Raw genomic sequence first — 57,671 nt, forward strand, 5'->3', positions numbered from 1 at the left:
TGACTATGTAGACCAAGATGCATACAAGCTTGTATTAAGCCATTATCCTATACTTATGTGGAATGGACAGCACAGGGGGACAATACATTTGTATGGACATACTCATAATACTTATGAAAATGAATTCTATCAGGAATGTTTACGCAAGCTGAATATGGAAATGCTTATGCGGTCAGAGAAGTGTTATGATATAGCAAGGGCTTACAATGTAGGCTGTATGATGCCTTATATGAATTATGAACCACGCACATTGAAGGAAATACTTAATAAATAACATAAAGAATAATCACATTGATATTGACTGTGGCGCATATCTGCCGGGTGGAAGGCTTGCGGCAATATGTCTGGACACAGGTGAAGAATTTTATTCCAGTGAGAATGATAAAGACTGAGAATTTATGGAGGAATGTACATGAAAATATATTGCATGAGTGATATACATGCGTGCCTTGAGTCATTTGAGGCTGCTCTGGAAAATGTAATCTGTCATCTTGATGAAGATGACACAATGCTTTTATTGCTAGGCGATTATGTGCATGGTGGTGATTATGGTAGAGGAGTGCTTGATAAGATAATGCATTTGCAGGAACAATACGGCAATGATAAGGTCATGGCACTCATGGGGAATCATGAAGATATGGTAATAAGCGGCGAAAGTACCATAGATTCGATGTATGGAGGCATGCAATGGTATGATAATGAAAATGCAGATGATTTATACATAAGCTGGTTGAGCAGCCTGCCAAGATATTACACAGAAGGCAATACTATATTTGTGCATGCCGGAATTGATGAAACTGTTGGTGATATGTGGGAATGGGAGACATCTGATGATATATACACCTCGAAATATCCCGCTGAAACAGGCAGGATAGAAGGTCTGGATATGAAAGTGGTAGCAGGTCATGTCTATACATCTGAGATATCGGGAGATTCAACGTTTAATGACATATATTATGATGGCGAAAATCACATATACATAGATGGAGATGTGTTGTCAACAGGTGTTATCCCAGTATTAATGGTTGATACCGATACGGATAGTTATTATCGTATTACTAATGGAGGCTGCTGGCCTTTGACGGAATATGAAGAATAGTATTGTTTAATGTCAAATGAAATGGAGGTCATTGATATATGATATATGCTATGAGTGATATTCATGGATGCATAGGAGAGCTTCAAAAGAATATGGAACAGGTTGATCTTGGTGGTGATAATCGCATTGTATTTTGTGGAGACTATATTGATTACGGCGACAGTTCGTATTATGTTTTGAAGTATCTTTGGGATTTGCAGAAAAAATATGGTGCAGAAAAAGTTGTGGTTCTTAAGGGTAACCATGAGCAAATGTTTTTGGATTGGATTGAGAATTACAGAAACATATATTCAGATGGAACAGAAGATTGCAGGACTTTCAATGATTGGATTTGCACGGATTTTGAGTATGGAGCAAATACCATAAATACATTTATATCGGAGCAACAGATGGATTTCTTAAATCAGATAGCAAGAACATGTTCCATGGAAACAATTAGCAGAGAAACAGTTCAGATGATTCTTTCAAATCATGAAAAGCTGATTTGGTGGATTCAGCAGATGCCTTTATATTTTGAAACAAAAAGTCAGATATTTGTTCATGCAGGAGTAGATGAAGAAGCAGGAGAGTACTGGATGTGGGGAGCATCTGATAATACTCTTCTTGGCAAGTTTCCGGCAACGAAAGGTAAGTTTTATAAAACCATAATAGCAGGGCATGTTGGAACCTGCAGCAGAGATCTTGCTGCTAATCGGAGTTATCACGATGTTTATTATGACGGAGAGAGTCATTATTATATTGACGGATCGGTTTATAAGGGTGGAAAACTGTTGCTATTAGCTTATGATGAAGAAAAGGGGGAATATTATCAAGTTGAAAATGGCAGGATGGCTTTTGTTAACCCTGCTGGCATATAAGAGGGATAGATTATATAATGTCAATAATCTAATTAGAAATGCCTGATTAAAATAACACGAAATTAATTTAATATAAATATACAATAGCAGCTTCGGTAGAAGCTGCTATTGTATGTAATGACAGTAATATGCTGAATATTATTTAGTCCCAGTAGACCCAAATCCTCCATCACCTCGCACTGTATCACTTAATTCCTCAGCCTCAACGAATTCAGCAGTAATATAAGGTGTGAGTACAAGCTGTGCAATTCTGTCGCCAGGTTCAACGGTTACAGGGGATTGTGAATGGTTGTGTAATGCAACCATAAGCTCGCCGCGGTAATCAGAGTCAATAACGCCGACCTTATTGGCTGGGGCAAGACCTTTTTTGCACGCCATACCGCTTCGTGCGTATACAAGACCAACAAGGCCTTCTGGGATTTCCATAGCAATCCCTGTCTTGATGAATTCTGTAGTACCAGCGTTGATTATCACTGGTTCAGTCATTCCGGAATAGAGGTCTGCACCGGCAGAGAATTCTGTGCCATAAGTTGGAACTATTGCATTTGGTGTAAGCTTTTTAAATTTAACTGTCTGTTTCATTGATAATTATTCTCCTTAATATTATTGATATTCTTCAGCAGTAACTACAGTGCCTTCTTTTAAGGACTGCTGTACAAGTATTGTGCGCTGGTTTGATGAACCCTTGAATTTAAGCATCATATCTTTTAATTCTTCAACAAATCTGCCATCTACGCATACGTCAATATATGAAAGCATTTCTCTGGTTTCAGGATATTTGTCATACATTTTATCCATAATATCCTCATCAAAAAGGTAACCGGTAAAGCACCATATATCCTTGGCCGGATAGTTTTCCTTTACAGCCTTTAGAAGCGGAATAAGTCCCCTTTGATTGGCTGGTTCAAATGGTTCGCCGCCAAGCAGTGTAAGACCAGCAATATAATCTGGCTTCATTGAATTAATGATATCAGATATGGTTGCATCAGTAAAAGGTGTACCATAGTTAAAATCCCACGCAATTTCATTAAAGCAGCCTTTGCAGTGGTGTGTACATCCGCTTACAAAAATGCTTGTACGTACTCCAGGACCATTGGCGATGTCGTTATATTTAATTTCAGCGTAGTTCAAAATATTCCTCCTGATTATGTGCCTTATATGTAAATTAATATGTATAATATCATAAATTGGACAAATATAACAGTGGTTAGAAGTGGCAATTAATATTATAATAACAATAGTTAAAGATTTAACGCATAACGTAATAGAAATAGTATAGCAGACACTACATATGTAAAATGCATAACAGAAATGAGGCTTTATATGGTTGATATATTTTTTGACAAGTTATACAGATATCCAAGAATTAATGAATGTGTTAGCATAGCAGTTCCATTTGCTAAAGGGGAACTATATAATACGGATAATATAAGCATAGTTCAGAATAAGAGAAAATGTATTATCCAGCCAAAGGTTACGGCAGAGTATGATGACGGTAGTATAAAGTATCTTTTTGTTGATTTTATGGCAGATTTACCAGCTAATAAGTCGGCAAAGGCAGTATTGACAACTACTAAACAGGAGTTAGCTAATCTTATAGCAGACGGACAATCAGAGTGTGCTAAGCAAGATGGCACCGTCAGTGTAACACCGGTTAATAATGGCTTTTTAATAAAATGCGGCAGTCTGGAATATGAGGTTGCCAACAACAGCAGTTCAATATTCAGGCAGCTTAATGATTACAGGAAAGTATATACAGATAAGAATTTTGAAGGTCCATATCTTAAGGATAAAGATGGCAATGCTTATAAGCTTAAGATTGGAGAGTGGAAGGTTGTTGAGGCCGGACCAGTTATTGCAAGCGTAGAAGCTGAGTGCAGTAATATCGCAGTAGGGAATATTGAGAACAAAAATATTAAGGCAGTTATTAAAGTCACTGGTTATGCCGGAAAGCCATGGGTTAATATTACATACAGAATTATTAATACATCAGATGATGAGTTAAAGATAAAGTCGCTTGTATTTTATATTAAGAAATCAGAAGATAGCGTAATTACAGAGCAATTAAAGCCACTTAAAATTGCAGCAGGTAACGATTCAACAGGCTGTGGTGATATCCGTACAGATAATTCGCATAATGATGGTCCTGTATTTGTAACAAGGGGTACAACAGAGCTTGATATGCTTGAAAAGAAGGCTGATGTCAATAATATAAGAACCGTCGTTGCAACTTCTAATTATAAGACAAGCTTTATAATTGGTAAGAATGGCGAGGAGGTCAATGAGGTAATTGATGATAAATATCTTGTGAAAGAGGCTAATGAGCATTTTGCAGAGGTATTTTATGGAACATTTATGGCTGATTATACTGATGGTGAAGATGGTTTTAGTGTTACGGTTCATCAGGCACAGCAGAATTATCCTAAGGCAGTGAAGTCGTGCAGTGAAGGTGTGGCTGTTATGCTTGTTCCTGAGAATGTCGGGGAGATTACTATGCAGTCAGGAATGGCAAAAGAACAGCAGTTTATGATACATTTTCATAGTCCAGCTATGAAGCTGTGGGAGATAGACAACAGAAGTCTTATATACCAGATGCCAGACAGACCATATATAGCACCGGAAGTGTTTAAGAGGGCAGGGGTTATGATTGATGTGTTCCCTGTAAAGTATAATGATGATTTTGAGATATCACTTATGGCAAAAGCAGACGGACATTCAAGGTGCTATGGTATGCTTAACTGGGGCGACACGGTAGATCAGGGCTACACTGTTCAGGGACGTGGCGGTGGAAAGCCTGTTTGGAGCAATAATGAATACGATTATCCACATGCGTGTGCACTTATGTATGCAAGAACTGGTGTCAGAAGATTTATGGATTATCTGATTGTGTCAGCAAAGCATTGGATGGATATAGATGTGTGCCATTACAGCAGTAATCCTCTTAGAATTGGCGGACAGTGGGAGCACACGGCAGGACATTGTAAGAATGGTGTTATGGTATGCTCTCACGAGTGGGTCGAGGGTCTGCTTGATTATTACCATTTTACAGGTGATAAGAGAGGCTATGATACAGCCATTGGAATAGGAGAAAATGTATTAAAACTTCTTGAAACGCCTATGTATCAGGTGCCGGGTGAAGCCAATGCAAGGGAAACCGGATGGGCACTAAGAACACTTACAGCCCTTTATGTAGAGACTAATGATAATAAATGGCTAGTAAAATGTGACTGGATAATTGATAATTTTAAGAAGTGGGAAGAAGAATATGGCGACTGGTTATCACCTTACACAGATAATACAGCCATAAGAGTAGGCTTTATGATATCAATAGCGGTAGGAAGCGTTATGAGATATTACAGAATATTCCCAAGAGAAGATATCAGGCAGATGATATTAAGGGCAGTTGATGACCTGACAGAGAACTGTTATATGGATAATGGTTTGTTCTATTATAAGGAGCTTCCAAGTCTTGCAAGAAATGGCAATAATACCCTGCTTCTTGAAGCACTTGCAATAGCCTATGAGCTTACAGGTAATAAACAGTATCTTGAATATGGAATTAATACGTTCAGGGGTGCTGTGAATGAAGTGCCTAAGGGAGCAGTAGGAGTCAAGACTATTATAGATGATGCGGTAATATGTCAGGGTAATTCAGGAAAAGGATTTGCACAGAGTTTCATACCACTTGCAACTTATTATAATGCAATTAGTGAAAATAATATGACATTCTGACAATAATGTGTTAAAATAAATATTATGATGTATGTGTAAGAGGCATAAGATGGCATTTCAGTAATGAAAGATGTCATTTTACTGGGTCGCACAGCACACCGGAAACAGACAGCCATATCAGAAAGAATATACTGATATGGCTGTTTGGGTTAAATAATCATAACACAGAGTAACAGCCTAAGGAGGTTAATTATGAGAATCGGTATAAGAGCACACGATGTGGCATATGCACCACTTAATGAACTTATTCCTAATATACATAATCAGGGATTTCATTGTATGCACATAGCATTAAGCAAGTCTATTAAGGAGTTCAAGCCTGGAGTAGAGACTATGACACCAGGTCTTGCAATGTATATTAAAGAATTATGTGCAGAGAATAAGGTTGATATAGCAGTACTTGGCTGTTACCTTAACCTTTGCAATCCTAATGAGGAGAAGCACAAGGATATAGTTGAGAAATATAAGGCACATATAAGATTTGCAAGTATACTTGGCTGTGGCGTAGTTGGTACAGAGACAGGTGCTGTCAATGAGGAGTACAAGTATGAGCCAGCTAACCATTCAGAGGAAGCTTTACAGTGCTTTATAGATAATTTAAGACCAATAGTTAAATATGCAGAGCAGTTCGGCGTTATAGTTGCGATTGAACCGGTATGGAAGCATATTGTTAATACAGTTGAGAGAGCAAGAAAGGTTCTTGATGCGATAGACTCACCTAATCTTCAGATTATATTTGATCCAGTCAACCTTTTATATGTGGGTAATATAGATAAGCAGGATGAGATAATTAATCAGGCATTTGATTTATTATTAAAGGATATAGCAGTTGTCCACTGCAAAGATTATGTAGTTGAAGGTGATGAGCTTAAGTCAATAGCGGCGGGAACAGGCGGACTTAATTATCCGCTTCTTCTTAAGAAGATTAAGGAACATAAGCCATATGTTCATTGTACACTTGAGAATACTGTACCAGAAAATGCAGTAGCAACAAGAGAATTTATGGAAAAACTATATTCAGAAGTGTAGGGAGAGATTATATGCCAGAGAATAATATAGAATTAGCAGGCAATACCAATATCAAGACAAGTCAGGTGGACAAGTCGGTTGATACTCCAGCAGATTTTACAAGTCCTGAAGTGCTTTATAATAAGCTTATAGAAACAATCAGGCAGTATCATCCTTCATCAGATTTATCTGATATAGAGAGAGCATATAAAGTGGCTAAGGAGGCACACGAAGGACAGTTTAGAAAGTCTGGAGAGCCATATATTATTCACCCACTGTGTGTTGCCATTATATTAGCAGAGCTTGAACTTGATAAGGAATCTATTATTGCAGGTCTTTTGCACGATGTTGTGGAAGATACAGTTATGACAAGTGAAGATGTTGCTAGGGAATTTGGCGATGAAGTAGCACTTTTGGTAGATGGTGTAACAAAGCTCACACAGCTTAATTACCAGCACGATAAGATTGAGGTTCAGGCTGAGAACTTAAGAAAAATGTTCCTTGCAATGGCAAAGGATATACGAGTTATTATGATAAAGCTTGCCGACAGGCTTCATAATATGCGTACAATGCAGTACCAGTCACCAGCCAAGCAGGTAGAAAAGTCAAGAGAAACTATGGATATATATGCACCTATTGCCCATAGGTTAGGTATATCCAAGATTAAGGTAGAGCTTGATGATTTATCAATGAAGTATCTTATGCCGGATACTTATAATGACCTTGTAAAGCAGGTTGATATTAACAGACCGGGCAGGGAGGCATTTATAAAGAGCATTATCAAAGAAGTAGGCATGCACATTAGCAATGCTGGAATTGAAGCTGAGATAGACGGAAGAGTTAAGCATTTCTTCTCAATATATAGAAAGATGGTTAACCAGAATAAGACACTTGACCAGATATATGATATATTTGCCGTTCGTATAAAGGTTGATACAGTCAAGGATTGTTATGCGGCACTTGGTGTTATTCACGAAATGTATAAGCCAATACCGGGACGTTTTAAAGATTATATAGCAATGCCTAAGCCTAATATGTACCAGTCGCTTCATACAACACTTATTGCTTCTAACGGACAGCCATTCGAGGTACAGATAAGAACTTATGAAATGCACAGAATTGCTGAATATGGTATTGCTGCCCACTGGAAGTATAAAGAAGGCAAGACAGGAGAATCTGATAAGAGTGAGGAAGCTAAGCTTAGCTGGCTAAGACAGATTCTTGAATGGCAGAGAGATATGTCTGATAACAAGGAGTTCTTATCATCAATTAAGAATGACCTTAACCTTTTTTCTGATTCAGTGTACTGTTTCACTCCTACAGGTGATGTTAAGACACTTCCAGCAGGTTCTAATCCAATAGATTTTGCATACAGCATACATAGTGCTGTAGGTAACAAGATGGTTGGTGCAAGGGTCAATGGCAAGCTTGTTAATATTGATTATGAGATTAAGAATGGTGACAGAATTGAGATTATAACATCACAGAATTCCAAAGGACCAAGCCGTGACTGGCTTTCAATGGTTAAGTCAACACAGGCCCGTAACAAGATTAACCAGTGGTTTAAGCAGGAGCTTAAAGAAGACAATATTATAAAGGGCAAGGAACTTATATCTAATTACTGTAAGAGTAAGGGAATTGTTCTTTCTGAGATTAATAAGCCTGAGTTTGTTGAGAAAGCACTAAGAAAATATGGTTACAAAGACTGGAATGCTGTTCTTGCGGCAGTAGGACATGGTGCATTAAAAGAAGGTCAGATTGTCAATAAGCTTAATGAGGAATATCAGAAGACCAAGAAGGCTGAGATAACTGACAAGCAGGTACTTGACAGCATTGTGGCAAGTGAGAGCAAGGAAAAAGAAAAGGAGAAGAAGGGCAAAGGCGGTATTGTTGTAAAAGGAATACATGATGTTGCTGTCCGTTTCTCTAAGTGCTGTAATCCAGTGCCGGGTGATGAGATTGTTGGGTTTGTTACAAGAGGAAGAGGAATATCAATTCACAGAACAGATTGTGTTAATATTCTTAATTTCCCAGCTAATGAAAGAGCAAGGCTTATTGAAGCTGAGTGGGAGCAGACAGAGAATAAAGATGAGAAGTACAGTGCAGAGATTAATATATATGCAGGCAATAGAAAAGGACTTATTGTTGATATTTCACGTCTGTTTACGGAAGCCAATATAGATGTAAGATTTATGAACAGCCGTGTTAATAAGAAACAGCTTGCAACAATCAATCTTGGATTTGTTGTATCTGGTAAGGAAGAGCTTAACAGATTAATTGACAATTTAAGAAAGATTGACGGAGTGACAGATATAGAGAGAGCTACAGGCTGATATTTATAACCGCTGTCGTGCGAAGTTAAGATATTTTATATATTGCTTCGTGCGGCAGCATTTTTGACACAGGGATTGGAGATTATAATGTATAAAATAGATGTAAGAGTATTAGGAATGGTAGGAACGAACTGCTACCTGCTTTGTAATACAGACACTAAAGAATGTGTGCTTATAGACCCTGCGGATAATGCTGGAAAGATAAGTGAGATGATAGAGCAGTCTGGCTGTACGTTAAAGGGAATACTTTTAACACACGGACATTTTGACCATATTATGGCAGCAGATGAAGTGAGGGATAAATATAATGTCAAGGTGTATGCCTCAGCAGAGGAGAAGAATACATTAAGTACACCTCATATTAATCTTGGTGAGGCTTATGGAATGAACCTGTCTGTGAAGGCTGATATATGGCACAATGATGGTGATGTACTTAATCTTGCAGGCTTTGATATTAAGGCAATCCATACACCGGGACATACGGAGGGTGGAACGTGCTATTATATTGAGTCAATCGGCGTGTTATTCTCAGGTGATACACTTTTCTGTGAGTCAGTTGGAAGAACAGATTTCCCTGGTGGAAGTATGAGCGACATTGTGCATTCAATTAAGGACAAGTTAATGGTACTTCCAGATGATACCAAAGTGTATACAGGACACGGCGAGGGAACAAGCATAGGATATGAGAGGGTTCATAACCCGTTTATAGGTGCATAAGAAAGATGGACAATATGATATATATTAAAATTGATAACGATACATTTTATGATGATGCAATAGTTCTTGTGCGTTCATTTTACCCAAGAATGGAGGTAAAGGCATATAAGCAGGATACAGTTGCCACAGAAGCTGATAAAGTGATTGATATAACAGTACCTGATATGACAGGACTTAACAAGAGCGAAATGCACGATAAATTCAAGTCATATTTATATGACAGGCTCAGCCAGATGACAGGAAAGACACTGCCTTGGGGTTATCTTACAGGAGTGCGCCCAAGCAAGATTGCATATGTTATGCTTGAAGATGGCGAAGACGAGCAGACTATAAAGAAGCATTTTGTGAATAAGCATAAGGCGAGTGAGAAGAAAGCCAGCCTTGCAATAAATGTAGCAAAGAAAGAAATGGACATTCTTAATAAGATAGATTATAAGAATGGTTACAGTTTATATATTGGAATACCATTTTGTCCAAGTATATGCCTGTACTGCTCATTTTCATCATATGCACTTGATGCGTATAAGAATTATGTGGACGATTACCTTGATGCACTTATTAAGGAGATGACCTTTGTAGCCAGGACGATGAAAGGCAGAAGACTTGATACGGTGTATTTTGGCGGTGGAACACCAACAACACTTGGTGCGGCACAGCTTGACAGGCTCATAACGGCTTTAGAGGAGCTTTTTGATATTGACGGCTGTCATGAATTTACAGTTGAAGCAGGACGTCCAGACAGCATAACAAGGGATAAGTTAAAGGTGTTAAAGGCACATAATGTTGGAAGAATATCTATTAATCCGCAGACGATGAACCAGCAGACACTTGACCTTATAGGAAGAAAGCACACTGTAGAGCAGATTAAAAGTGTGTATTCTATGGCAAGGGAAGAAGGTTTTAATAATATTAATATGGATATTATTCTTGGCCTTGTTGGTGAAGATGTTGATGAGGTGGCTCATACATTATCAGAGATTGAGGCGATGAAGCCTGAGAGCCTTACAGTACATTCTCTTGCAATAAAGAGAGCGGCGGAACTTAATATATGGAGAGATAAGTATAAGCAGTTATCTACCAAGAATACAGATGAGATAATAAGAATGACAGAGGACACAGCCAAAAGACTGTCAATGGAGCCTTATTATATGTATCGTCAGAAGAATATGGCAGGTAATTTTGAGAATGTCGGTTACTCAGTTGTGGGACTTGAATGTATATATAACATTCTTATTATGGAGGAAAAGCAGACAATAATTGCCTGTGGTGCAGGAGCTTCCAGCAAGGTAGTATTTCATAATGAAGCAGATGATAATCATTCAGTCAGAATTGAGAGAATAGAAAATGTAAAAGACGTTCGTAATTATATTCAAAGAATTGATGAAATGATTGATCGAAAGAAGAAATTCTTTGAGGAAAATAATTTCTAGAAATAATAGTTATTGAAATAACAATTTGAAATGAATTATTATTTGGTAATAAATTCCTTAGGATAGATAGAATTAAATTATATTTAAAGGAATATAGTGTCCTGAAATCAGGATATACGCTTATTATAAAAAATATAGAAATGAGGATAATATGAAGATAGCAGTTGCTTACGAGAATGGAAATGTTTTTGAGCATTTCGGACATTCAAGACAATTTAAGATTTATGAAACAGATGGACAGAACATTGTTAAAGAAGAAGTTATAGAGAGTGAAGGCTCTGGACATTCAGCTATGGCAGGACTTCTTGCAGGTCTTGATATTAATGCTGTTATATGTGGTGGTATCGGTGGTGGTGCTGCCAATGCATTAGGAGAAGCAGGCATAGAAGTATATTCAGGTGTATCAGGCAATGCAGATGAAGCACTAGAGGCATACCTTAATGGAGAATTAATATCAGAGGGTGTTAATTGCAGTCATCATTTACACGAAGAAGAACAGAACTGTGGAGCTGCTGATACAGAAAATGAAAGCTGTGGCTGTGGCTGTGGTTGTGGAAGTGACACAGATGACGGAAGCTGCGGCTGTGGAAGTAATGAAACATCAGGTTGTGGCGGTTGTTCGGGTTGTGGTGGAGGAGCACCTTTATTTGATGGAGCTAATGTAGGCAGGGTGTGCAGAGTACACTATAAAGGAACATTTAACGATGGAACACAGTTCGATTCATCTTATGACAGAGGAGAACCTCTTGAATTCACCTGTGGTGCAGGTATGATGATACTTGGCTTTGATAAGGCTGTAGCTGATATGAATGTAGGAGATATAATAGATGTACATTTAATGCCAGAAGAAGCTTATGGAGAGAAAGACCCAGATGCAATTATCACAGTTCCAATCAGCGAGCTTGCAGGTTCGGAAGAACTTAAGGTTGATGATATGGTATATCTTCAGAATGTATATGGACAGCCATTTCCAGCTAAGGTAACAGCCTTAACAGATAATGACATAACATTTGATGCTAACCACGAGATGGCAGGAAAAGAACTTAACTTTAAGATTGAGCTTGTAGAAGTTAAATAAGACTTGAGTAGATTATTAACTTAATAAAATAGATACTAATAGATATTATGGTAGATTTTAATCATCGAACTAGATAGATTATTAAGAATAAATCTCCCTGTAACTTATATCCGGAAGCAAAGGCTTAGGAAAGATATAAGTTACAGGGAGATTTTATCAGCTTCAAATATTATTATATATAAATGGTTTATTGTTCTAATCTTTACTTGTGAAATGTTTAGAGCTTATTTATTAAAATATATTGACCTATTCTTAATATTAATTATTGAGAATTATTTTAATATGGAATTATTCTTCCTCATCAATTATTCGTCTTGCAACATATACACCACTTGCAGAAGCGTGTGATAATGAATGTGTAACGCCGCTTCCGTCACCGATTATGTAAAGACCTTTGTACTTGGTTTCAAGGTTGTTATCAATCTCAACTTCCATATTGTAGAATTTGACCTCAACACCATATAAAAGAGTGTCGTCATTGGCAGTACCCGGAGCAATCTTATCAAGAGCGTAAATCATCTCTATTATTCCATCAAGTATACGCTTAGGTAGAACAAGGCTTAAATCGCCTGGAGTAGCAGAAAGAGTAGGTCTTACAAGTCCTTCTTCAATTCTTTTATCTGTGCTTCGTCTGCCTCGTATAAGGTCACCGAATCTCTGGACAATTACACCGCCGCCAAGCATATTGGAAAGACGTGCAATACTTTCACCATATCCGTTGCTGTCCTTGAAAGGTTCAGAAAAGTGCTTTGCAACAAGCAGGGCAAAGTTAGTATTTTCAGTCTGTTTATCACTGCCTTCATAGCTGTGTCCATTAACAGTTACAATGCCGTTAGTATTCTCATTAACAACGATACCATTAGGATTCATACAGAAGGTGCGGACTAAATCCTCAAACTTTTCAGTCCTGTATACAATCTTACTTTCGTATAATTCATCTGTAAGATGTGCAAATATAACAGCAGGAAGTTCAACTCTTACGCCGATATCAACACGGTTTGATTTGGTTGGAATATCTAAGTCCTGACAGACTTTTTCAATCCATTTGCTTCCGCTTCTTCCAACTGACACAATACATTTGTTGCAGTCCATATAGGTATCTTTGTAATATATGCGGTAATTATTATCGATTATTTCAATATTAGTAACAGGAGTATTAAAGTAGAAATCAATATGCTCCTTCATTTCATTGTACATATTTTCAAGGACAATATAATTAATATCAGTTCCAAGATGTCTTACAGAAGCATCAAGAAGCTTTAATTTGTTCTGCATACATAAAGTCTTGAATTTAGTACCGGCAGTTGAGTACATATGCGTATCCTCACCGCCGTGGGAAGTATTGATGGTATCAACATATTTCATAAGGCCAATAGCTTCTTCCTTGCCGATATATTCGTAAAGAGTACCACCAAAGTCATTAGTAATGTTGTATTTGCCATCAGAAAATGCTCCGGCACCGCCAAAGCCATTCATAATGGCACAGGTTGGGCATTTGATACAGGATTTGATATTCTTTCCGTCAATTGGACATTTTCTCTTCTCTAAAGTATTACCTTCCTCAAATACGGCAACCTTTAAATCAGGAGCTTTCTTCATAAGCTCATAAGCAGAGAATATTCCGCCCGGACCAGCACCTATAATTATTACATCATATTTCATAAAATATTCACCCCACAATCGTTAATCGTCCTAAGTATTATATTATAAAAGCAGGATTATTAACAAGCAAAACAATTAAGATATGAATATTAACCTTGAAAGTGTTGTAAATACAACATATTAATGCGGAATGAAGATGTTACAATCCAGACATACTAATAATCCACATACAGATAAGTGTAATTGTGGTCTTACAAGATATACAGGTAAGAGTGACTGTAAGCTTACAAGATAATAAAGCAGATTATAATATGATGCACATATAAGCATAACAGCCAGCTTATATATAAAGCTGATAAATTACCAGCAGATAGATTGAAAAATATAATAAAAATAATGGAGGAATTATATGAACAGGACAGAACAGATTAAAGGCTATCTTAAAAGACTTGGTGATGGTGAAAGTCTTGAGAATGTTAAGAAAGATTTTGTTAAGGAATTCAATGATGTCAATCCAATAGAGATTATGGAAGCGGAGCAGGCGTTGATAGCAGAGGGAACACCTATATCAGAGGTTTCAAAGTTGTGTGATGTTCACTCAGCATTATTTCACGGTGCGACTAAGGAAGAAAGAATAGCCAAGGCGGAAAATGAAATATCAGAGATGAAAAAGTACTATGATGACACAATGAAAGGTATGACTAAGAGTGCCATTGCAGATATGCGTAAAGACAGAGAAAGCATTTTTAATAAACTGGCTATGATAAGCGGCCACCCATTAAATACTTTTGTGAAAGAAAATAAGGCAATCCAGCAGGTTATTGATGATATTAAAGAAAATATTACAAGCGGACATATTGATATAAAGGCACTGAAAGAGAAGATATATAAGCTCAGGGAGTTATCTATTCATTATGCCAAGAAAGGGGATTTGTTATATCCGGTGCTTAATGTACGATATAAAATCAGCGGACCTTCGGCGGTTATGTGGACAGTTGATGATGAGATAAGAGATGAGCTGTCAGACATAGCAAAGCAGTTAAATTACATGGACGGTAATAACAGTAGCAAAGCAGACAATAATAACAGTGCGGATAACAATAATGGTAAAAGTCTGGACGGTAAATTAATTGAAAGAATAGAAAATGTTATAAAGAGGGCAGAGGAGATGATATATAAGGAAGATAATATATTGTATCCTAACTGTGCCGCTAATTTTACGGAAGCTGAGTGGATTGGAATATATCACGATTCCAAAGATTATGCCGTGTGCCTTGATACAGTATCAGACAGATGGGAGAAAGCAGAAGAAGTAGAAAATGTGTATAAACCTGAAGTGTCAGAACAATCTGATAAGAAAGAAGATGTTCAGAATGAGTTATATATGGCAGGCGGACATATGACACTTTCGCAGCTTGAGGCACTGCTTAATGCAATACCAATGGAGATAACATTTGTTGATGAAGATAATATCAACAGATATTTTAATGAAGGGTCAAAGGTATTTAAAAGACCTGTTATGGCAATTGACAGGGAGGTATTCTCGTGCCACCCACCAAAGATTGAGGCAAAGGTCAGAAGAATTATAGAAGAATTCAGGATAGGAACACTTGATGAAGTATCTGTCTGGATGGATAAACAAGGAAGGACTATGCTTGTTAAATATATTGCGGTAAGGGACAAGCAGGGAAATTATGTTGGAACTCTTGAGGCGGTTCAGGATATGGAATTTGCTAAAGAACATTTTGCAAAGCTTAAATAAACGTGTATACAAGGTTTCTCTTTAAATATAGCCGATAAGGACATTGACATTTCTTTCACATAAAAATATAATATAATATTGTCTGAATGGAATTGATTCAGCATTAAGTATATTGATATGGTAGAATTATGAAGAATAACAATAATGAACTCATTGATTATATGATTAATGATTTTAAAAGTGGAATTAAGCACGGAGTGCTTGTTGCCAATCTGACATATGAGCTTGCACAGATGTGTGGTTTGTCTAAAGATGAGGCATACGAATTAAAGATTGCTGCGATGGTTCACGATGTTGGAAAGTTAAAGCTTTCAGAATATCTGTATGGAAGAACCGATGAGGCACTTCCGGAAGATGAGAAGCAGTATATGAGTATGCACTCAAAGATAAGCCATGATCTATTGAAAAAATACGATTATTCAGATAATATAATGGATGTCGTTCTTTCACATCATGAATGTTTTGATGGAAGCGGATATCCTAATGGGCTTGTTGGTGAGCAGATACCATTAGGAGCAAGAATATTAAAGGTTGCAGATGAATTTGCGGCACTTATATCAGACAGACCATATAGGAAAGCATTTGATATAGACACTGCTGTTACAATTATGATAGATGAGATTAAGAATATGGATATCAGAGTATTCCTTTTATTCCAGAGGCTTATTCACGAAGATTCGACTATAGAATTGATTAATAATAGCAGATTAGATATTGATGATTTGGATATAAGTGATATACTAAAAATCAGTCAGGATTAGGAGTAACCTAATTATGCCTTAGGGCAAATAAAACAGGCTGTTAATACAGCTAAGAAGAATGAGGTAATTAACTATGGCAGAGTCAATGGTTGGCTTAAAGAGAACACACAGATGCACAGAAGTTTCAAGTGCAGATATTGGCAGTACAGTTACAGTTATGGGCTGGGTTGCTAAAAGACGTAATCTTGGTTCACTTATATTTGTGGATTTAAGAGACAGAAGCGGTCTTTTACAGATTCTTTTTGATGAGAATATTATCGGCAAAGAAGGATTTGACAAGGCATATACATTAAGAAATGAATTCGTAATAGCTGTAGTAGGTAAGGTTATTAAGAGAAGTGGAGCAGTTAATGACAATCTTAAGACCGGTGATATTGAGATTGCGGCTGAATCATTAAGAATACTTTCTGAGTCAGAGACACCTCCATTTCCAATTGAGGATAATATTAATACTAAAGAAGATATAAGACTTAAATATAGATGCCTTGATCTTAGACGTCCTGATATTCAGTCTAATATCATTATGAGAAGCAAGGTTGCCACTCTTACAAGAGCATTTCTTGCTAATGAAGGTTTCCTTGAAATAGAGACACCTATGCTTACTAAGTCAACTCCGGAAGGAGCAAGAGATTATCTTGTGCCAAGCAGGGTTCATCCAGGAAAATTCTATGCACTTCCACAGTCACCACAGCTCTTTAAGCAGATGCTTATGTGCTCTGGATATGACAGATATATGCAGATTGCAAGATGTTTCAGAGATGAAGATTTAAGAGCTGACAGACAGCCGGAATTCACTCAGATAGATATGGAATTGTCATTTGTTGACGTTGATGATGTAATTGATGTTAATGAAAGACTTTTAGCATATCTTTTCAAAGAGGTATTAGATATTGATGTACAGCTTCCAATCCAGCGTATGACATGGCAGGAAGCTATGGATAGATTTGGTTCTGATAAGCCAGATTTAAGATTTGGTATGGAACTTAAGAATGTTACAGACATAGTAAAGAACTGTGGTTTCGGCGTATTTACAGGGGCTATCGAGAATGGTGGAACTGTAAGAGGTATTAATGCCAATGGACAGGGAAGTATGCCTCGTAAGAAGATTGATGCACTTGTCGACTTTGCAAAGGGATATGGTGCAAAGGGTCTTGCTTATATAGCTATTCACGAAGATGGTTCACTTAAGTCTTCATTCTCTAAGTTTATGACTGAGGATGAGATGAACGCACTTGTTGAGGCTATGGAAGGTAAGCCGGGTGACCTTCTTTTATTTGCTGCTGACCGCAATAAGATTGTATGGAATGTACTTGGAGCATTAAGAGTTGAACTTGCTGGACAGATGGGACTTCTTGATAAGAATGATTATAAGTTCCTCTGGGTAACAGAATTCCCACAGTTTGAGTGGTCAGATGAAGAAGAGAGATTCGTAGCTATGCATCATCCATTTACTATGCCTATGGATGAGGATCTTGATAAGCTTGAGTCAGACCCAGGTTCAGTACGTGCCAAGGCTTATGATATTGTACTTAACGGTACAGAGATAGGTGGTGGTTCAGTAAGAATCCATCAGGCTGATGTACAGTCAAGAATGTTTAAGGCACTTGGTCTTACAGATGAAGTTGCTAATGAGAAGTTTGGTTTCTTACTTGATGCGTTCAAGTACGGAGTACCACCACACGCTGGTCTTGCATATGGTCTTGACAGACTTGTTATGCTTATGGCTAAGAGAGATTCAATAAGAGATGTTATTGCATTTCCTAAGGTAAAGGATGCTTCCTGCCTTCTTACTAATGCACCAGATGTAGTAGATGCAAAACAGCTTGAAGACTTATCTATCAGAATTACAGAGTCAGAACAGGAATAATATTTTAAGAGCATTTGAAAGTATTTAATGGATATTTTCAAATGCTTTTTTTAACTATATTTTTAGACAATACTTTGTGAAATCTGGATGAAAATAATGGCTTTATCAGCTTTTTTTTAGCAAAAATATTGCATTTGAATAATCATGGGTATATACTTTTTTTATAAATCTTTGCAAAACTATAACAAAAGACTGGAGAAAAATTATGACAGAGAATCAGTATATAAGGGCAAACAGGACTGTTTTATTTACAGTTATCATAGTATTTGGTTATATTGCGCTGACCCTGATGGCAGCATTAGGAGTGGGTGACGGACATAACAAAGGAAAGATTTTAATACAGTTTGTTGTGGCACTTGCTGTAATTATTGTATCAGTAGCTGCTTATATTTTAAGGAAGAAGACCAGAGTGTGTGAATTAACGATTGCGGTATCAATGGCATTTGGATATGTTGTTCTTATACTGCTTAATTCAACTGATGGTGTATGGACATATGTACTTCCTTTGATTATGGCTTCGATGGTATATCTTAATGAAAAACTAATATTGTGGGCTGATGGCGTTGCGATAGCTGGTAATGTCATAAGACTTATTATGGATTATAATATGTATAATGGAGTGGCTATGGCAAGCAGGGTTCTTGCTATATTAGTATTGGTTATTGTTACATGTATATCTCTTAGTGTAACAAAGCTGCTTAAGCAGTTTTTTGCAGAGAATATGAATAAGATAGAGGCAGCAGCAGTTATACAGAAAGAGAATAACGAGAAGATGGTTGCTGTAGCTGATAATATAACCAGACATTTCGGACAGGCTATGGATATGCTTGATGAGTTAGAAAAGAGCATAGATATAAACCACAATTCAATGAAAGATATAGCAGAAAGCACAGAAAGCACAGCAGAAGCTATACAAAGACAGGCCACTATGTGTGCAGAGATTCAAGAAAACACTGATATTGCTGAAAAAGAGATAAGCGAGATGGTTGAGGCTTCACACAGAACAGATGAGACTGTTAATGATAGTAAGGCTATAGTAGTTGAACTTAAGGAACAGGCACAGAATGTACATGATGCAAGCAATATAATCGTAGATGTGATTAACAGTCTTACAGAAAAGGTTGATGATGTACAGGGATTTATTGGTTCTATCGTAGAGATTTCAAGCCAGACTAACCTTCTTGCATTAAATGCTTCAATAGAAGCAGCAAGAGCAGGAGAAGCCGGAAAGGGTTTCGCAGTAGTAGCCGAAGAGATAAGACAGCTCTCAGAACAGACTAAGAATGCATCTTCAAGCATAACAGATATAATCAATAATCTTTATGAAGATACGAAGAAAGCTAATGAGAGCATAAAAGCGTCAGTTGAGTCAGTTAATAAGCAGAATGAACTTATTGATAATACAAGAGTGACTTTTGAGGACGTAGGAAAAACAGTTGATAATCTTATGAACAATATACATTCTGCAGAGCAGAGCATTAACAAGATACTGGATTCAACTTCTGTTATTTCTGATAATATTTCACATTTATCAGCAACAGGAGAAGAGGTAGCAGCTGCTTCAACTGAAGGCCTAAAAGTATCTGACACAACAGTTGAAAATATGAAGAACTGTAAGAATATATTACATAACATATATCTTCTTGCAGAGGATTTAAAGAGTTCAGTAGATAACTAAATGGATTGTAAGAGATTAAGCAGATTACAATGTATTGCAAGACTAGCAGTTGATTATTATAAGTTGTAATTAATAATATAATCAGGATGGTTTTGCAGGGTTATTAATATTTATAAGACAACAGTATGTTTATTATAAGGAGTGCAAATGACATTTTATGTCTGCATTATTTATAAAAGACAGCTGTTGTTTTTTTATGTAATAGGGAATTTCGATAGAATTTCCTATACATAAAAGGTGCTATGTGCCGATGATGCACACTTGCACGAAGATGTAGGTTGTCGCAAGCGACAGTGCTTAGTGTGAGAAGGTGCTTCATATATTTTATTTATATAGGAATATTTTATGCTTGACTTGAAGTTAACTCTAAATGCTATTATCAAAATGTAGAGTTAATAATCAGGTTTAATTAATAATTATATGAGGTGATTAATTATGAGAAGAAATAATATTAGAAAAACAGAGGCACTTATAATGGCATTTGCATTATCAGCAAGCCTGTTGTTAACAAGTTGTGGCAACCAAAATACTAATGGTGACAGTGTTAATGAAAATAATAGTACAACAGACGAAGCTGGAATTAATCACGATTATCCGGTAATGTTGTTCTCTTATGATAAGAATGATACTAATTATGAAGAACCAGAAGCGTTTAATTCAGAATATCTTGGCGGCAATTATGGTGAGATTGAGAAGATAGAATATTATTCTCCAACTACTAATGCTACAAGAAATGCCAATGTGTATCTTCCATATGGATATGATAAGAGTAAAAGCTATCCTGTAGTATATCTTCTTCACGGAATGAGTGGAACATATGAAGATTACAGGGTTCTTGGTGCAAGACCAACAGCACAGAATATTGTGTATGAATACAACCGCAACGATATGATATTAGTAAGCTTTACTGTATTTACAGATGTTGACAGAAAGCAGGAATCTGATTATGGATTTTCAGATTTAACTGCAAGATATGATGCCTGTGAAAATGATGTGATTAATGCTCTTATTCCATATATTAATTCGCATTATTCAACTAAGATAGGCAGGGAATACACAGGAATTGCGGGATATTCATTAGGTGGACGGGAAGCTCTTTATTTATGCTTTGCACACCCTGATATATTTGGGTATGTAGGTGCATTTGAGCCTGTTGGAGGAGTTGTTAATACAGGAAGCGGTGAAACATTATATGGCAACAGGGGATATCTTCTTCCTGAGCTTGTTAAGGAAGGCGGGGAAGCACCACTTCTTACACTTATAGTAACAGGTGATGAAGATCCATATTGCAGGGTATCATCAGAGAATTATTCAAGATATATGACAGAACATTCAATTGACCATATATTCTATTACAGACACGGCGGACACGAGGCAGGTGTATGGAATAATGGCTTATATAACTTTCTAAGGCGGATATTCTAATGAAGATTGTATTAAATAACTTAATTATTGTACAAATGTATAATTATACATTGACTTATTGATAAATAATCTATAAAATTAATAGTCAAACAGGTTGTATAACTACAACTATAGAAAATGGAGGTTGTAATATGTATTCATTTGATGAAGTATTGAACTATGATCCAGAATTAGCTAAAGCTATGGATGATGAGTTAGCAAGACAGAGAAGCCATATTGAATTAATAGCTTCTGAGAACCTTGTAAGTAAAGCTGTTATGGCAGCTATGGGAAGCCCTCTTACTAACAAGTATGCAGAAGGATATCCTGGAAAGAGATATTATGGTGGCTGCGAATATGTAGATGTTGTTGAAACACTTGCAATTGAGAGAGCTAAGAAGTTATTTGGTTGTGAATATGCCAATGTTCAGCCACATTCAGGTGCACAGGCTAACCTTGCAGCATTCTTTGCTATGGTAGAACCAGGTGATACTGTTATGGGTATGAGCCTTGACTGTGGTGGACACCTTTCACATGGTTCACCAGTTAATATCTCTGGTAAATATTTTAATATAGTTCCTTATGGAGTTACAGCTGAAGGCTTTATAGATTATGATGAAGTATTAAGAATTGCTAAGGAATGTAAGCCAAGGATGATCATTGCTGGTGCATCTGCATATGCAAGAGTTATTGATTTTAAGAAGTTCAGAGAGATAGCTGATGAAGTTGGTGCTTATCTTATGGTAGATATGGCTCATATTGCTGGTCTTGTAGCAGGTGGAGAGCATCCAAGCCCTATCCCTTATGCTGATGTAGTTACAACTACAACTCATAAAACATTAAGAGGACCAAGAGGTGGTATGATTCTTTCATCAGCAGAAGCTGCTGAAAAGTTTAAGTTTAACAAGGCTGTATTCCCAGGAATCCAGGGAGGTCCACTTATGCATGTTATTGCTGGTAAGGCAGTATGCTTAAAGGAAGCACTTGACCCAAGCTTTAAGACTTATGCTAAGAACATTGTTGATAATGCACAGGCTCTTTGTACAGGACTTATGAACAGAGGTTTTGATATCGTATCTGGTGGTACAGATAATCACCTTATGCTTGTTAACCTTTTAAGCAAGAATAAGACTGGTAAGGAAGTAGAAAAGCTTCTTGATGCAGCTAACATTACATGCAACAAGAACACTATCCCTAACGATCCAGCTTCACCTTTCGTAACAAGTGGTATCAGACTTGGTACAGCAGCAGTTACAACAAGAGGCTTCAACACAGCAGATATGGATGTAGTAGCAGAAGCTATTGCTTTACTTGTAGATGACGTTGATGCTAATCAGGCTAAGGCTATGGCTATGGTTAAGGAACTTACAGACAAGTATCCTCTTTATGAATAATGCTGGAATATATAAGAAATGAACTTCTGGGGATGACTGATAAAGGAGAATATGCAGCATTTACATCCTCACTTATTCCTGGCTGCGATAATATAATAGGAATAAGACAACCGGTATTAAAGCAATATGCAAAACAGCTGATAAAGGAGAATAAGGATTTCCGGCAGCTGCTTAGTGAACCGGATATTTATCAGGAAGAAACACTGCTTAGAAGCTACATAATAGGAATGGGAACAGCGAAGGAGAAAGACTTTAAGAAGGCTTTAAAAGACTTCAACACATTCGTTCCTCTTGTGAACAACTGGGCTGTAAACGACAGCTTCTGTGTAGAATTCAGGGTTATGGATATGTTTCGGGACGAGTTTCTGCCATACATAAAGGAATGTATAGAATCGTTTGATGAATACAGGGCAAGAGTAGGGCTTATAATGCTGTTAGACCACTATTTAAAGGTTGATATGCATGGCATGAAAAGACCGAGAATGAAAAAGGTTACTATTAAAGATATAGAAAGCACAGATGAAATAAATTGTGCTAATGGTTTATATCTTGATGATATATTTTCACTTGTAAACAGGGATTTTTCGGCCTATGGATATTATACACAGATGGCAGCAGGCTGGCTTCTTGCGGAATGTTTTGTTACATTTCCAAAAAGAACGTGGGAATATCTTACAGATACCGACTGCTTAAAGTTAGATAAGTTGTCATATCAGAAGGCGGTACGAAAGATATGTGAATCGCTCACGCCGGATAAAGAAGTTAAACTAAAAGTTAAAAAGGATCTGAAGCAGATGTAATAATCTGTTTCAGGTCTTTTTTTATTGCTTTAGTATATTTTAATAATTTGAATATCAAAATAACCTTGACAAACACATAAGTTTTGTAGTATAAAAATAATGTTTGAAAATCAAAGTAAGATAATCAAATTGTTAGTAAGTCAAATAAATAAGGACAAAAAAGTATGATAAGAACAAGAATCATAGGAACAGGAAGCTATGTTCCACCAGATATATTGACTAACGATAATCTGTCAGAAATGGTAGATACGAGTGATGAGTGGATAAGGACAAGAACTGGTATATGTAACAGACATATAGCAAAAGATATGGATAATGCTGATATGGCATATAACGCTGCAAGAAATGCAGTAGAGGATGCACGTATTGAAGCTTCTAAGATTGGTCTGATTATAGTTGCAACGTCAACTCCTGATTATGCTTTTCCTAATCAGGCATCACTTGTACAGGCAAAGCTTAAAGCAGTAAATGCTATGTGTTTTGATGTAAGTGCAGCATGTTCAGGTTTTATTACAGCCCTGGATATTGCAGCTTCAATGTTAAAGGCAGGTTCGTATAAATATGCACTTGTTATTGGTTCAGAAAAAATGTCAGAAATAGTTAACTGGAAAGACAGAAGTGTGTGTGTGCTTTTTGGAGATGGTGCTGGTGCAGTGGTTCTTAAAGCAGTTGATAACAACACAGAAGATGTTACAGGTGCCTTAGTTGGTCATGAAAGAGGAATTATTGACAGCAATATCTACAATGATGGAACAGGTGCATCTGTTTTAACAGGTGGCAGAAGATTTTCTGATTCATGCAGCACAGATATATTTATACATATGGATGGACAGGAAGTGTTTAAATTCGCCGTAAAGAGTGTTCCTACAGCTATAGAAACACTTTTACATAATAATAATATGGATATTAATGAAGTTGATAAGTTCATATTGCATCAGGCTAATGTACGTATTATAGAGAGTGTAGCTAAAAGACTTAAGGCTGATAAAGATAAGTTTCCAGTCAATCTGAATGAATATGGAAATACATCATCAGCAAGCATTCCTATTCTGCTTGATGAGTTAAACAGGAATGGAAGCTTAAAACAGGGAGAGAAGCTTGTACTTGCCGGTTTTGGTGCAGGATTAAGCTGGGGAAGTATTCTGCTTGTATGGTAGCACGGTTAAAGATGCTAAGCTTATTATATAGATATTTGCAGACTGCTTACTAAAAGATATCAGGCAGCCGGATAAGCGGCATTTTAACATATATAAGATGTTTATGGCAAAAGCTTTGCCATAGATATCAAAGTTGTGGGCTTTTGACCCCGACAACATATAATAAAAAATAATAAGAATTAAGGAGATTTAACATTATGTTTGAAAAAGTAAGAGAATTAGTTGCAGCACAGTTAGGTATAGATGAGGCAGTTATTAAGCCTGAGTCTAATTTCAAGGAAGATCTTAAGGCAGATTCACTTGATCTTTTTGAACTTGTTATGTCACTTGAGGATGAGTGTTCAGTAACTATTCCATCTGAGGAGCTTGAAAAGATTCTTACAGTACAGGATGTTGTTGATTATATCGAGGCTAACCAGAAATAGTTATAAATGTCAGGAAGGAAGATAAGTTATGAAAACTCGTGTAACAGAGCTTCTTAATATAGAATATCCTGTTATACAGGGCGGTATGGCATGGGTTGCAGATGCTAATCTGGCAGCCCACGTCAGCAAAGCCGGTGGAATGGGATTTATTGGAGCAGCTAATGCGCCGGCAGAATGGGTTAAAGAACAGATACATATTGCAAGAAAGATAACAGATAAGCCAGTTGGTGTTAATATTATGCTTTTAAGTGATTATGCAGATGAGATAGCACAGCTTGTTATTGATGAGCATATAGAAGCAGTAACAACAGGTGCAGGCAATCCAAGCAAATATATGAAGGCCTGGAAGGAAGCTGGAATAAGGGTTATTCCTGTTGTGGCATCAGTTGCACTTGCAAGAATGATGGAACGTGCCGGAGCAGATGCAGTTGTAGCAGAGGGCATGGAATCAGGTGGACATATCGGCGAGGAAACGACCATGACACTTGTACCACAGGTTGTTGATGCAGTTAATATTCCTGTTATAGCAGCTGGCGGAATAGGTGATGGCAGAGGTGTATGTGCGGCATTTATGCTTGGTGCAGAGGCTGTACAGATGGGAACAAGATTCGTTGTGGCTAAGGAGTCAAATGTCCATCAGAATTATAAGGACAGAGTTATAGCTGCCAAGGATATAGATTCAGTAGTAACTGGCAGAAGTACAGGTCATCCAGTAAGGTCACTTAGAAACAGCATGACAAGAGAGTATCTTGATATGGAAAAAGAAGGCGTTGAGTTTGAAAAGCTTGAAAGACTTACTCTTGGAACACTAAGAAAGGCTGTTGTGGATGGTGATGTCAAGCAGGGAACTGTAATGGCAGGTCAGATAGCAGGTCTTGTCAATAAGGAACAGACATGTGAAGAGATTATTAAGGAGCTTATGAAGGAAGTCTCTGAGGTATATAATTCACATAATAAGCTGGCATAAAACAGTGTATGGAAATGAGGATTTAAAAGGTATGGGAAAAACAGTTGTAATGTTTCCAGGACAGGGAAGCCAGCGTACTGGAATGGGAAGAGAAAGCTATAATAGCTGCACTTCATCAGTAAAGTGCTTTAAGAAGGCTGGTGAACTGACAGGTATCAATATGGAGCATTTAATATTTGAAGAAAATGATCTTCTTGATAAAACCGAGTATACACAGATTGCGTTATATGTAACAGAAATCGCCCAGCTTGCTGATATGGTTGAGCAGGGCCTTACGTATGATGCAGCTATTGGACTTTCATTAGGTGAATATAGTGCACTTACTGCAAGTGGTGCGCTATCTTATGAAGATGGTGTAAGACTTGTAAGAAACCGTGGAATATATATGGAACAGGAGGTTCCGGCTGGTATAGGCGCCATGGCTGCAGTTATCGGGCTTACATCAGATGAGGTTGACAGTGTACTTGCTAAATATAACAAGGATAAAAGTGGGAACACAGAGTCTGATAATGATATGTATCCTGATACAGTTTCCGCAGCTAATTACAACTGCCCTGGCCAGATAGTAATATCAGGTAAAAAGGAATGTGTACAGGAGGCTATGGAAGTGCTTAAGGAAGCAGGAGCAAGAAGAACACTCCTTCTTAATGTAAGTGGACCGTTTCATTCAAAGCTTCTTAAGGGCGCAGGTGATAAGCTTATGAAGGATCTTGAAAAAGTTACTTTTGATAAAGTGAAGTATCCTTATGTGGCAAACTGTACAGCTGAGTATGTGGATGAGAATACATCCAGTGGATATATAAAAGAACTTCTTTCAAAGCAGGTATATAGTTCAGTACGTTTTGAACAGTCAGTCAGAAAAATGATAGCCGATGGTTATGATACATTTGTTGAGGTGGGACCAGGAAAGACTTTATCTGGCTTTGTTAAAAAGATAGCTAAGAGCATGGAAAAGGAAGTAGTTATAAAATAACAGGCAATAAATGCAGACAAGATATTGGTAAGGCTTTAGCAATATTGTATCGATGAAAGGCAGTGTGTTATGTGTATGGATAATTGTATAAAAAGATATGAAAACAAGATAGTGCTTGTAACCGGAGCTAGCAGAGGAATAGGAGCTGCTATAGCTGCCCGTTTTGCCAAAGAGGGGGCTGTGGTTATTGTTAATTACAGTGGTAATGATGAGGCAGCAGATAGAACAGTTGAAAATATTCTGGCTGCCAACGGAAAGGCAGAAAAATACAAGTGTCAGGTTGATTCGTATGAAGAAACTGAAAAAATGATTACATATATAATGGATAAATATAAGAGAATAGACATTCTTATAAATAATGCAGGTATAACAAAAGATGGTCTTATCATGAGAATGAAAGAGGAAGATTTTGACAGAGTTATAGATGTTAATCTTAAGGGAACATTTAACTGCATAAGACACGTAAGCAGATACATGTTAAAGCAAAGAAGCGGAAGAATAATCAATATGTCATCAGTTGTAGGCATAGCTGGTAATGCAGGACAGGTTAATTACAGTGCTTCTAAAGCAGGTGTGATAGGTATTACCAAATCTGCGGCAAAGGAGCTTGCATCGCGAGGAATAACTGTTAATGCAGTTGCACCTGGATATATTGATACAGATATGACAAAGGTTTTATCTGATGAACAGAAGAAGTCAGTACTTGATATGATTCCTCTTTCAAGAATGGGAAGCGTGGATGATATAAGCAATGCTGTAGCATTTCTGGCATCAGATGAAGCAGCATACATAACAGGACAGGTGATATCAGTAGATGGAGGTATGAATATCTGATGAGAAGAGTAGTTGTTACAGGTATGGGTGCAATAACACCTATAGGTTTAAGTGTGGATGAATTCTGGAATTCTGTTAAAGAGAATACAGTTGGAATAGATAATATAACAAGATTTGATACAACAGATTATAAGGTTAAGCTTGCAGCAGAGGTAAAGGATTTTGATGCTAAGAATTATATGGATTTCAAGGCAGCCAAAAGGATGGAAAAGTTCAGCCAGTATGCTGTTGCGGCCGCGCATGAGGCTATGAAGGATTCGGGGCTTGATATGGCTAAAGAGGATGCTTTCCGTGTTGGTGTATCAGTAGGCTCTGGTGTTGGAAGCCTTGAAGCTATGGAAAGCAATCACAAGAAGCTTCTTGAAAAGGGTCCATCTAGGATTAATCCGCTTCTTGTACCTCTTATGATAACTAACATGGCAGCTGGCAATGTATCAATACAGCTAGGTTTAAAGGGTAAGAATATAAATGTTGTTACAGCATGTGCTACTGGAACTAACTCTATAGGTGAAGGCTATAGAAGCATACAGCATGGAGAAGCAGATGTTATGTTTGCAGGTGGAACTGAAAGTTCTATATCTCCTATTGGAATCGGTGGTTTTGCTGCGCTTACAGCACTTTCAACATCTACAGACCCTAAGAGAGCCTCTATCCCATTTGACAAAGAAAGAAATGGCTTTGTCATGGGTGAAGGAGCAGGTGTGGTTGTACTTGAAGAACTGGAGCATGCTTTAAAGAGAGGAGCGCATATATATGCAGAGATCACAGGCTATGGCTGTTCTTCTGATGCATACCATATAACATCACCTATGGAGGATGGAAGTGGAGCTGCATATGCTATGACAAGTGCCATGAAGGAAGCAGAAGTAAAACCAGATGATATCGATTATATAAATGCACATGGAACAAGTACCCATCATAATGATCTTTTTGAGACAAGGGCGATCAAGCTGGCACTTAAGGATGCAGCTTACAATGTGCCTGTAAGTTCAACAAAATCCATGGTTGGACATCTGCTTGGTGCAGCGGGCGCAGTTGAGTTCATAGCCTGTGTCAAGTCAATCCAGGATGGTTATATACATCCAAATGTAGGACTATCAGAAACAGAGGAAGAAATGGATCTTAATTATGTCAAGGATGAAGGAATCGAAAAGGACGTTGATGTAGTCATGACGAATTCTCTTGGTTTTGGTGGACATAATGCAACTCTTATAGTAAGAAAGTATTCATAATATGATGAACGCTTAAAGTACATAAGTAGATTGCTGGTGAGATATATGGAATACCAGAATATGAATAAAAGGTCATGAAGAAATGGAGATAATATATGGAATTAGAAAATGTAATAAAGCTCATTAATGCTGTATCAGAATCTTCACTTACAAGCTTTAGCATGGAAGATGGCGACACTAAGCTTTCGCTTGGCGCTGACAGAAGTGACAGGGCAGCTGTTAAAGAAACTGCCGGTGCTGATGATATAGTTAATAGCGATAACGGCAATGAATCAGGATTGAATAAATCGGACATTAAAACTTCTGATGATAATGTGCTTACTGTTAATTCACCACTTGTAGGTGTATTTTACAGTTCAGCATCTCCGGAAGCTGATGCATATGTAGCAATAGGTGACAGGGTTAAAAAAGGTCAGGTAATCGGTATAGTAGAAGCAATGAAGCTTATGAATGAGATTGAAAGTGATTATGATGGTGTGGTTACTGATATTCTTGTAGATAATGAACAGATGGTTGAATATGGACAGCCTATGTTTGTTATAAAACCAGTCTGACAATACGTCGGTATCAAAGGCATGGGTTTTTGATACCGACATTATATATATGAAATTCGATTATTTAATATAAGGAGTTAAGTATGCTTACAACAAAGGAAATAATGGATATTATACCACACAGACATCCTTTTCTGCTTGTGGATACGATAGATGAACTTGAGCCTGGAATAAAGGCAACAGGATATAAGTGTATTACATATGATGAGCCTTATTTTGCAGGACATTTTCCAGCTGAGCCTGTTATGCCGGGGGTCCTTCAGATAGAGGCATGCGCACAGGTAGGCGCTGTTGCGATACTTTCGCTGGAAGAAAACAAAGGTAAAACAGCATATTTTGGTGCAGTTAATAATGCAAGATTTAAAAGAAAAGTAGTTCCTGGTGATAAACTTAAGATGGAATGTGAGATTATAAAGAAAAAAGGACCAGTTGGCGTGGGAAAGGCTGTTGCGACGGTAGATGGCGAGGTTGCACTTACAGCAGAGCTTACATTTATGGTAGGTTAATCCGTCTGATGTTATAAATATAATATGTGGATTATGGAATGATTATAAGGAGATGAAGCTGTGTTTAATAAGATATTGATAGCGAACAGAGGCGAAATAGCTGTTAGAATAATAAGAGCCTGTAGGGAAATGGGTATACAGACAGTTGCAGTATATTCTGAGGCGGATAAGGAAGCACTTCATACGCAGCTGGCTGATGAGAGTGTATGTATAGGAAAGGCAGCAGCTAAGGATAGTTACCTTAATATGGAAAGAATATTGAGTGCAACAGTAGCTACACATGCAGATGCAATACATCCAGGCTTTGGATTTCTTTCTGAAAACAGTAAGTTTGCATCATTATGTGAAAAATGTAACATCACATTTATAGGTCCAGATTCAGATATCATAGAGAAAACAGGTAATAAACAGGAAGCAAGAAATACAATGATATCAGCAGGTATTCCAGTTATTCCAGGAACCAAAGAACCAGTTATGGATGCAGAAAGAGGAAAAGAGCTTGCAGACAATATAGGTTATCCTGTTATGGTTAAAGCTGCACTTGGCGGCGGTGGCAAGGGGATGCGTGTTGTATATACAAAAGAAGATTTTAAAAGGGAATTCGATAACGCACAGAGAGAAGCTGTGAATGGCTTTGCTGATGGCACAATGTATATAGAAAAATATATAGAAAAGCCAAGACATATAGAGTTCCAGATATTAGCTGATAAATATGGAAATACAATTCATCTTGGTGAAAGAGATTGTTCAATACAAAGAAATCACCAGAAGTTAGTTGAGGAATCACCCTCTCCTGCGTTGAATGATGAATTAAGAAAGAGAATGGGAGATACTGCAGTGGCAGTGGCTAAGGCAGTTAACTATGAAAATGCAGGAACAGTTGAGTTTCTTCTTGACAAAAACGACAATTATTACTTTATGGAGGTAAATACCCGTATTCAGGTCGAGCATGGTATAACGGAACTTGTGACAGGTGTTGATCTTATAAAGGAACAGATAAAGATAGCAGCCGGCGAAAGTCTTGGTATTAAGCAGGAGGATGTAAGGATACATGGTGCTGCCATGGAAATAAGAATCAATGCTGAAAACCCTGAAAAGAACTTTGCACCTAATCCGGGAACAATAAAGAATATACATATACCAGGTGGTAATGGTGTAAGAATAGATACTGCAGTTTATAGTGGATATACGATACCTCCTTTTTATGATTCCATGATAATGAAGGTTATGACATATGCAAACGACAGGAAAACAGTGATTGAGAAGATGAGAAGTGTCCTTGGCGAGATTATTATTGAAGGTGTCACAACAAATACAGATTTTATGTATGATATATGCCAGAATGAGAAGTTTATTAAAGGTGATGTCAGTACAGATTTCATACCAGAGGAGTATCCACAGGTATGTAAAAAATAGTTGTTCGTTATGCACAGTAAGAGTGCGTGGAAATGAGGATTTATATGCAGATAAAAGGCTTGTTTAAAAAGAATATCCATAAAAATAAAATCAACAATCTGGATAGCAGTAATATAAATGTTCCAGATGGATTATATACGAAATGTCCGGTTTGTTCAAAAATAATTTTAACAGAGGACATGTATCTGAATAATTGTGTATGTCCGGAATGTGGATATTATATGAAGCTGGATGCCAGAACAAGGATATCCATGGTAGTGGATAAGAATACATTTTCAGAATGGGATACTAACATTGAAGAGAGCAATCCATGTGAATACCCAGGTTATGAGGAGAAAATCCAGAATCTTAAAAGAAAAACAAATCTTGATGAGGCAGTAATAACCGGTGTTGGAAAGATAGATGGCAGCAAAGCTGTTATAGGTGTCTGTGATACAAGATTTCTTATGGGCAGCATGGGCGAAGTTGTAGGTGAAAAGCTTACACGGGCAGTTGAGAAGGCTACAGAGCAGAAGCTGCCGGTTATTATATTTACATGCTCAGGCGGAGCCAGGATGCAGGAGGGAATAGTATCTCTTATGCAGATGGCAAAGATAAGTGCCGCATTAAAAAAACATGATGAGGCAGGACTTTTATATATCACTGTTCTTACTGACCCTACAACTGGAGGTGTAACTGCAAGCTTTGCTATGCTTGGAGATATTATACTTGCAGAGCCAGGTGCCCTTATAGGTTTTGCAGGACCAAGAGTTATCAGACAGACTATAGGACAGGAACTGCCAGAAGGGTTTCAGAGAGCTGAATTTCTGTTAGAGCACGGCTTTGTGGATGCGATAGTTAAAAGGGATGAGCTAAAGAAGACACTTGCGCATCTGCTTGACATACATAAGTACAGTGGAGCTTATACAGAAGTTAAAGAAAATGTGGATACATACCGGAGCAATTCAGATATTATGAAGAAGTATCTTGAGTATCTTGATAATATATATTTCAAAAAGATAGATAGAGAAGAAGAAAAAAAGGCTGAGGCTGATAATAATCTGTATAATGAGTATGATGTATGGGAAAAGGTTGAAATAGCAAGAAGCAGTGAAAGACCTAATGCCGCAGATTACATAGAAAAAATAACTAAAGATTTTTTTGAACTTCATGGTGACAGAAACTTTTGTGATGATAAAGCAATAATAGGTGGAATCGCAACATTTGGCGGCATTCCTGTAACAGTCATAGGACATATGAAGGGTAAGACTACTAAAGAGAATATATCAAGAAACTTTGGAATGCCTAATCCCGAAGGGTATAGAAAGGCACTAAGGCTTATGAAGCAGGCTGAAAAATTTAACAGACCGGTTATATGTTTTATAGACACTCCAGGAGCATATTGCGGTCTTGGTGCAGAAGAGCGAGGCCAGGGAGAAGCTATAGCAAAGAATCTGTATGAAATGAGCAGTCTTACAGTTCCGGTATTGTCAATAGTAACTGGCGAAGGTGGAAGCGGTGGTGCACTTGCACTAGGTGTTGCCAATGAGGTATGGATGATGGAGAATTCCATATATTCAATACTTTCACCAGAAGGCTTTGCATCGATACTGTGGAAGGATTCTAAGAAAGCAAAAGAGGCTGCGGAAATAATGAAGCTGACGGCAGCAGATTTATATGAGCTTGGCATAATAGAGAAGGTCATTCCGGAATATCCGGTTATAAATGAAAATAATATAAAAAGAGTGACATTATATATGAAACGTATGATATGTGATTTTATGTACAGATATATTGATATGGACAAGGAAGAACTTGCAAGACAGCGGTATAACAGATTCAGGAAAATGTAAGAAAGCACTAAATCTATTACATTTTTTTATGGTTGTATTAATATAATTGTGTTAATATGATTATGTTAATGTGATTGTTTTAATGTGATTGCGTAGGAAGATTACGGAATTGTTATATCTAAACAGAAAGAAGGAATATATATGTCATATGGATACAGACAATACAGGGATACTGCTCATAGATGGACACAGATAGGTGTTGGTTTAATATCTGTAATAGCAGGTCTTATACTTATTGTATGTGTAACGGCACCTATGTATGTCTCAAGCATGTTAAAGGATGCAGGACTGTCAGCTGCTATATCGCACCGTTTTATGGATACTGTTTTTGATTCACTTGGGGATAATATGGAGGCGTTATCCAGAATTCAGACAAGTATAGAGGATTCTAAGATAGTAGACAGAATAGCACAGAAATATACAACGGCTATGGTTGACGGGATGCTTAAAGAAAAATCCTTTGATGATATAGAGATTAATATAGATGCAGAGCTGGATGAGCTTATGGATATGACATATAACAAAATAGCATCTAATATCAATATGGGAAATATACAGGAAACAATAGTCAGGGCAGCTCTTAGCTATAGTAAAAATGCTGCAAATGAGGCTATAAATAATTATGCCAGTGGTATATATGGTGATATATCTTATCGTCTGCAGCCGCTTATAAAGGTATATGGAATAATAACGTCTGTTGTGTTTAAGATATTGATGCTTTTAATATATATCACATTATTGATTGTTATCATTGCATTTAATCCTGTCAGGGTTGTAAGGTACACACTCCCATGTATATTTGTCATAACAGGTGGTATATGTATTTTTATTGCAAATATAATTGGAAACAGATGTATGGCGGCTGTAAGTAACAGATATCTAGGAAGAACTGTGTTTATAGATACTCAGATTGCTTATAGGGTTATGGGTGTTATGTGTATACTGGCAGCAGCTTCTTATGTTATTACTTTGATATATGGAATGGTTGTGAAAAACAGGAGAAAAAGAATATAGAAATATCTGAGATTAATGTTTGATAAGAGTTTATTAGAGTTTATAAGAGCTTATAAAAACTCATAAAACATTATAAAAGATGAAAAATGGAGCTGCTACATATATATGTGGCAGCTCCTGATTTTGTTTTATAATACTTGTTATATAATATTTTTTAAAGTATTATTTGTTATTCTTCTTTTCGTTCTCAAGCTTCTTCATAGCTCTTACCTTAAGTGAAAGACCAAAGAGGTTGATGAAACCATCAGCATCATGGTGGTCATAAAGGTCTCCAGTTGTGAATGAAGCGATAGATTCGTTATATAATGAATATGGAGATGTTGTACCAGCTTTGATGATGTTGCCCTTGTAAAGCTTGAACTTAACTTCACCAGTTACGTATTCCTGTGTCTTTTCGACAAATGCCTGAAGTGCTTCACGAAGAGGTGTTTCCCACTTTCCTTCGTATACAACCTGAGCGAACTTGTTAGCAACATTAATCTTCTCTGCTGTTGTATCCCTGTCAAGAACTAATTCTTCAAGCTGCTGATGTGCTTCGTAAAGAATAGTTCCACCAGGTGTTTCATATACACCACGTGACTTCATACCAACAACACGGTTCTCAACGATATCAATTATACCAATGCCGTGCTTGCCGCCAAGTCTGTTAAGTTCTCTGATGATATCAGAAACCTTCATCTTCTTGCCGTTAACAGATGTAGGAACACCCTTTTCAAATGTCATTGTTACATATTCGCCTTCATCTGGAGCTTCTTCTGGTGTGCATCCAAGAACAAGAAGGTGCTTATAGTTAGGCTCATTAGCTGGATCTTCAAGCTCAAGACCTTCGTGGCTTATATGCCAGATGTTACGGTCACGGCTGTAGCTTGAGTCAGGGCTGAATGGAAGGTGAATACCGTGCTGTCTGCAATATTCGATTTCATCTTCACGAGACTGTAATGTCCATCTTGAATCTCTCCAAGGAGCGATAATCTGGATATCTGGAGCTAAAGCCTTGATTGTAAGCTCAAATCTGATCTGGTCATTACCCTTACCTGTAGCACCATGGCAGATAGCAACAGCACCTTCTTTACGGGCAATTTCAACAAGTCTTTTGGCAATGATAGGTCTTGCCATTGATGTACCAAGTAAATATTTATTTTCATAAACTGCGTGAGCCTGTACACATGGAACGATGTAGTTATCGCAGAATTCATCTGTGATGTCTTCGATATATAACTTGGCAGCTCCACAAGATAAAGCTCTTTCTTCAAGTCCGTCTAATTCCTCTTCCTGACCGCAATCTGCACATACACAGATAACATCATAGTCGAAAGTTTCCTTTAACCAAGGAATGATTGCTGTAGTATCAAGACCACCTGAATAAGCAAGAACAACTTTCTCTTTCATTATTAATGTACCTCCATATAATTAAGTAATAGGTTTAATTATGTAATAAATATTATGTAGTAAATAATGCTATTACAAAGTGTAAAACTCTGCTGATTATAATAAACTACTTATTATGAAAATGCAATAGGTAAAAATGTATATTATGCAATTTTATGCAAGAATATTGCATAAATATAAAAAATAATGAATAAACACTTTACATAGAAAAAAAAGTTGTTATAATGGAACTTGTCATTTTTATTGATGAATAATATATGTACACGAATGAATAAATAAACATTCAGATGGAGGACGTATGGTTAAGGTTGGAATTATCGGAGCTACCGGATATGCAGGTAACGAATTAGTAAGACTTCTTCTTGGACATAAGGATGTAGAGATTGTATGGCTTGGTTCACGAAGCTATATAGATCAGAAATATTCAGATGTATACAGAAATATGTTTAAACTTGTAGATGCCAGATGTATGGATGATAATATGGAACAGCTTGCAGATGAGGTTGATGTAATATTTACAGCAACACCACAGGGCTTATGTGCATCACTTGTTAACGATGAGATTTTATCAAAGGTAAAGATAATAGACCTTAGTGCAGACTTTAGATTAAAGAATGTAGATATATATGAGAAATGGTATAAGCTTGAACATAAGTCACCACAATATATTGATGAAGCAGTCTATGGTTTATGTGAGATTAACAGGGATAAAGTGAATAATAATACAAGAATTATTGCTAACCCGGGATGTTACACTACAACATCAATTCTTACATTATATCCACTTGTAAAAGAAGGAATTATTAATCCAGATACAATAATCATTGATGCTAAGAGCGGAACAAGCGGTGCAGGCAGGGGTGCAAAGGTTGCTAATCTTTTCTGTGAAGTTAATGAGAGTATGAAAGCATATGGTGTTGGTACACACAGACACACACCAGAGATAGAAGAACAGCTTGGATATGCTTGTGGAAGAGATGATTTAAAGCTTATATTTACACCACATTTAGTTCCAATGAACAGAGGAATACTTGTGACAGCATATGCTAATCTTGCAAAGGATGTAACTTATGAAGATGTTAAGGCGGCATATGATAAATATTATGACAAGGAATATTTTGTAAGAGTTCTTCCTGAGGATGTATGCCCAGAGACAAGATGGGTTGAGGGAAGTAACTTTGTAGATATAGGATTTAAGATAGAGCCAAGAACTAACAGAATTATTGCTATGGGTGCATTAGATAACCTTGTTAAGGGTGCGGCTGGTCAGGCAGTACAGAATATGAATCTTTTATTCGGTTTTGAGGAGAATGAAGGACTTAAGATTGCACCTATGTTCCCATAGAATTATATAATACAGGCGGCACTATAAATATTTTATTCATATAAGATTAATAAGACGTTATTGGTAAGTAATAATCCTGATAGATAATTATTATATAGGTAATTTAATAACAAGCGGTTATTAATCTGGACAGGAGGCAGTTATGCAGATTATAGAAGGTGGAGTTACAGCAGCCAAGGGATTTAAGGCAGCTGGTATGGCGGCAGGAATTAAGTATAAGAATGGTAAGAAAGATATGGCAATGGTTGTTTCAGACAAGCCTTGCGTGACAGCAGGGACATTTACTCTTAACAGAGTATTTGCCGCTCCTGTTAAATGGGATAAGAATATTGTATACAATGAAGCTTATGCACAGGCAATTGTAGTCAACAGTGGTGTTGCTAATGCCTGTACAGGTGTTGAGGGTGATGAAGCCTGTGCACTTGAAGCTAAGACAGCTGGAGAGACACTTGGAATTTCAGCCGATGCAGTGCTTCTTGGTTCAACAGGTGTTATTGGAATGCAGCTTCCTATGGATAGAATGTGTGCAGGAATTAAGGCACTTCCGGAACTTCTTGATTATACTAAAGAGGCTGGAACACTTGCCGCAGAGGCAATTATGACAACTGATACTGTAAGCAAGCAGGTTGCCTGCACAGTAAATATTGCTGGCAAAGAAGTAACGGTAGGCGGTATGTGCAAGGGTGCCGGTATGATTCATCCTCATATGGCTACAATGCTCTGTTTTATTACAACTGATGCAGTTATAGAGAAGAAAGCACTTCAGAAGATGACAAGTGATATTGTTGAAGATTCATTTAATATGATATCTGTTGACGGAGATACATCAACTAATGATACAGTGCTTGTTCTTGCTAATGGAGAAGCCGGCAATGATACTATTAAGGAAGGCAGCAGTGATTATGATACATTTTATGAGGCATTATCTTATGTACTTACAGAGCTTTCTAAGAAAATAGCAGGAGATGGTGAAGGCTGTACATGTCTTTTTGAAGTTCAGGTTAAGGGAGCTTCAACTAAGGAACAGGCAAGAATTCTTGCCAAATCAATAGTGACTTCTAATCTTACAAAGGCGGCAATATTTGGACACGATGCTAACTGGGGAAGAATTCTTTGTGCTATGGGTTATTCAGGCGTTGATTTCGAGCCGGAGAAGGTTGATATATTCTTTGAAAGCAACGCAGGAAAGCTTCAGATAGTTAAAGATGGTACTGCAACAGATTACAGCGAAGAAAAGGCAACTGAAATTCTTTCACAAAATCCTGTAACCGCAATAGCAGATATTAAGCAGGGTAACAGTGAAGCTACAGCGTGGGGCTGTGACCTTACATTTGATTACATAAAGATTAATGCAGATTACAGATCATAATAGTTAAGAATAAAATGGCATTGTAATATTGTCAGGAATGAGGATAATAAATGAGTACAATTAATATGGAAGAAGAGTTAAAGAAGGCACAGGTGCTTGTTGAAGCACTCCCATATATACAGAAGTTCAACAGAAAGATTATAGTTGTAAAATATGGTGGAAGTGCAATGGTTGATGAAGAACTTAAAAGAAAAGTTATTCAGGACGTAGTATTATTAAAGGTTGTTGGATTTAAGCCAATTATTGTACACGGCGGCGGAAAGGAAATCAGCAAATGGGTTGAAAAGTCTGGAATGACACCGGAATTTAAGAATGGTTTAAGAGTTACAGACGAGCCAACTATGGAAATTGCTGAGATGGTTCTTAACAAGGTTAATAAAAGCCTTGTATCGCTTATAGAGGAACTTGGCGTAAAGGCGTGTGGTATAAGTGGTAAAGATGGCGGTATGTTAAAGGTAGAGAAGAAGTATTCAAAGGGTGAAGATATAGGATATGTAGGTGAAGTCAAGGAAGTTGATACAACACTTATACATTCTCTTCTTAAGGATGATTTTCTTCCAGTAATATGCCCTATAGGATATGATGACAATTTCCACGCTTACAATATTAATGCTGATGATGCAGCTTGTGCCATTGCAAGGGCAGTTAATGCAGAGAAGCTTGCATTCTTAACAGATATTGAAGGTGTATACAAGGATTATAATGATAAATCAAGCCTTATCTCAGAACTTTCAACAACTGAGGCAAGGGAATTATTAGCAGGTGGTACAATAGGTGGTGGTATGTTACCTAAGCTTAATAACTGTATTGATGCGATTGAACATGGTGTTTCAAGAGTGCATATACTTGACGGTCGTATTCCACACTGCCTCCTTCTTGAAATATTTACTAACAAGGGTGTTGGTACAGCTATATTATCAGAAGGTGCTGAGAAATTCTTCGATACTAATATATAATAACAGGAGTAGTTATGCAGACAGAACAGATTATTAAAACAGCAGAAGAAAAGTTAATACATACATATAACAGATACCAGATTGTACTTGATAAAGGTGATGGTGTAAGATTATATGATACAGACGGAAAAGAATATCTTGATTTTGGTGCAGGTATTGCGGTATTTGCATTAGGTTATAATAACAAGGAATATAATGATGCGTTAAAGGCACAGATTGACAAGCTTATACATACATCTAATTATTTCTATAATGAGCCAGCGGTAAATGCTGCTAAAGCACTTACAAAGGCTTCTGGAATGGACAGGGTATTCTTTACTAACAGTGGTACAGAATCAATAGAGGGTGCTATAAAGCTTGCAAAGAAATACGCTTATTTAAAGACAGGAAGAACAGATTCAGAGATTATAGCAATGCATCATTCCTTCCATGGCAGAAGTATGGGAGCATTAGCTGTAACAGGCAATAAGCATTATCAGGAAGCGTTCGGACCTATGATTCCGGGAATTAAATTTGCTAATTATAATGACCTTGAAAGTGTTAAACAGTTGGTAAATGATAAAACTTGTGCTATTATATTTGAAACAGTACAGGGTGAGGGAGGAATATATCCTGCAACTAACGAATTCATCAAGGGTGTAAGACAGCTTTGCGATGAAAAGGGTATTCTTCTTATACTTGATGAAATACAGTGTGGAATGGGAAGAACAGGTACAATGTTTGCATTCCAGCAGTATGGAGTTGAGCCTGATATTCTTACTGTTGCCAAGGCACTTGGCTGTGGTGTTCCAGTAGGTGCATTTCTTGCCAAGGAAGAAGTTGCCAAGGCACTTGTACCAGGAGATCACGGTACAACTTATGGCGGTAATCCACTTGCGTGTGCAGCAGCAACAAAAGTATTTGAATTATTTGAGAAACAGCATATATTGGATAATGTCAAGGAAGTATCAGCATATCTTGAAGAAAAGCTTGATGAACTTGTAGCAGAATATGATTTTATAATTGAGAGGAGAGGACTTGGACTTATGCAGGGACTTGAACTTTCAATCAATCCTAAAGATGTTATTGCTAATGCATTAGACAATGGACTTATACTGTTCTCAGCCGGAACTAATGTTATCAGAATGGTGCCACCTCTTGTTATAACTAAGGCGGACGTAGATGAAATGATAACAAAGTTAAAGAAATCATTTTAATAAAGGTTGGATGAATAATGAAAGTAATTAAGAAGCTTGTGTCAGTTCTTATGGCAGGTGTTCTTACTTTATCTGTGATGGCATGTTCAGGTACAGATAAGAATAAGACAGCAAGGGAACTTGATATAGAGACTCCTGTAACAGTTAATGTCTGGTATGATAATAAGGACTATGACAGCTATCTTGAAAATGTAGCGAAAGAATTTAAAGAGGCTAACAATCTGGTTACTGTCAATCCGGTATATGTTGAGTCATCAGATTTTGTTGATACAATTTACAATGAAACTGTAAGAAATGATAATGTGCCAGATGTGTATCTTATGTCATCAGAGAATTGCAATAAGGCATATCTTTTAGGTCTTATGCTTGAAAATGATTCTTACAAGGATGTATACAATGATAAAGTATATGGACAGGCTGCCCTTATAGCAAGCTCATATAATGAAAAGTTATATGGCTATCCGGTTACATTTAATATGCCGGTTATGGTGTATAACAGTAAGCTTGCAGGTGCAGTTGATACATTTGATGAGATAAAAGAATATAATGATAACTACGAAGTTACAGAAGATAATAAAAGTGTTCAGAGGATATTTAACTTTGATGCATCATCAATGTTTCTTAATTATACATTTACAGGAAGATACGTTAATATAGGCGGCAATAATGCTGAGGATTCAGGAGCATTTGCAATAGATGAGGTGCATTTTAAAAAGGCTTTAACTGAATATGTGAAGTTAAAGGACACTTATGCGATTGATAGATATAATTCATCATTGCAGTCGTGTGTATCACAGTTTGCAGAGGGAAAGCTTATATATACAATAGTTGATGCCGACAGCCTTTCAACAATTGATGCTTCAGGTGTTGAATATGGAATAATTCCAGTTCCAAAGCTTGCAGATGATTTAGAGTCAAAGGCAATGTCAGTTACTACGATGGCAATAGTAAATCCATACACATCAAATATTGCGGTATCCAAGGCAGTAGCAAGGGCAATATCATATGACTATGCAGAGGATTTGGAAAGTCTTAGCGGACATATGAGTGCAAGGGCAGACATAAGCTATAAATCAAAGACCCAGCAGAGCAATTACAATACACTGCACACAATATATGCTAACAGCATCGTAAAAGCCAAATATGTAGGCGTAGGCAACATATATACAAAATATGAGATTATGCTTCACCAGTTATGGGACGGAGTGGATTTTAACAGTGCATATAATGAGTTTTACAAAGAAATCTCCAATTATATGACACTATCAAGGCTTAATAATTAAATATGGAATAATACATTAGTGTGGATAAAAATGTAATTTACTCCAATATTAGTGAATAAAATCCTGCTATCAGTAAATACTTTATTAACAATAGAGATTGTTAAAGGAGGTTGTCTGATGGCAGGATTTATTGTTGCAATAATCTCAGGTGCGTTAATGAGCCTGCAAGGTGTACTTAATACGAATGTTACAAAAGCGAGCAGTATATGGGTGGCGGCAGGCTTCGTGCAGTTTACAGCACTTGCAACCTGCATTATAATGTGGCTGTTTAACGGAAGACCTGAGATTAGTGGAATATTTCAGGTAGAGAATAAAATATCATTATTAGGCGGTGTGATAGGAGCATTCATAACCTTCACCGTAGTAAAAAGTGTATCCGACCTAGGTGTAGCCAAAGCCGAAGTCACAATAGTAGTAGCACAGGTAATAGTAGCCTATATAATAGAACTTATGGGCTTATTTGGAAGCAAAAAAGCCGACTTCTCGTGGCTCAAACTCTTAGCCCTGATAATAGCAATGGGCGGAGTATTTATGTTCTACAATACAGGGAAGAATTAAAGTTGTAAAACTGACAGCGAGGGGATATAATGTGCGTAAGCTACAAGCCGTGCCAGACAGAAAACTTAAAAGCTGCTGTGCTTGCACAAAGCTGCTTTTAAAATTTCTGTCTGATAGGGCGACAGCCCGACAGTCCAAGAAAGCCAGAGCTTTCTTGGACCTGCACGGCGAAACCAGTGGGAAATCAACTAAAGGCGAAGTGCAAAGCACGAGCCAGCAAAAACAAACCATAAGCAGGCTAAGGAAAGCGAAGTGCGAAGCACGAGCCAGCAAAAACAAACCATAAGTAGGCTAAGTAAAGCGAAGTGCCAAAGCACGAGCCAAAAGTAAAGGCAATCTGCGGCAGTACATAATAAGCCAAGGCAAAGTAGAAGCGAAGTGCGAAGCACAAGCGCAATCTATGCCACCACCGCATTTCCCACCCCACCCCAAATAAAAGAGAGGACCTCAACCAATGACCAATTTATTCAAAATAACAGGCACAGTAACCCTGAAAAAAGGCGCCGGCCGTCAATTAAAATCCGGCGGTATGTGGGTATACGACAACGAAATAGACACATTTTCCGAAACCGTAGAAGACGGAGGCCTTATCGAACTCCATGATTTCGATGATTACTTTATGGGAATAGGCTTCGTAAACCGCCGTTCCAAAATAACAGTAAGAATGTTATCAAGACACGAGGGAGAGATTAACGAAGAATTTATCAAACAGCGTGTAAAAGATGCTGTTTCCTACAGAATGGATACTGTCGATACATCTTCCTGCCGGCTTATATTCGGAGAGGCAGATTTTCTTCCGGGTATAGTAATAGACAAGTTCTCAGATGTTCTTGTAGTAGAGTCACTTGCACTTGGAATTGACAGATTTAAACAGCTTATTGTCGATGACCTGAAAGAAATACTTAAAGAATATGGCATGCCAATAAGAGGCGTATATGAAAGAAGCGATGCCAAAGTAAGACAGCTTGAAGGAATGGAAAGAGTTAAAGGCTTTATCGGTGAAGAATTCGATACCAAAGTTATGATAACTGAAAATGGTGTTAAATATTATGTAGATGTTAAGGACGGTCAGAAGACAGGCTTTTTCCTTGACCAGAAATATAACAGGAGAGCTATCGGCGGCTTATGCAAGGGTGCGAAGGTTCTTGACTGCTTTACACATACAGGTTCATTTGCACTTAATGCAGGAATATCGGGAGCTTCAAGCGTATTAGGAGTAGATGCATCTGAACTTGCTGTTAATCAGGCGACAGAAAATGCCAAGCTTAACGGACTTGAGGATATTGTCCGATTCAAATGTGCAGATGTGTTTGACCTGCTTCCACAGCTTGAAAAGAGTGGCGAGAAGTTTGATGTTGTGATTCTTGATCCACCAGCATTTACCAAGTCAAGAAATTCCATTAAAAATGCAGTTAAGGGATACAGAGAGATTAATCTTAGGGGGATGAAGCTTGTCAAAGACGGCGGATACCTTGCAACCTGCTCTTGTTCACATTTTATGGATCCGGAATTGTTCACTAAGACAATTGGCGAAGCGGCAAGAAATGTACATAAAAGACTAAGACAGATAGAATACAGGACCCAGTCACCTGACCATCCAATTCTGTGGTCAGCCGATGAGTCCTTATACCTTAAATTCTATATTTTTCAGGTTGTTGACGAAAAGTAAGGCTTCTTTCGTAAAGGGCATCTTTTATTTCGTAAGGAACAAAAAGATGTCCAAGACCTGTTCCTAACTGTATGTTAGGCTTGTTAGCACCGTGGTAATCAGAGCCTCCGGATAAGAGAAGATTATGTTCTTTGGCGATTTTGCGGATTTCCCTTTCATCGGCAGGTTTATAGGTTGAATAAATTGCTTCAATTCCATCAATTGAGGCACAGCATACGTGGTTAATAAGCTCATTCATCTGGGCTTTGCCAAGGTGGTAAAGAATTGGGTGTGCAAGCACAGCAACACCGCCAGCCTGATGAATAATGCTTACAGCCTCAGAAGGGTCAACCTTATGCCTGTTCACAAAGCAGGGCTTTCCGGGACTTAAGTATCTGTCAAAGGCTTCGTTGCGGTCGCCTGTGTAATGATTCTTAACAAGATAATCAGCAAAATGTGCTCTTGTTATAACAGCATCAGGGTATAATTTTAACATTTGTTCATATGTAATATTAATACCGATTGAACAGAAGCGTTCACATATTGCAATATTACGGTTGATGCGTGACTCGCGCTGTGTTTTAAGATAATCATTGATGGCATTGTTAGTGTAATCAATAAAAAGTCCTACGATATGGACTTCGGTATTATTAAAATTAGTGCTTAATTCAACACCGGGTATTAATTCCACCTCTGAATTACCAGCGGCTTTAAGGGCATCTGGTATTCCGTCAAGAGTATCGTGGTCGGTAAGGGCGATGGCACTAAGATTTTTAGAAGAAGCAATTGCTATAAGCTCTGAGGGAGTATTAGTTCCGTCAGAATATGTTGAGTGTACGTGCAAATCTACCTGTTTCATATTATAACCTCATTTCTGCGCACGATTTCTAAGCAGATAATAGAATTGTATTAAGTACGCAAGTAGATTATAACACTTTAAAAAAGTACGCAAAATCCTTAATCTTAATAAAATAATAAATTAACGAAAAAGTTTAATTTTATATAAAAGCAACAGGAGGAGTGATTATGCAAAGAGAATTAGTTATTGGTGGTTTTTACAGACATTTTAAGAATAAGCTGTATCAGGTAAGAGGCGTTGCGATACACTCAGAGACTAAGGAGAAAATGGTTGTGTATCAGGGGCTATACGGCTCATATGAGTTATATGTAAGACCATATGATATGTTTTTGAGCGAAGTTGACCATAATAAATATCCTGATGTAGAGCAGAAATACAGATTTGAACTTATAGATATTAATACAGGAAAAGCACTTGAGAAATCCGATGATACATCTGCTTATAATAAATCGATAGACAATGTTAATATGGTTTCAGCGGATAATACATATACAGTAGATAAGTCTGCCTGCGACATAGCAGGAAATAGATATACAGAGAATAAATCTATTGATTATAAGACAGAAAATGTCTCATCTGATAATGGGAATATTGCTGACACCTACAATTCAGATGAGAATACTGTACAGGACAGCAAGCTGATAAGATTTCTTGATGCATATGATTATAAAGAGAAGCTTGATATATTAACTTCTATGAGAAGTGAATTAAATGACGGGCTTATTGATATTATGGCGGAGTCCATTGAAGTTGCTGTGCCAGAGGGCGACATTACTGATAGATATAATTCACTTAGAAAATGTCTTCTTGCACATACCAAATATGAAGGATTAAGACTGCGTCAGTAGTGATAATTGTCAGAAAATTAACATAATATATGCGATAAAATGGATAATATTACAGAATTTTGTGAGTTCACATAAAATGTGTATAAGTATGTTGATATTGTGGAAAAGTATGTGACTAATTACGATATTGATTGCATATGTTGTTAATAAATGTTATATTCTATAAGGTATGCACAGGAGAACTATACAATAAGAGATTGTGTGTGGAAAAGAGGATTAATAATGAATATAGTTGTATTAGCAGGTGGTACAAGCACTGAAAGAGATATATCAATTCTTACAAGTACCAAAGTGTGTGAGTCTTTAAGAAGAAATGGATACAATGCTAACATTGTGGATGTTTTTTTCGGTATAGATAGTGAAAATGTTGATAACTTTTTTAATAATGACAATGATTTGGAAAAACTTTGCAAATATTTAAAGAACCAGACTCCTGATGTTGAGAAGGAACTTGAAGCAAGAAAAGCTTTGGGAAAAGGTTTCTTTGGAGATAATGTTCTTGAACTCTGCCAGAAAGCAGACATAGTATTTATGGGGCTTCACGGAAGCAATGGTGAGGACGGAAAGATACAGGCAGCATTTGAACTTATGGGAATTAAGTACACAGGAACTGATTATATAAGCAGTGCCATATCAATGAGCAAGGAGCTTACTAAAAAGGTTCTTGTTCCAGAGGGTATTCCAATGCCTAAGGGCATAGCACTCCACAAGGGACATAAGGTAGAATATGTTCCATTTCCTTGTGTGGTTAAGCCTTGTTGTGGTGGTTCAAGTGTAGGAGTATCTATTGTTAATAGCGAAGAAGAATTCAAGAGAGCCTTAACAGATGCATTTTCATATGAAGATAATATACTTGTAGAAGAATTCATTAAGGGAAGAGAATTCTCTGTAGGTGTACTTAATGGAAAGGCACTTCCAGTTATAGAGATAGAACCGCTTGACGGATTTTATGATTATAAGAATAAATATAAGGCAGGAGCAACTAAGGAGACTTGTCCAGCTAATCTTCCTAAGGAAATATCAGAGAAAATGCAAAGATGGGCAGAGAAAGCCTGTGAGACAGCTGGAGTTACTACATATGCAAGAGTAGATGAACTTCTTAATGAAGACGGAGATATATACTGCCTTGAAATTAATACACTTCCGGGAATGACAGGAACAAGCTTACTTCCACAGGAAGCTGCGGCTGTAGGAATGTCATATGATGAACTTACTAAGAAGATTATAGAAATATCTTTAGAAAAGTATAATTAATATTGAATGGAGATTATTATTTATGCGTGGAATGACATTAAGAGCTATAGCAGAAGCCTGCAATGGCGTATATTATGGCAGTGAAGATAACCTTGATAAAGAAGTGACAGACATAACAACTGACAGCCGTAAAGTGCAGAATGGCGGATTGTTTGTTGCCATATGTGGCGAGAGAACTGACGGACACCAATACATAGATAACTGCTTTAATGATGGAGCGTTGTGTGTTATATCAGAAAAAGAACTTGAAGGACAGACTAATTCTTATATAAAGGTTAAATCAAGTCTTCAGGCGTTAAAGGATATGGCACTTTTATACCGTAATAATCTTGATATCAAGGTTGTAGGTATAACAGGAAGTGTAGGTAAAACAAGCACTAAAGAAACAATCAGTTATGTGCTTAACAAGAAGTATAAAGTGTTAAAGACAGAAGGTAATTTCAATAATGAAATAGGACTTCCTCTTACAGTATTCCGCTTAAGAGATGATGATGAAGTTGCTGTTCTTGAAATGGGAATAAGTGATTTCGGAGAAATGGACAGATTATCAAAAATTGCCCAGCCAGATATAAGCGTAATAACTAATATAGGTCTGTGTCATCTTGAAAATCTTAAGACAAGAGATGGAATATTAAAGGCCAAGACAGAGATTTTCAATAATATGAAGCCTGACGGAATAGCGATACTTAACGGCGATGATGATAAGCTTATCACTGTAGATGAGGTTAATGGAAAGAAGCCTGAAAGATTTGGAATTAACTATAAAGACGGTGTGTATGCCAAGGATATAGAAAATCTTGGGCTTAGTGGAACTAAATTTGTAATATCAGGTCTTAATTGTGTAGATGGCTGTAAGGATTTTGAGGTTACTGTGCCGGTTCCTGGACATCATATGATATACAATGCACTTGCAGCAGCCTGTGTTGGTGCGGCATTAGAGCTTACTTCTGCACAGATAGCAGACGGAATAACTGATTTAAAGACTATTTCAGGCAGAAATAACATTATCAAAACAAGTAAATATACATTAATAGATGACTGTTATAATGCTAATCCTGTATCTATGAAGGCTTCTGTTGATGTGCTTGATATGGCTATTGGCAGAAAAGTATGTATACTTGGTAATATGTATGAGCTTGGAGAGGATGAGAAAAATCTCCACTATGATGTTGGACAGTATATAGGTACTAAGAATATAGATGTTCTTATTACTATTGGTGATCTGGCAAGACATATCGCTATGGGAACAGACGATTATATGGAAACACATTTTGGTTCATATGATTGTGAGATACACAGCTTTGATGATATGGAAGAATTCAATATGGCATATTCGTCAATCCTTAAGGATAATGATAATATATTGATAAAGGCATCGCACGCAATGAAATTTGCTGATATTGTGGAGCTTTTAAGCAAGGATAATTAGATTAAGATTAAGCGTTTTGCAAATGCTTAAATATATACAGAAAGAAGAAAGGAGGCGTCTATGAAAAAGACTAAGAGTTTAATAATAAGTGCTATGATTATGGTATTCGCTTTGGCATTTACAGCTTGCGGAAGTAAGTCATCAAGTGTAGAGGGAAGCTGGAGTGGTAATGATAACGGATATGATGTTGTATTTAATTTCGAGGCAGATGGTCAGGGAACTATGCAGTTAAGCGGAATTCAGCTTAATATTACATATTCCGTTGATGGTGACAAAATAACTATCAACAAGTCAGTTCTTGGTGGAACACAGACAGACGAGTATACATTTAAGATTTCTAACAAGTCAAAGACACTTACATTATCTAACGATTCAGGTGAAATTGAACTTAAAAAGGGTGAATAACCAGATGCTAATAATCTAAAGAATGATTTATTATCCCTTCGGGCAGATATTGCCTGAAGGGATTTTTAATGTAATATGAAAATCTGATAAAGATCCCTGTTACAAAAAAGTATTATGTAATGATAACGTGTAATCGCTCTAATATGTAGTTTACAATATGTAGTTTGCTGCAAGTGAATGTGCTATATATAAATAAAATGAAAGTTATATAAAATAAAAATATTTTTAAAATAATACTTTACAAATATATAATATAGTGATATAGTATCAATATGAAAAACGCGTTTTTAATATAATCTTAACTTACATCAGGAAGTACATAAGATTTCTAGATAACACATATAAGTGTTATTCATTACCTGTCATATACAGGAGTTTCCCGTTAATTTAAAGTTTAATTGATTATAGAATATCAGGATTTAGGATTATTATAATCTGATATATTATAATCAATAGATATATTTATAGGAGGATATATATTTGCACGATATAATAGAACATTATGGAAAAGTTGTTGTTGCACTTGCTGGTGTGCTTGCAGCCTTACTTTTAACAGCGGCGGTTGTGACAATAGTAAGTGGAAAGACAACAGGAGCGATAGAAGATATTGAGTATGAGTCACAGATATATGAAGCTATGAAATAATTAAGAAGGTGTGCAGTAAATGGGGTGGAATATGGATAAAGAAGATTTAAAAGACATTATTGAAAAGAATAAAGATGAATTATTCAGTGAGATAGCACAGGAAATAAATAATGATAATGTGACGGATATAGAATGGGATGGTTATAATCTTTGGATAACTGAGCTTGGCATTGGAAGTTATATTTCAGGCAAGGAATTAAGTGACAGATATGTGGAAAATGTATCAATAAAGCTTGCCAATATAATGGGTGTTTCATTTAACAGAAGCAGACCTATTCTTGAGGCCAATACAGAGAAGCTTAGAATTTCTATATGGCACGAATCAAGGTGTCACAAGAAAAGTATGTCTATAAGAAAGATACCAGAATATCTGAGATTTTCGCATAAGGATTTAGTTGAGTCAGATTATGCCCCGGAAAGCATTATTAATCTTTTGGAGAATAGTGTTACTGCACACCTTAGCATAGTTGTGGGAGGACAGCCACACGCAGGAAAGACAGAGCTTGTAAAGTATCTGTCAACGAAAATTCCGCATAATGAGAAGGCAGGAGTATATGAGGATAATCAGGAGATACATTATAGAAAGATTAATCCTAATAAAAAATGTGTTGAATTTTTTGTGGATGACAAGGTTACATACCAGGATATCATAAAGGCTGGGTTAAGACATAATATAGATTGGATTTTGCTGTCAGAGTCAAGAGGACCAGAAGTTGCACATCTGCTTAACAGTTTGTCTACAGGTTCATATTGTATGACAACTATGCATCTGGATGAGGTAAGGGATATGCCTGACAGAATGTACAATATGCTTGGCAACAGCAGTGTCAATGAAAGATTTATCAATAGTGTATACAAATATATAGATCTTGTTGTGCTTGTGGAATGTGACAAGCACGAGAAAAGGAGGATTAAGCAGATAGGTTTTCTTTCAAGGTGCAATTCTGTTAATCACTGCTGTGTAATATACGAAGACGGCACATTTACAGACGAAACTGTCCCGGAAGATATTCTTGATAAATTTAATAGGAGAGGCATAAAGAACATATATGAAAAGATTAATTAGATATTTTTCGGGGCGTTCAGTAATTAAAGATATATCAGCATATGGATATGATTTCTCAATGAAGAAATATATTTTAGCAATAACAACAGGACTTCTTGTGATATTCGGAATAAGTATGATATATGGCCTTAAGCCTGTATGTGTAATAATTACTGGTCTTGTGTCCATAAGCGTTATTCCGGGAATTATAAGAAAAAGGTACTACAATAATAACAGGCTTAAAAAGTTTATGGACGTTGATATATATCTCCATCAGATGGCGTATTCATTTATGAGAAATCCTAAGATATACACAGCTTTAGAAGATACAGGCAAGATAGCAGGCGGCACTCTTGGCAGGGTGATAGAGCAGGCTATGGACGAGCTTGAATATGGTATGGGAGAAGATGTATATGCTAATGCACTTTATATCATAGAGAAAGAGTATAATTGCAGCCGTATAAGGACACTTCATAAGTTTATTATTGGAATTGAAAAGAGAGGTGGAAGGTATAAGAATGCACTTAGAGTGCTTCTTGATGACTCTGACAGGTGGATTAAAGGAATATACAGGCAGGAGCTTGAAATCAAGAATGTAAAAAGGGATACAACCATAGGAGTTATTATAAGCATAGTGCTTTCAGGTCTTACAATATTTATGAGTGCCATGCTTAACCGATATAAAAGCGGACAGGGAAACATAGTTGATGACTGGCTGTATCAGGGGACAGCAGTGATATTCCTTGTGTTATGTATATTATTCTATGCTTTCACGAATAAACATTACGGATATGAAATTCTTAATGATAAAGATATTGATACTAACAGCAGGAAATATTATAAGCTTGTGTTTAAAACCAATGTATGGAATATAATTGAGAAGATAATTCCAGTTATAACAGTGCTTGGAATATTGGCAGGCCTGGCGTTTATTAATGGTTTTTATTTTATATTTGTATATCTTGTTATGGCAATGGCTGTAATGGTTATTTATCCGTTGATTAATAAAAAGTCTGCAATGAAAAAGCTTACTAACAATTTAAGACAGGCATTTTCTGACTGGTTAAGAAATGTTGCACTTAATCTTGAGAATATGCCATTGATTGCGGCAATTGAAGATACTTACGATGAAAGTCCGTATATAATTAAGAATTCACTTGATACTTTTATAAGGGACATAGAGGCAGACCCATCAGATATTAAGCCATATTATGAATTTCTGTCGGAGTATGGACAGACAGATATAATGTCGACAGTAAGAACATTATATTCAGTATCGGAATTGCCAGACAATCAGGTAGATGAAACTATTAATTCTTTAATACAGAGAAATAACGAGCTTATAAACAAGCAGTCAGAGATTGCTTATAAGGACAGGATAAGTTTGTTTAAATTTATGGAATACATACCTGTATTTCTTATGGCATTGAAAATGTCTGTTGATATGATGCTTGTTATAACACTGTATTTGTAATGTGTAATATTAATATTGTTAAAGATTGTGTCTGTCTATACGTTAATAAGGTGGAAGAGAATATCATTAGTGACGAGTAGGTAAAGATTTGCTGCTGGTAATATTAAAGGTGGAGAAAGGCTTGGCATGGACTTTATATTAGAAAAATTAGGTGAGACGTGCATTGCTATAGTATTTATATTATCAATGATAAATATGTACGCAATGCTTGCTGATAAAATGCTTGGTGGTTGATATAGATATTTAATATAAATCAATAGTTTAATTGAAATACAATCTAAGAAATGAAAGGGGATAGTATAATGGAATATTTATTGGAAGAATATGGTGATGTGATTATATGTATTACAGGACTTGCAATAGCATTTACATTCTTAGGGATATGTATGAACAAATGCGCTGTATTAGAGGGTACACAGCTTGCAAAGCTGTTCTACAGGTAGGTGCATAATGAAGATAATAGTAGAAGCTTCGGCATATCTTGTAATACTTTCTTTTATATGTCTGATATCGCTCGATTTTATTGCTGTTAATAAAAGTGTAAGCAAAGGCAGTGAGTTACAGCAGTATATAAAAGATGTAATCCAGATAAATGGCATAAGTTATGAACACAGGGATATTGATTATGATACTAATAAAAAGGTATGTGAGATAGCTGCACAATATGGGGCAGATGTAAGTTATGAATATTTCGATGCAGCCGCAGATTATGATTATTACCGCCTGAATATTAAATATCCTGTAAAGTCGAGATTGTTCGGACTTAATAAGCTGTGTGATTATAAGGCACTTGTAAGGGTTGAGATGGCGGTGTAGTACGTCCCAGCACAATAAGGATAAATCTGGATTTGCTCTACGAAATAAAGATGATGGGGATTGAATAAATACAAATATGGATTTGCCACGTTAAATTGAGATGTCGGCGCAATGTAATATAGATAAGGAGTGATATGAGATTAATAATAAGTAGTTCTGGAATGATGGTTATTATTATTCTGATTGTGATTATACATAATTCGATTATCAGTGATAATTACTGTAATATGGAGATGAACAGCAGTATTAATGGGGCATTTGATTATGCTTTGGATAAAGTGTCAGATGGTTACATAACGGGTGAATATGATGATATTCCAGATGATGTATTTACAACACAGCTTATGAGAAGTTTCTGTAAGTCATTTAATGAGGCTGTCAGTTCAGATGCAGAGTATACAGTTACGCTGTTATATGCGGACAGGACGGCAATGCTGTATGACATAGCAATTGAAGCAGAATACAGTTATGGATATAAGGGAAGAAAGAATAAATGTATATGCCAGAGGGCTGTAAAGTTAAATTGACAATATATATATATTCATTTATAATTCCACAATATGATTTCAATTGATTAATATATTAGGTCAATTGTGGAAAGGAGAGACCACATTAAAAGTGGCTGTTATATAATGGAAATTCAGATATTACATTGGTTTGAAACATTACATAACCCAATAACTAATCCAATATTTTATGTGATTACTACATTGGGGAATGCAGGCTGGTTCTGGATAGTATTAGCTGTGCTTATGCTTACAGTTCTTCCTAAGAAATATAAAAAAGCAGGGCTTACAATGGCAATAGCACTTATATTGTCGCTTATATTCTGTAATGGAATAATGAAGCATCTATGGGCAAGACCAAGAGCATTCTGGGTAGTTGGACAGAATTTTGTTGTTGGCAATGAATTCGAGAATTTATATGGAATATTTAATTCTATTCACGATTATTCGTTCCCATCAGGACATTCGTCAGCTTCGTTTGCTGCGGCAGTGTCAATATTTATGTGGAGAAAGAAGGAAGGAAGTGCGGCACTGGTACTTGCGGCACTTATAGCATTTTCTAGACTGTACTTTACAGTACATTATCCAACAGATGTGCTTGTCGGTACAATCACAGGTGCATTATATGGTGTAGCGGCTTATTTTATTGTTAAGGCACTTATGAATAAAGTCCCAAAGCTTAATGCTATATTTAATAAGCAGTAATAATGAAATAGTAATGATAATATAAATTGTAATTATGTTAAAAATAAAGGCTGTCCGATTATGATATGGCTAATCTTTACAGAACATTTTGTGTCAGGTAAAGAGGCATATCAATATTGGACAGCCTTTTGTGATAGTGCTTGTATTTTTTATGTATTTTTGTGAAAGCTATATTGACATTTGATTAAGATGTGCTAATATAAAATCACTTTTGTAAAATATATTTATAAAAGATATTTACAGAAGTGATTTTAAAATAGATAACAATTATTAAGTGGCAATATCATTGTCATAGAAATGAGGTTAAGGATGAACGAAGAAATGTGTGTTGAAAAGATGCCAATTACAGATGAATATCTTGAAAAGATGGACGCATATTGGAGAGCTGCCAATTACTTAGCAGCTGCCCAGCTTTATCTTTTAGATAATCCTCTCTTAAGAGAGCCTTTAAAGAAGGAACATATTAAGAAGAAAATCGTAGGTCACTGGGGTACAGTTCCGGGTCAGAATTTCGTTTACTGTCATATGAACAGAGCTATTAAGAAGTATGATCTTGATATGGTGCTTATATCTGGTCCTGGTCACGGCGGCAATTTCTTTGTAGCTAACTCATACCTTGAGGGAACATACAGCGAAGTATATCCGAATGTAAGTCAGGATATGAACGGATTAAAGAAGCTTTGCAAACAGTTCTCGTTCCCAGGAGGAATATCAAGCCACGTTGCACCTGAGACACCAGGTTCAATTAATGAGGGTGGTGAGCTTGGTTATTCGATAGCACATGCATTTGGTTCGGTATTTGACAATCCGGATCTTATAACAACTTGTATTGTTGGTGATGGTGAAGCTGAGACAGGACCACTTGCTACAGCATGGCATTCTAATAAGTTCCTCAATCCTGTGACAGACGGAGCAGTGCTTCCAATATTACACCTTAATGGATATAAGATAAGCAACCCTACAATATTCTCACGTATATCACACGATGAGATAGAAAGTTTCTTCCACGGATGTGGCTGGAAACCATATTTTGTTGAGGGCAATGATCCAATGACAATGCATAGAAAGATGGCAGAGACATTAGATACTGTTATTGAGGAGATTAAGGAAATACAGAGAGAAGCAAGAGAAGAAGGTAAGACAGAAAGACCATTCTGGCCTATGATTGTACTTAGAACACCAAAGGGCTGGACAGGACCAAAGGTTGTTGATGGCAAGGAAATTGAGGGAACTTTCAGGGCACATCAGGTTCCAATTATGATGGATAGACCAGAACATTTACAGCAGCTTAATGATTGGCTTGAAAGCTATAAGCCAGAAGAATTGTTTGATGAAAATGGCAGATTAATTCCAGAGTTAAGAGCACTTGCACCAAAAGGAGATCACAGAATAAGTGCCAATCCTCACGCTAATGGTGGTAAGCTTTTAAGAGATTTAAGACTTCCAGATTTCAGGGATTACGGCGTTGACGTACCTTTCCCAGGAGCAAAAGATGGTCAGGATATGATTGAACTTGGAGGTTTTGTAAGAGATATATTTAAGTTAAATGAAGAAACTAAGAACTTCCGTATCTTTGGACCAGATGAAACAATGTCTAACAGATTAGGCAAAGTATTTGAGGAGACTAACAGGGATTGGAATAATGTTCTTAAGGATAATGATGAATTCCTTGCCAAGGACGGACGTGTAATGGATTCAATGCTTTCAGAGCATATGTGTGAAGGCTGGTTAGAAGGATATCTTCTTACAGGACGTCATGGCTTCTTTGCAAGCTATGAAGCATTTATCAGAATAGTAGACTCTATGGCGGCACAGCACGCTAAATGGTTAAAGGTATGTTCACAGCTTCCTTGGAGACAGTCAATTGCTTCACTTAACCTTATTCTTTCATCAAATGTATGGCAGCAGGATCATAACGGATTTACACATCAGGATCCAGGCTTCCTTGACCATATAGCTAATAAGAAGGCGGATGTGGTAAGAATGTATCTTCCACCAGATACTAACTGCTTGCTTTCTTGCTTTGACCATTGCATAAGAAGCCGTGATTATGTCAATGTGCTTGTTACATCTAAGCACCCAAGACCACAGTGGCTTACTATGGAACAGGCTGTTAAGCACTGTACACAGGGTGTTGGCATATGGGAATGGGCAAGTAATGACCAGGGAGAAGAACCAGATGTAGTAATTGCTGGCTGTGGTGAGACACCTACACTTGAAGCACTTGCGGCTGTTACAATATTAAGAGATAATATGCCTGATTTAAAGATTAGATTTATAAATGTAGTCGATTTATTCAAGTTACAGTCTAATACACAGCACCCTCACGGTCTGTCAGATACAGATTATGACGCTTTATTTACAAAGGATAAGCCGATTATATTTGCATTCCACGGCTATCCAACACTTATACACGAGCTTACATATTACAGACATAACAGAAATCTTCAGGTATTCGGTTATCAGGAGGAGGGTACGATTACAACTCCATTTGATATGAGAGTGCAGAACGAGATTGACCGTTATCATCTTGTACAAGCTGTTATCAATGCACTTCCACAGCTTGGCAACAAGGGTTCATATCTTCTCCAGAAGATGAGAGATACTTTAGTTGCGCATAAGCAGTATATAAGTGAGTATGGTATGGATCTTCCAGAGGTACAGGAATGGAAGTGGCATACACCAGATAATAAATAATTGTTATAAAACTAGTTAGTGAATAATTGAGTGATTTATATAAAATATTTTTATAAAAGCTGCTTAATGTATTGCAAAATATACAAAAAAATAATATTATATAAGTAACTTTTTGAAATGTATTTATTAAAAGTAAGGGGATACGTCATATAGCAGGATGTGTCCCCATACTTGTAGTAACGGGTGTTACAGAAATGGAGGATTTTACAATGAATAACAAACCATCTATTAAAATCGGAATTGTGGCAGTGAGCAGGGATTGTTTCCCAGAGAGCCTGTCAGTGAACAGAAGAAAAGCTTTAGTTGAGGCTTACAAGAACAAATATAATGCAGATGAAATATATGAATGTCCAATATGTATAGTCGAAAGCGAGATACATATGCAGCAGGCATTAGAAGATGTCAAGAAAGCTGGCTGTAATGCTTTATGTGTATATCTTGGTAATTTTGGACCAGAAATTGCAGAAACTATGCTTGCTAAATATTTTGACGGACCTAAGATGTTCGTTGCGGCAGCAGAAGAAACATCAGCTAATGGAGGCCTTGTAGGTAACAGAGGAGATGCTTATTGTGGTATGCTTAATGCAAGCTACAACCTGAAATTAAGAGGAGTTAAGGCATATATTCCGGAATATCCAGTAGGAACAGCAAGTGAATGTGCAGATATGATTCACGAATTCATACCGGTTGCAAAGGCTGTATATGCGTTAAATAATCTTAAGATTATAAGCTTTGGACCAAGACCTAATAATTTCCTCGCCTGCAATGCACCAATTAACCAGTTATACAATCTTGGCGTTGAGATAGAAGAG

52 protein-coding genes (2 of these 52 cut by a window edge) are annotated in these 57,671 nt (G+C 36.9%); 47 read left to right on the forward strand and 5 right to left on the reverse strand.

From position 1 onward, the window contains the following. The 3 genes from BM157_RS04570 to BM157_RS04580 form a co-directional block, all read left to right on the forward strand. Positions 1 to 274 carry the end of a metallophosphoesterase gene (locus tag BM157_RS04570; RefSeq protein ID WP_022502266.1) on the forward strand. 317 nt of this gene lie to the left of the window's left edge, so only the last 274 of its 591 coding nucleotides appear in the window; its start codon lies off the left edge, out of view; the stop codon is at positions 272 to 274. A 138-nt stretch (positions 275 to 412) separates the two neighbouring features. After that, a complete protein-coding gene (locus BM157_RS04575; protein WP_090140094.1) occupies positions 413 to 1,099 on the forward strand; it encodes a metallophosphoesterase in 687 nt (228 codons plus the stop codon). A gap of 38 nt (positions 1,100 to 1,137) precedes the next feature. Further along, on the forward strand, positions 1,138 to 1,956 hold the full coding sequence (locus tag BM157_RS04580) for a metallophosphoesterase (protein ID WP_090140096.1): 819 nt from the start codon (positions 1,138 to 1,140) through the stop codon (positions 1,954 to 1,956). Between the two features lie 138 nt (positions 1,957 to 2,094). On the opposite strand, the gene dut is transcribed toward BM157_RS04580, so the two are convergent. Both dut and nrdG read right to left on the reverse strand, forming a co-directional pair. Beyond that, positions 2,095 to 2,538 carry a dUTP diphosphatase gene (dut, locus tag BM157_RS04585; protein ID WP_022502263.1) on the reverse strand — a complete coding sequence of 148 codons (444 nt, stop codon included), beginning with the start codon at positions 2,536 to 2,538 and terminating at the stop codon, positions 2,095 to 2,097. Between the two features lie 21 nt (positions 2,539 to 2,559). Then, positions 2,560 to 3,087, reverse strand: coding sequence for an anaerobic ribonucleoside-triphosphate reductase activating protein (nrdG, locus tag BM157_RS04590; RefSeq protein ID WP_022502262.1), 528 nt, complete (start codon positions 3,085 to 3,087; stop codon positions 2,560 to 2,562). A gap of 192 nt (positions 3,088 to 3,279) precedes the next feature. Here nrdG and BM157_RS04595 point away from each other — a divergent pair, with 192 nt between their 5' ends. The 6 genes from BM157_RS04595 to BM157_RS04620 all read left to right on the forward strand — a co-directional run bounded on the left by BM157_RS04595 (position 3,280) and on the right by BM157_RS04620 (position 12,254). Beyond that, a complete protein-coding gene (locus tag BM157_RS04595; RefSeq protein WP_090140097.1) occupies positions 3,280 to 5,688 on the forward strand; it encodes an RIFT barrel domain-containing protein in 2,409 nt (802 codons plus the stop codon). 192 nt (positions 5,689 to 5,880) lie between these two features. Next, on the forward strand, positions 5,881 to 6,717 hold the full coding sequence (locus tag BM157_RS04600) for a sugar phosphate isomerase/epimerase family protein (protein ID WP_055306712.1): 837 nt from the start codon (positions 5,881 to 5,883) through the stop codon (positions 6,715 to 6,717). An 11-nt stretch (positions 6,718 to 6,728) separates the two neighbouring features. After that, positions 6,729 to 9,029 (forward strand): RelA/SpoT family protein, encoded by a 2,301-nt coding sequence (locus tag BM157_RS04605; protein WP_055306711.1) that lies wholly within the window; start codon positions 6,729 to 6,731, stop codon positions 9,027 to 9,029. Positions 9,030 to 9,116: 87 nt separating this feature from the next. After that, positions 9,117 to 9,746, forward strand: coding sequence for an MBL fold metallo-hydrolase (locus tag BM157_RS04610; protein WP_090140099.1), 630 nt, complete (start codon positions 9,117 to 9,119; stop codon positions 9,744 to 9,746). Between the two features lie 14 nt (positions 9,747 to 9,760). Continuing rightward, complete coding sequence (hemZ, locus tag BM157_RS04615) at positions 9,761 to 11,176, forward strand: coproporphyrinogen dehydrogenase HemZ (protein ID WP_090140131.1); 1,416 nt, start codon at positions 9,761 to 9,763, stop codon at positions 11,174 to 11,176. A 151-nt stretch (positions 11,177 to 11,327) separates the two neighbouring features. After that, the gene (locus tag BM157_RS04620; RefSeq protein WP_090140101.1) at positions 11,328 to 12,254 is read left to right on the forward strand and encodes a NifB/NifX family molybdenum-iron cluster-binding protein; all 927 of its coding nucleotides are present in this window, start codon (positions 11,328 to 11,330) and stop codon (positions 12,252 to 12,254) included. A gap of 288 nt (positions 12,255 to 12,542) precedes the next feature. Here BM157_RS04620 and BM157_RS04625 read toward each other — a convergent pair whose 3' ends face one another. Beyond that, positions 12,543 to 13,916 (reverse strand): FAD-dependent protein, encoded by a 1,374-nt coding sequence (locus tag BM157_RS04625; protein WP_055176078.1) that lies wholly within the window; start codon positions 13,914 to 13,916, stop codon positions 12,543 to 12,545. A gap of 349 nt (positions 13,917 to 14,265) precedes the next feature. On the opposite strand from BM157_RS04625, the gene BM157_RS04630 reads away from it, so the two are divergent. The 18 genes from BM157_RS04630 (at position 14,266) to BM157_RS04715 (ending at position 34,432) form a co-directional block, all read left to right on the forward strand. Continuing rightward, positions 14,266 to 15,618 carry a DUF438 domain-containing protein gene (locus BM157_RS04630; protein ID WP_055176075.1) on the forward strand — a complete coding sequence of 451 codons (1,353 nt, stop codon included), beginning with the start codon at positions 14,266 to 14,268 and terminating at the stop codon, positions 15,616 to 15,618. A gap of 128 nt (positions 15,619 to 15,746) precedes the next feature. Then, positions 15,747 to 16,379, forward strand: a complete 633-nt coding sequence (locus tag BM157_RS04635; RefSeq protein ID WP_055176072.1) for an HD-GYP domain-containing protein — start codon at positions 15,747 to 15,749, stop codon at positions 16,377 to 16,379. Between the two features lie 73 nt (positions 16,380 to 16,452). Further along, positions 16,453 to 18,246 (forward strand): aspartate--tRNA ligase, encoded by a 1,794-nt coding sequence (aspS, locus tag BM157_RS04640; protein WP_055176069.1) that lies wholly within the window; start codon positions 16,453 to 16,455, stop codon positions 18,244 to 18,246. Positions 18,247 to 18,451: 205 nt separating this feature from the next. After that, positions 18,452 to 19,924: a methyl-accepting chemotaxis protein gene (locus BM157_RS04645; protein WP_090140102.1), complete on the forward strand. Its 1,473-nt coding sequence runs from the start codon at positions 18,452 to 18,454 to the stop codon at positions 19,922 to 19,924. Positions 19,925 to 20,359: 435 nt separating this feature from the next. Further along, positions 20,360 to 21,349 carry an alpha/beta hydrolase gene (locus BM157_RS04650; protein WP_318255815.1) on the forward strand — a complete coding sequence of 330 codons (990 nt, stop codon included), beginning with the start codon at positions 20,360 to 20,362 and terminating at the stop codon, positions 21,347 to 21,349. A 131-nt stretch (positions 21,350 to 21,480) separates the two neighbouring features. After that, positions 21,481 to 22,722: a serine hydroxymethyltransferase gene (gene glyA / locus BM157_RS04655; protein WP_090140104.1), complete on the forward strand. Its 1,242-nt coding sequence runs from the start codon at positions 21,481 to 21,483 to the stop codon at positions 22,720 to 22,722. Positions 22,723 to 22,754: 32 nt separating this feature from the next. Next, positions 22,755 to 23,522, forward strand: coding sequence for a DNA alkylation repair protein (locus BM157_RS04660; protein WP_172677790.1), 768 nt, complete (start codon positions 22,755 to 22,757; stop codon positions 23,520 to 23,522). 164 nt (positions 23,523 to 23,686) lie between these two features. After that, positions 23,687 to 24,679: a beta-ketoacyl-ACP synthase III gene (locus BM157_RS04665; RefSeq protein ID WP_022204245.1), complete on the forward strand. Its 993-nt coding sequence runs from the start codon at positions 23,687 to 23,689 to the stop codon at positions 24,677 to 24,679. Positions 24,680 to 24,876: 197 nt separating this feature from the next. Continuing rightward, complete coding sequence (gene acpP / locus BM157_RS04670) at positions 24,877 to 25,104, forward strand: acyl carrier protein (RefSeq protein WP_022204246.1); 228 nt, start codon at positions 24,877 to 24,879, stop codon at positions 25,102 to 25,104. A gap of 28 nt (positions 25,105 to 25,132) precedes the next feature. Continuing rightward, the gene (gene fabK / locus BM157_RS04675; protein WP_022502249.1) at positions 25,133 to 26,071 is read left to right on the forward strand and encodes an enoyl-[acyl-carrier-protein] reductase FabK; all 939 of its coding nucleotides are present in this window, start codon (positions 25,133 to 25,135) and stop codon (positions 26,069 to 26,071) included. A gap of 31 nt (positions 26,072 to 26,102) precedes the next feature. Next, entirely contained in the window at positions 26,103 to 27,044 is a 942-nt protein-coding gene (gene fabD, locus BM157_RS04680) for an ACP S-malonyltransferase (protein ID WP_022204248.1), read from the forward strand. A gap of 75 nt (positions 27,045 to 27,119) precedes the next feature. Continuing rightward, positions 27,120 to 27,878 carry a 3-oxoacyl-[acyl-carrier-protein] reductase gene (gene fabG, locus BM157_RS04685; RefSeq protein WP_055176620.1) on the forward strand — a complete coding sequence of 253 codons (759 nt, stop codon included), beginning with the start codon at positions 27,120 to 27,122 and terminating at the stop codon, positions 27,876 to 27,878. After that, entirely contained in the window at positions 27,875 to 29,110 is a 1,236-nt protein-coding gene (fabF, locus tag BM157_RS04690) for a beta-ketoacyl-ACP synthase II (RefSeq protein WP_090140106.1), read from the forward strand. Before fabG ends, fabF begins: the two co-directional genes overlap by 4 nt. A 95-nt stretch (positions 29,111 to 29,205) precedes the next feature. After that, positions 29,206 to 29,664, forward strand: a complete 459-nt coding sequence (gene accB / locus BM157_RS04695; protein ID WP_022204251.1) for an acetyl-CoA carboxylase biotin carboxyl carrier protein — start codon at positions 29,206 to 29,208, stop codon at positions 29,662 to 29,664. An 83-nt stretch (positions 29,665 to 29,747) separates the two neighbouring features. Continuing rightward, entirely contained in the window at positions 29,748 to 30,170 is a 423-nt protein-coding gene (fabZ, locus tag BM157_RS04700; RefSeq protein WP_022204252.1) for a 3-hydroxyacyl-ACP dehydratase FabZ, read from the forward strand. 60 nt (positions 30,171 to 30,230) lie between these two features. Beyond that, positions 30,231 to 31,586: an acetyl-CoA carboxylase biotin carboxylase subunit gene (locus tag BM157_RS04705; RefSeq protein WP_055176063.1), complete on the forward strand. Its 1,356-nt coding sequence runs from the start codon at positions 30,231 to 30,233 to the stop codon at positions 31,584 to 31,586. 44 nt (positions 31,587 to 31,630) lie between these two features. Continuing rightward, positions 31,631 to 33,418: an acetyl-CoA carboxylase carboxyl transferase subunit gene (locus BM157_RS04710; RefSeq protein ID WP_022502246.1), complete on the forward strand. Its 1,788-nt coding sequence runs from the start codon at positions 31,631 to 31,633 to the stop codon at positions 33,416 to 33,418. 141 nt (positions 33,419 to 33,559) lie between these two features. Continuing rightward, complete coding sequence (locus tag BM157_RS04715) at positions 33,560 to 34,432, forward strand: hypothetical protein (RefSeq protein WP_090140108.1); 873 nt, start codon at positions 33,560 to 33,562, stop codon at positions 34,430 to 34,432. A gap of 162 nt (positions 34,433 to 34,594) precedes the next feature. Here BM157_RS04715 and BM157_RS04720 read toward each other — a convergent pair whose 3' ends face one another. After that, complete coding sequence (locus BM157_RS04720) at positions 34,595 to 35,821, reverse strand: argininosuccinate synthase (protein ID WP_022502244.1); 1,227 nt, start codon at positions 35,819 to 35,821, stop codon at positions 34,595 to 34,597. Between the two features lie 298 nt (positions 35,822 to 36,119). On the opposite strand from BM157_RS04720, the gene argC reads away from it, so the two are divergent. From argC to BM157_RS04760, 7 genes are all read left to right on the forward strand, one after another. After that, positions 36,120 to 37,166 (forward strand): N-acetyl-gamma-glutamyl-phosphate reductase, encoded by a 1,047-nt coding sequence (argC, locus tag BM157_RS04725; RefSeq protein ID WP_055306703.1) that lies wholly within the window; start codon positions 36,120 to 36,122, stop codon positions 37,164 to 37,166. A 142-nt stretch (positions 37,167 to 37,308) separates the two neighbouring features. Further along, positions 37,309 to 38,535 (forward strand): bifunctional glutamate N-acetyltransferase/amino-acid acetyltransferase ArgJ, encoded by a 1,227-nt coding sequence (gene argJ, locus BM157_RS04730; RefSeq protein ID WP_090140109.1) that lies wholly within the window; start codon positions 37,309 to 37,311, stop codon positions 38,533 to 38,535. A gap of 50 nt (positions 38,536 to 38,585) precedes the next feature. Then, positions 38,586 to 39,491, forward strand: a complete 906-nt coding sequence (gene argB, locus BM157_RS04735) for an acetylglutamate kinase (RefSeq protein ID WP_022502241.1) — start codon at positions 38,586 to 38,588, stop codon at positions 39,489 to 39,491. 14 nt (positions 39,492 to 39,505) lie between these two features. Beyond that, a complete protein-coding gene (locus BM157_RS04740; protein WP_022502240.1) occupies positions 39,506 to 40,687 on the forward strand; it encodes an aspartate aminotransferase family protein in 1,182 nt (393 codons plus the stop codon). Between the two features lie 17 nt (positions 40,688 to 40,704). Then, positions 40,705 to 41,970 (forward strand): sugar ABC transporter substrate-binding protein, encoded by a 1,266-nt coding sequence (locus tag BM157_RS04745; RefSeq protein WP_055306701.1) that lies wholly within the window; start codon positions 40,705 to 40,707, stop codon positions 41,968 to 41,970. A 117-nt stretch (positions 41,971 to 42,087) separates the two neighbouring features. After that, complete coding sequence (locus BM157_RS04750; RefSeq protein WP_090140111.1) at positions 42,088 to 42,528, forward strand: DMT family transporter; 441 nt, start codon at positions 42,088 to 42,090, stop codon at positions 42,526 to 42,528. 454 nt (positions 42,529 to 42,982) lie between these two features. Further along, positions 42,983 to 44,197 carry a class I SAM-dependent rRNA methyltransferase gene (locus BM157_RS04760; protein ID WP_055176058.1) on the forward strand — a complete coding sequence of 405 codons (1,215 nt, stop codon included), beginning with the start codon at positions 42,983 to 42,985 and terminating at the stop codon, positions 44,195 to 44,197. Here BM157_RS04760 and BM157_RS04765 read toward each other — a convergent pair. Continuing rightward, on the reverse strand, positions 44,160 to 45,035 hold the full coding sequence (locus tag BM157_RS04765) for a PHP domain-containing protein (protein ID WP_090140115.1): 876 nt from the start codon (positions 45,033 to 45,035) through the stop codon (positions 44,160 to 44,162). The genes BM157_RS04760 and BM157_RS04765 overlap by 38 nt on opposite strands. Positions 45,036 to 45,202: 167 nt before the next feature. Between BM157_RS04765 and BM157_RS04770 the strand changes: the two genes are divergently transcribed. The 13 genes from BM157_RS04770 to BM157_RS04820 all read left to right on the forward strand — a co-directional run. Then, positions 45,203 to 45,883 carry a DUF1653 domain-containing protein gene (locus tag BM157_RS04770; protein ID WP_055176052.1) on the forward strand — a complete coding sequence of 227 codons (681 nt, stop codon included), beginning with the start codon at positions 45,203 to 45,205 and terminating at the stop codon, positions 45,881 to 45,883. A gap of 222 nt (positions 45,884 to 46,105) precedes the next feature. Beyond that, on the forward strand, positions 46,106 to 47,137 hold the full coding sequence (locus BM157_RS04775; RefSeq protein ID WP_055306698.1) for a D-alanine--D-alanine ligase family protein: 1,032 nt from the start codon (positions 46,106 to 46,108) through the stop codon (positions 47,135 to 47,137). A gap of 22 nt (positions 47,138 to 47,159) precedes the next feature. Then, positions 47,160 to 48,566 (forward strand): UDP-N-acetylmuramoyl-tripeptide--D-alanyl-D-alanine ligase, encoded by a 1,407-nt coding sequence (locus BM157_RS04780; protein ID WP_090140117.1) that lies wholly within the window; start codon positions 47,160 to 47,162, stop codon positions 48,564 to 48,566. A 60-nt stretch (positions 48,567 to 48,626) separates the two neighbouring features. Beyond that, positions 48,627 to 48,971 (forward strand): DUF5640 domain-containing protein, encoded by a 345-nt coding sequence (locus tag BM157_RS04785; protein WP_022502232.1) that lies wholly within the window; start codon positions 48,627 to 48,629, stop codon positions 48,969 to 48,971. A gap of 480 nt (positions 48,972 to 49,451) precedes the next feature. Then, positions 49,452 to 49,616, forward strand: coding sequence for a hypothetical protein (locus BM157_RS12920; protein WP_022501159.1), 165 nt, complete (start codon positions 49,452 to 49,454; stop codon positions 49,614 to 49,616). Between the two features lie 31 nt (positions 49,617 to 49,647). Continuing rightward, the gene (locus BM157_RS04790; protein WP_172678520.1) at positions 49,648 to 50,682 is read left to right on the forward strand and encodes an ATPase, T2SS/T4P/T4SS family; all 1,035 of its coding nucleotides are present in this window, start codon (positions 49,648 to 49,650) and stop codon (positions 50,680 to 50,682) included. Next, positions 50,666 to 52,135, forward strand: a complete 1,470-nt coding sequence (locus tag BM157_RS04795) for a hypothetical protein (protein ID WP_055306695.1) — start codon at positions 50,666 to 50,668, stop codon at positions 52,133 to 52,135. Before BM157_RS04790 ends, BM157_RS04795 begins: the two co-directional genes overlap by 17 nt. Positions 52,136 to 52,437: 302 nt before the next feature. Then, on the forward strand, positions 52,438 to 52,578 hold the full coding sequence (locus tag BM157_RS12925) for a hypothetical protein (protein WP_156331053.1): 141 nt from the start codon (positions 52,438 to 52,440) through the stop codon (positions 52,576 to 52,578). Between the two features lie 7 nt (positions 52,579 to 52,585). Continuing rightward, positions 52,586 to 52,951: a hypothetical protein gene (locus BM157_RS04800; RefSeq protein WP_022501154.1), complete on the forward strand. Its 366-nt coding sequence runs from the start codon at positions 52,586 to 52,588 to the stop codon at positions 52,949 to 52,951. 134 nt (positions 52,952 to 53,085) lie between these two features. Further along, positions 53,086 to 53,478: a hypothetical protein gene (locus tag BM157_RS04805; protein ID WP_055306694.1), complete on the forward strand. Its 393-nt coding sequence runs from the start codon at positions 53,086 to 53,088 to the stop codon at positions 53,476 to 53,478. A gap of 105 nt (positions 53,479 to 53,583) precedes the next feature. After that, positions 53,584 to 54,162: a phosphatase PAP2 family protein gene (locus BM157_RS04810; protein WP_055176033.1), complete on the forward strand. Its 579-nt coding sequence runs from the start codon at positions 53,584 to 53,586 to the stop codon at positions 54,160 to 54,162. A gap of 309 nt (positions 54,163 to 54,471) precedes the next feature. Beyond that, positions 54,472 to 56,859 carry a phosphoketolase family protein gene (locus BM157_RS04815; RefSeq protein ID WP_022501151.1) on the forward strand — a complete coding sequence of 796 codons (2,388 nt, stop codon included), beginning with the start codon at positions 54,472 to 54,474 and terminating at the stop codon, positions 56,857 to 56,859. Between the two features lie 209 nt (positions 56,860 to 57,068). Continuing rightward, on the forward strand, positions 57,069 to 57,671 hold the 5' end (the start) of the coding sequence (locus BM157_RS04820; protein ID WP_022501150.1) for an L-fucose/L-arabinose isomerase family protein. The gene runs 882 nt beyond the window's last position; the window shows 603 of its 1,485 coding nt (coding positions 1-603); its start codon is at positions 57,069 to 57,071; its stop codon lies beyond the right edge, outside the window.

Source organism: [Lactobacillus] rogosae (assembly GCA_900112995.1).
Lineage (GTDB): Bacteria > Bacillota > Clostridia > Lachnospirales > Lachnospiraceae > Lachnospira > Lachnospira rogosae.

Coding starts and splice junctions, on each gene's coding strand:
- BM157_RS04575 (WP_090140094.1), top strand. CDS start 413: ATGAAAATATATTGCATGAGTGATATACATGCGTGCCTTGAGTCATTT.
- BM157_RS04580 (WP_090140096.1), top strand. CDS start 1,138: ATGATATATGCTATGAGTGATATTCATGGATGCATAGGAGAGCTTCAA.
- dut (WP_022502263.1), bottom strand. CDS start 2,538: ATGAAACAGACAGTTAAATTTAAAAAGCTTACACCAAATGCAATAGTT.
- BM157_RS04595 (WP_090140097.1), top strand. CDS start 3,280: ATGGTTGATATATTTTTTGACAAGTTATACAGATATCCAAGAATTAAT.
- BM157_RS04600 (WP_055306712.1), top strand. CDS start 5,881: ATGAGAATCGGTATAAGAGCACACGATGTGGCATATGCACCACTTAAT.
- BM157_RS04605 (WP_055306711.1), top strand. CDS start 6,729: ATGCCAGAGAATAATATAGAATTAGCAGGCAATACCAATATCAAGACA.
- BM157_RS04610 (WP_090140099.1), top strand. CDS start 9,117: ATGTATAAAATAGATGTAAGAGTATTAGGAATGGTAGGAACGAACTGC.
- hemZ (WP_090140131.1), top strand. CDS start 9,761: ATGATATATATTAAAATTGATAACGATACATTTTATGATGATGCAATA.
- BM157_RS04620 (WP_090140101.1), top strand. CDS start 11,328: ATGAAGATAGCAGTTGCTTACGAGAATGGAAATGTTTTTGAGCATTTC.
- BM157_RS04625 (WP_055176078.1), bottom strand. CDS start 13,916: ATGAAATATGATGTAATAATTATAGGTGCTGGTCCGGGCGGAATATTC.
- BM157_RS04630 (WP_055176075.1), top strand. CDS start 14,266: ATGAACAGGACAGAACAGATTAAAGGCTATCTTAAAAGACTTGGTGAT.
- BM157_RS04635 (WP_055176072.1), top strand. CDS start 15,747: ATGAAGAATAACAATAATGAACTCATTGATTATATGATTAATGATTTT.
- aspS (WP_055176069.1), top strand. CDS start 16,453: ATGGCAGAGTCAATGGTTGGCTTAAAGAGAACACACAGATGCACAGAA.
- BM157_RS04645 (WP_090140102.1), top strand. CDS start 18,452: ATGACAGAGAATCAGTATATAAGGGCAAACAGGACTGTTTTATTTACA.
- BM157_RS04650 (WP_318255815.1), top strand. CDS start 20,360: ATGAGAAGAAATAATATTAGAAAAACAGAGGCACTTATAATGGCATTT.
- glyA (WP_090140104.1), top strand. CDS start 21,481: ATGTATTCATTTGATGAAGTATTGAACTATGATCCAGAATTAGCTAAA.
- BM157_RS04660 (WP_172677790.1), top strand. CDS start 22,755: ATGACTGATAAAGGAGAATATGCAGCATTTACATCCTCACTTATTCCT.
- BM157_RS04665 (WP_022204245.1), top strand. CDS start 23,687: ATGATAAGAACAAGAATCATAGGAACAGGAAGCTATGTTCCACCAGAT.
- acpP (WP_022204246.1), top strand. CDS start 24,877: ATGTTTGAAAAAGTAAGAGAATTAGTTGCAGCACAGTTAGGTATAGAT.
- fabK (WP_022502249.1), top strand. CDS start 25,133: ATGAAAACTCGTGTAACAGAGCTTCTTAATATAGAATATCCTGTTATA.
- fabD (WP_022204248.1), top strand. CDS start 26,103: ATGGGAAAAACAGTTGTAATGTTTCCAGGACAGGGAAGCCAGCGTACT.
- fabG (WP_055176620.1), top strand. CDS start 27,120: ATGGATAATTGTATAAAAAGATATGAAAACAAGATAGTGCTTGTAACC.
- accB (WP_022204251.1), top strand. CDS start 29,206: ATGGAATTAGAAAATGTAATAAAGCTCATTAATGCTGTATCAGAATCT.
- fabZ (WP_022204252.1), top strand. CDS start 29,748: ATGCTTACAACAAAGGAAATAATGGATATTATACCACACAGACATCCT.
- BM157_RS04710 (WP_022502246.1), top strand. CDS start 31,631: ATGCAGATAAAAGGCTTGTTTAAAAAGAATATCCATAAAAATAAAATC.
- BM157_RS04715 (WP_090140108.1), top strand. CDS start 33,560: ATGTCATATGGATACAGACAATACAGGGATACTGCTCATAGATGGACA.
- BM157_RS04720 (WP_022502244.1), bottom strand. CDS start 35,821: ATGAAAGAGAAAGTTGTTCTTGCTTATTCAGGTGGTCTTGATACTACA.
- argC (WP_055306703.1), top strand. CDS start 36,120: ATGGTTAAGGTTGGAATTATCGGAGCTACCGGATATGCAGGTAACGAA.
- argJ (WP_090140109.1), top strand. CDS start 37,309: ATGCAGATTATAGAAGGTGGAGTTACAGCAGCCAAGGGATTTAAGGCA.
- argB (WP_022502241.1), top strand. CDS start 38,586: ATGAGTACAATTAATATGGAAGAAGAGTTAAAGAAGGCACAGGTGCTT.
- BM157_RS04740 (WP_022502240.1), top strand. CDS start 39,506: ATGCAGACAGAACAGATTATTAAAACAGCAGAAGAAAAGTTAATACAT.
- BM157_RS04745 (WP_055306701.1), top strand. CDS start 40,705: ATGAAAGTAATTAAGAAGCTTGTGTCAGTTCTTATGGCAGGTGTTCTT.
- BM157_RS04750 (WP_090140111.1), top strand. CDS start 42,088: ATGGCAGGATTTATTGTTGCAATAATCTCAGGTGCGTTAATGAGCCTG.
- BM157_RS04760 (WP_055176058.1), top strand. CDS start 42,983: ATGACCAATTTATTCAAAATAACAGGCACAGTAACCCTGAAAAAAGGC.
- BM157_RS04765 (WP_090140115.1), bottom strand. CDS start 45,035: ATGAAACAGGTAGATTTGCACGTACACTCAACATATTCTGACGGAACT.
- BM157_RS04770 (WP_055176052.1), top strand. CDS start 45,203: ATGCAAAGAGAATTAGTTATTGGTGGTTTTTACAGACATTTTAAGAAT.
- BM157_RS04775 (WP_055306698.1), top strand. CDS start 46,106: ATGAATATAGTTGTATTAGCAGGTGGTACAAGCACTGAAAGAGATATA.
- BM157_RS04780 (WP_090140117.1), top strand. CDS start 47,160: ATGCGTGGAATGACATTAAGAGCTATAGCAGAAGCCTGCAATGGCGTA.
- BM157_RS04785 (WP_022502232.1), top strand. CDS start 48,627: ATGAAAAAGACTAAGAGTTTAATAATAAGTGCTATGATTATGGTATTC.
- BM157_RS04790 (WP_172678520.1), top strand. CDS start 49,648: ATGGATAAAGAAGATTTAAAAGACATTATTGAAAAGAATAAAGATGAA.
- BM157_RS04795 (WP_055306695.1), top strand. CDS start 50,666: ATGAAAAGATTAATTAGATATTTTTCGGGGCGTTCAGTAATTAAAGAT.
- BM157_RS12925 (WP_156331053.1), top strand. CDS start 52,438: ATGGAATATTTATTGGAAGAATATGGTGATGTGATTATATGTATTACA.
- BM157_RS04800 (WP_022501154.1), top strand. CDS start 52,586: ATGAAGATAATAGTAGAAGCTTCGGCATATCTTGTAATACTTTCTTTT.
- BM157_RS04805 (WP_055306694.1), top strand. CDS start 53,086: ATGAGATTAATAATAAGTAGTTCTGGAATGATGGTTATTATTATTCTG.
- BM157_RS04810 (WP_055176033.1), top strand. CDS start 53,584: ATGGAAATTCAGATATTACATTGGTTTGAAACATTACATAACCCAATA.
- BM157_RS04815 (WP_022501151.1), top strand. CDS start 54,472: ATGAACGAAGAAATGTGTGTTGAAAAGATGCCAATTACAGATGAATAT.